Here is a 57,109-nt window from a genome sequence, read left to right as displayed (position 1 = left end):
GACGACGCCCCAGCGCTGCGCGGCGAAGGCTTCGCCGACGCGGCCGAAACCGGTGATCACTTCGTCGAAGATCAGCAGGATGCCATGCTTGCGGGTTATCTCGCGCAGCCGCTGAAGGTAGCCCTTGGGCGGCAGCACCACGCCGGCCGAGCCGGACATCGGCTCGACGATCACCGCGGCGATATTCTCGGCGCCGTGCAGGGTCACCAGGCGTTCCAGCTCCTCGGCCTTTTCCACGCCATGCTCGGGCAGGCCGACGGTGAAGGCGTTGCGGGCGACGTCCAGGGTGTGCGGCAGGTGGTCGACCCCCGGCAGCAGGTTGGCGGAGAAGGCCTTGCGGTTGTTGACCATACCGCCTACCGACAGGCCGCCGAAGCCGACCCCGTGGTAGCCCAGTTCGCGGCCGATCAGGCGGGTGCGGGTGCCCTGGCCGATGGCGCGCTGGTAGGCAAGGGCGATCTTCAGCGCGGTGTCCGCCGATTCCGAGCCGGAGTTGGTGAAGAACACTTTGTTCAGGCTCGGCGGGGCGATTTCCGCCAGCCGCGCGGCGAGTTCGAACGGCAGCGGGTGACCCATCTGGAACGGCGGGGCGTAGTCGAGGGTGGCGATCTGCCGGGCCACCGCTTCGCTGATCTCGCGCCGGCCGTGGCCGGCATTGCAGCACCAGAGGCCGGCGGTGCCGTCGAGGATGCGGCGCCCGCCCTGGGCGATATAGTGGATGCCTTCGGCGCTTTCCAGCAGGCGCGGCCGCGCCTTGAACTGGCGGTTGGCGGTGAAGGGCATCCAGAAGTTGTCGAGGCTGCTCGACTGCGGCTCGTTATTCATTGTCATAGGGCCACCCAGGTTGCACGCGAGGGATGAAGACGCTAGTCCGGGCGAGTCTATGTTTAAAATAATGAACGTGACAAGGGAGTTAGAGGGGTTCCTGTCAAATATATTGAAAACAGGCGCTGCTCTGGTTTAGGGTGGCGGACACCACGGGCCGCGCGCCCGCCTTGCAGAATCTGACAGCGCGCCTGTCTCCCAGGCGCCCAGAACACCAATAAGAGGACACGTTGTCATGACCACCCTGACCCGCGCCGACTGGGAAGCCCGCGCCAAAGACCTGAAGATCGAAGGCCGTGCCTTCGTCAACGGCGAATACAGCAACGCCGCCTCCGGCGAGACCTTCGACTGCCTGAGCCCGGTGGATGGCCGCTTCCTGGCCAAGGTCGCCAGTTGCGACCTGGCCGATGCCGAGCAGGCGGTCAAGGTCGCCCGCAATGCCTTCGATTCCGGCGCCTGGTCGCGCCTGGCGCCGGCCAAGCGCAAGCAGACGATGATCCGCTTCGCCGATCTGCTGCTGGAGAACGCCGAGGAGCTGGCCCTGCTGGAAACCCTGGACATGGGCAAGCCGATCAGCGACTCGCTGCACATCGACGTCGCCAGCGCCGCCAACAGCCTGCGCTGGAGCGCCGAGGCGATCGACAAGATCTATGACGAAGTCGCCGCCACTCCCCATGCCGAGCTGGGCCTGGTGACCCGCGAGCCGGTCGGCGTGGTCGCCGCCATCGTGCCGTGGAACTTCCCGCTGCTGATGTCCTGCTGGAAACTCGGTCCGGCCCTGGCCACCGGCAACTCGGTGATCCTCAAGCCCTCCGAGAAGTCGCCGCTGACCGCCATCCGCATCGCCCAGCTGGCCGTCGAGGCCGGCATTCCGAAAGGCGTGTTCAACGTGCTGCCGGGCTATGGCCACACGGTAGGCAAGGCGCTGGCATTGCACATGGATGTCGACACCCTGGTGTTCACCGGTTCGACCAAGATCGCCAAGCAACTGATGGTCTATGCCGGCGAGTCGAACATGAAGCGCGTCTGGCTGGAGGCCGGCGGCAAGAGCCCGAACATCGTCTTCGCCGACGCCCCGGACCTGAAGGCCGCCGCCGAAGCCGCTGCCGGCGCCATCGCCTTCAACCAGGGCGAAGTCTGCACCGCCGGTTCGCGCCTGCTGGTGGAGCGCTCCATCAAGGACAAGTTCCTGCCCCTGGTGATCGAGGCCCTCAAGGGCTGGAAACCGGGCAACCCGCTGGATCCGGAAACCAACGTCGGCGCGCTGGTGGACACCCAGCAGATGAACACCGTGCTGTCCTACATCGAGGCCGGTCACAACGACGGCGCCAAGCTGGTCGCCGGCGGCAAGCGGACCCTGGAAGAAACCGGCGGCACCTACGTCGAGCCGACCATCTTCGACGGCGTGACCAATGCGATGAAGATCGCCCGCGAGGAAATCTTCGGCCCGGTGCTCTCGGTGATCGAGTTCGAGGATGCCGAGGAAGCCGTGCGCATCGCCAACGACACGCCCTATGGGCTGGCGGCGGCGGTCTGGACCAGCAACCTGTCCAAGGCGCACCTGACTGCCAAGGCCCTGCGCGCCGGCAGCGTCTGGGTCAACCAGTACGACGGCGGCGACATGACCGCTCCGTTCGGCGGCTTCAAGCAGTCGGGCAACGGTCGCGACAAGTCGCTGCACGCCTTCGACAAGTACACCGAGCTGAAGGCGACCTGGATCAAGCTCTGATCGCCTAGGTCGGCCCTTCCGGGCCGGCTCTCTCGAGCCACACCCGCGGCCGGGTTTCCTTCTGGAAGCCCGGCCGCTGTGCTTCGTGCGCCGGATATATCCGCTCGCCCCGGCAAGGCTTCCGGGGTGCCAACGGGAGAATCGCAATGCGTTGGGGAAGCTATTTCGCCGTCTGTTCCGCAGTCATCAGCATCGGCCTCGCCCTTGGCCTGACCATGCCGCTGGTCTCGTTGCGCCTGGAGAGCTGGGGCTACGGCAGTTTCGCCATCGGCGTGATGGCCAGCACGCCGGCAGTGGGCGTGCTGCTCGGCGCGATGATCGCCGGGCGCCTCGCCGCGCGCGTCGGCACGCCGCGGCTGATGCAGTTGTGCCTGCTCACCGGGGCAGCCTCCGTCGGCCTGCTGGCGCTGCTGCAGAGCTACCCGGTATGGCTGTTGCTGCGCCTGCTGATCGGCGTGCAGCTCACCGTGGTGTTCATCCTCGGGGAAAGCTGGATCAACCAGTTGGCGGTGGAGAAGTGGCGTGGCCGGCTGGTCGCGCTGTACGGCACCGGCTACGCCCTCAGCCAACTGTCCGGGCCGGTACTGCTGACCTTCATCGGTACCGCCGACGACCGTGGCTTCTGGTTCGGCGTCTGCCTGCTGATTGCTGGCTCGTTGCTGCTGCTGGGCCGCAGCGGTGCGCCCAGGGTCGATCCGCACAGTGCCTCCGGGCGCGGTTTGTGGGCCTTCTGCCGGGGTCTGCCGGCGATCGCCTGGGCGGTGGTATTGTTCGCTGCCTTCGAGGCGATGATCCTCACCCTGCTGCCGGTATACGGGTTGCGCCAGGGCTTTCCGCAAGCGGTGGCGCTGGCCATGGTCAGTACCGTGGTGGTGGGCGATGCATTGTTGCAGCTGCCGATCGGCTGGCTCGCCGACCGGGTCTCGCGCAGCGGCCTGTTCGGCGGCTGCGGCCTGGTGCTGCTGCTGAGCAGCCTGGCGATTCCCCTGCTGCTGCAGACGTCGTTGATCTGGCCGCTGCTGGTGCTGTTCGGGGCCAGCGCCGGCGGGTTGTTCACCCTGGCGCTGATCCTGATCGGCGAGCGCTACCGAGACGATGCCCTGGTCCGGGCCAATGCCCATGTCGCGCAGCTATGGGGCATCGGCTGCCTGCTCGGCCCGCTGGCCACCGGCGCCGCCAGCCAGTGGATCAGTGGTCACGCCCTGCCGTTGATGATGGCGCTCGGCGCGGCGGGCTTCGTGGTGCTGGTGCGGCTGCGCGGGGCGATTCCGGCGGACGACGAGGCGACCGGCCTGGAAGCCTCCGAGTGACCCTCAGAGCATCTTTTCCAGTCCGATCATTCCCGCGACCCAGGCGTTCAGGCGTCGCCACAGGCTGCCCGGCTCGTGGCGCAGGACCTGGGGCCGGCCGTCGCGTTCGTCGATCCAGACCAGCTTCGGCCGGCTACCGCTGCGGTCGATGCGCACCTGGTAGCTGACGCTCGGCGCCATGCCCTCCAGCGCCAGTTGGCGGACCTGCTCGGCCAGCAGCGGACTGTCGACGATGACCCCGACTTCGGTGTTCCACAGGATCGAGCGCGGATCGAAGTTGAACGAACCGATGAATACCTTGCGCCGGTCGAAGACCATCGCCTTGCTGTGCAGGCTGGCGCTGCTCGATCCGTGCAGGCGCCAGGGCGCGCCGCTCAGCGGCTGGTCGGGATTGGCGCGCAGCTCGTAGAGCTTAACGCCATGCTCAAGCAGCGCCATCCGATAGGGCGCGTAGCCGGCATGCACGGCGGGCACGTCGGTGGCTTCCAGGGAGTTGGTCAGCAGGCGCACGCGGACGCCGCTGTCGGCCTTGCCGGTGAGGTAGTTGAGACCGTCCTTGGCCGGAACGAAATACGCCGAGACCAGGATCAGTTCCTTCTGCACGCCCTTGAACAGGCCCGCCAGGTGCGGACTGAGCAATAGGTGCGGGTCGGGCTCGCCGCGGCTCAATACCTTCAGCGGCGCATCCCAGATCGCCTCGGCGCGGGCCCAGGTGAGATTCTCCAGCCAGTTGCCCAGGCGTGGCTGGTCGCCGCGGTCGAACAGGTGGCGGATGTAGCCGGACTCCTTCACCGACTCCTTGCGCAGGTAGCGCTGCAACTTGCGTCGGGCCGACTCCAGTTCGCCGGGATAGGGCGCGCGCCAGAGGAAATCCTCGATCGGCCGGCTGATGGCGCTGTTCCAGTACTGGTCGAAGCTGTGCGAGAGCTGGTTGGCGATGGGGCCGACGCCGAGCAGGTCGAGGTCGGTGAAGTTCATCTCCGGCTTGGCGTTGAAATACTCGTCGCCGAGGTTGCGTCCGCCGACGATGGCCGCCGTGCCGTCGGCCAGCCACAGCTTGTTGTGCATGCGCCGGTGTTGCTGGGACAGGTTGAACAGGCGGCCGACGCCTCGCGTGATGCCGGTGGCGCGGCCCAGGTGCAACGGGTTGAACAGGCGCACCTGGATGTTCGGATGGGCGGAGAGCACACCGATCTCGTAGTCCCAGCCATCGCTGGCGGTGTCGTCGATGAGGATGCGTACCCGCACGCCACGGTCGGCTGCCTTGAGCAACTCGTAGGCGAGGGCGCGCGTGGTCAGTCCGTCGTGGACGATGTAGTACTGGATGTCGAGGCTGCGCTGGGCTGCGCGAATCAGCGCCGCGCGGGCGACGAAGGCATCCTCGCTGGCGCCCAGGAGGTGGAAGCCGGACTGGCCGGGGTGGTCGCGTCCCTGGATTTCGGCCTGCCTGGCCAGCCAGGTACCCTCGGCGGGCAGTGCCGACGACGGTTGCGGCGGAGGAGTGCTGGCGCAGCCGGAGAGGGCCAGGAGGGCCAGCAGGAGGAATCGGCGAAGCAAGGATATCTCCCGTGGAAACTCGAACGACCGGCTCATCCCGGTCGTGCGAATTCTAGGAGTTTTCCTCGGAAGAGCGATGCCCCGCCTGATTTTTTCAGAATCCACCGAGCCTCGGATGGGCTCAGCTACCGAGTTTTTCCTTCAGCCGGTACCAGGCCATGCCCAGCGCCAGCAGTGGCGAGCGCAGCAACTTGCCGCCGGGGAAGGTGATGTGCGGCACCTTGGCGAACAGGTCGAAGCCGTCGCTCTGCTGGCCGCCGATGGCTTCGGCGAGCAACTGCCCGGCGAGGTGCGTGGCGTTCACCCCGTGTCCGGAATAGGCCTGGGCGAAGTACACGTTGGGCTGCCCCGGCAGGCGGCCGATCTGTGGCAGGCGATTGGCGCCGATGCCGATCATGCCGCCCCATTGGTAGTCGATGCGGACGTTCGCCAGTTGCGGGAATACCTCCAGCATCTTCGGCCGCATGTAGGCGGCGATGTCGCTGGGGTCGCGGCCGGAATAATGGCAGGCGCCACCGAACAGCAGGCGGTTGTCGGCGGAGAGCCGGTAGTAGTCGAGGGCCACGCGCTGGTCGCACACCGCCATGTTCTGCGGCAGCAGTTGGCGGGCCAGTTTCTCGTCCAGCGGTTCGGTGGCGATCACGTAGCTGCCGGCCGGCAGTACCTTGCCGCCGAGCAGCGGGTTGAGGTCGTTCATGTAGGCGTTGCAGCCCAGCACCAGGGTCTTCGCCCGCACTTTGCCGGTGGCGGTATGCACCTGGACTTCCGTGCCGTAGTCGATCCGCGTCACCGGCGAGCGCTCGAACAGGCGGACGCCCAGCGACTGGGCAGCGGCGGCTTCGCCGAGGACCAGGTTGAGCGGGTGCAGGTGGCCAGAGCCCATGTCCACCAGGCCGCCGACGTAGCGATCGGAGCCGACCACGCTGCGCATCTCCGCGGCCGGCACCAGGCGCATCTCGTGGCGATAGCCGAGGGCCTGGAGTTCCTCCATGTCCTCGCGGAAGCCCTGGTAGTCGCCGGGCTTGTTCGCCAGGTCGCAGTAGCCCCAGCGCAGATCGCAGTCGATGGCGTACTGCTCGACCCGGCGACGGACGATCTCCACCGCCTCCAGGCCCATCAGCTTGAGTGCCTTCACGCCGTCGGCGCCGATCACCGGGAGGAACTGCTCGACGTCATGGCCGACGCCGCGGATCAACTGGCCGCCATTGCGTCCACTGGCGCCCCAGCCGATCCGGTGCGCTTCCAGCAGGACCACGGAGAAGCCGCGCTGGGCCAGTTCCAACGCCGTGTTCACTCCCGAGAAGCCGCCGCCGACGACGCACACGTCGGCCTGTTCTTCGCCGGCCAGGGGAGGGCACTCGATGCGTCGGTTGAGCGTGGCGGCGTAGTAGGAGGGGGCGTGTTGGGCGGTATGCACCGGCTGGTGAACGCGGGCGTTCATGTGTGAAATCCTGATTATTATGTGTGGAAAATTTGACGGAGCATAAACGTCAGTCGAGGCGCTCGCCAAGGGCGAAAAAGGAAAAAAACTGCGAGGTGTTGCGGGGATCGTGTACAGAAAAGACGGTGTTTCCCGTCTATGCCGGGAGTCCTGGCGGACTCCCGGAAAGTGCCTTGGGTCAATCCGGAACCGGTAGGTCGAGCGATTCCTTGACCTCTTCCATGACGATATAGCTCTTCGACTCGCGTACGTGCGGCAGTTTCAGCAGGATGTCGCCGAGCAGCTTGCGGTAGGACGCCATTTCCGAGATGCGAGCCTTCACCAGGTAGTCGAAGTGGCCGGACACCAGGTGGCATTCCAGCACATGGGGCAGCTTGAGCACCGCCCGGCGAAACTCTTCGAAGGTATCGCCGGACTTGTAGTCCAGGCTGATCTCGACGAACACCAGCAGGCTGGCCTTCAGATGCTGCGGATTGAGCCGGGCGTGATAGCCCATGATCAGGCCTTCGCGCTCCAGGCGGCGCACGCGTTCGGTGCAGGGTGTGGTCGAGAGGCCGACGCGTTCGCCCAGCTCGGTGAAGGAAATGCGACCTTCCTCCTGCAGGATGCGGAGGATGTTGCGGTCGATCTTGTCCAGCTCGCGCTTGCTCTGATGCTGGGTACGCATGGATGGAGGCTCCCCGTCTGGCTCGGAAAATCCGGAAATTTTCCGCCAATATAACGTCGAAAGCAGGGAAAAACACTGGCCAGGGAAAACGCCTTGATCTTGCACGAGGGCCCCGCCACCCTTGGCCGGGTCGGCAACGGACAGAGGTAGGACATGCGTTTGCGCAGAAGGACGACGTTGCTGCTGGTATTTGCAGTGCTGTTGCTGCTGGCGTTCGGCTACGGCTGGCATGCCTGGCGCAGCCTGTTGCGCGAGCAGGGTGTCGAGCGCCTGGAGTGGCAAGGCCTGGGCCTGTCCGCCGAAGGCATCGGGCTGCGACGGCTGGCGCTGGAGCGGCGCGGCGCGGATGGCGCCAGCCTGCGACTGGACGTGGAACACGCGCTGCTGCGCTGGCCCGGGCTGTCGGGTTGGCGTCCGCGTCTACCCGGCCTGCGCGTGGAGCAAGTGGCGCTCGCCTGGCAACCGGCTGCCGCGAGTTCCGACGACGACTCCGCTGCGCTGGACTGGACGTCCCTGCGCGAGACCCTCGCCTGGCTGCCGGAACAGATCCACCTCGAACGCTTCCATCTCGACCTGCCTTGTCCCGCCGGCCGCTGCGAGCAGGACGGCGGACTGGACATCGGCCGCCCGTCGGGAGCGCTGTTTCCGCTGGCTGCGCAACTGCGCCTGCAACAGGAGGCGCAGCAGGCCCAGCTCGACGCCCAGCTCTTCGAGGAGCCTACCGGTTGGCGCCTGCGGACGCGCGCGCAACTCGACCGGCAGGCGCTGCTGACGCTGGACAGCCAGCTCGCGCCGTCCGATGGCGACGGCCTCTGGCAGGGGCGCCTGGAGGCGCCCGGCCTGCCGGACACCCGTGGCCTGGTGGTCTGGCTCAATCGCTGGTTGCCGGAAGCGCAGCGCCTGCCCGACGCACCGCAAGCCCTGCGTCTGCAAGCGGACTGGACGATCCGCCTGGCGCCTGGCAGCGACTGGCTGGAGCCGCGCCGGGTGCTCGACGGCGGTGGCTCGGCGGCGCTGCTGGTGCAGGCTCCGCAAGCCTGGCCGCTGCCCGGTCTGGGTAATGTACAGGGCGAACTGCAAGTCCAACTGGATGGAGACGAGGGCGCCTGGTTGCCACGCCAGCTGCGCAGCGACTTGCGCCTGAGCCAGTTGCACGGCGAGTGGTTGCAGGCGCTGCCGGCCGAGTTGCGGCCGAGCGCGCTGGGCTTGCGCAGCGAGCCGCTGGAGCGCGATGCCGATAGCGTCACCGCGTTGCGCCTGGCGTTCACCAGCGAGGGCGCGAGTACGCTGAAGCTGGAGACGCGGCTCGACCTGCTGGGCATCTCGCCGTGGGCCGCCAGGCTGGTGGAGGGTCGCTTGCAGGTGGACGCGCCGTGCCTGCAATACCTGGGCTGGAAAGCCGAGCGACTGGTCGCGGAGATTCCCCTGGAGGGCCGGCTGGACGGGCAGCGCGCCAACCTCTCCTTCGGCAGGGGCGCGCGGTTGCAGGCGGCGTCCCTGGCCGAGCCGTCGACGCTGCACCTTGGCCAGCCCCGCCTCGACCTCGCCGGGGCCGCTCTCGAACTGGCCTACCAGCCGCTGGCGCTGCATTTCGCCGGGCCGCTGCAGGCGCAGGTCGGACAACTCCGCCAGGCCAACCTCAAACCGTTGGCCTGGACCTTCGAGGGGCCGCTCGACACCACCCTCGAGCGCACCAGCCTGAAGGGACGGCTGAGCAACGGCGCGGGGTTGGCGGCGGACATCCAGCTGCAGCGCGACGCGAAGACGCCCCTGGCGCTCTCCGCCAGGCTGGCCGAGGTGTTCTTCCGTACCGGCAATCCGCTGGCCGCGACCCTCGCCGACTGGCCGGGGCTGCTCGAACTGGGCAATGGGCGAGCGACCGCCGCGGCCGGCTGGAAGCTCGATGCGGCGGGCGCCTCGTCCCTCGACCTGGACCTGACCCTGAAAGGCCTCGACGGTATCTACGACCGCAGCGAGCTGAAGGGGCTGGGCGGCAGCCTGGCCTTGCGCCTGCGTGGCGGTCAGTTGAGCCTGGACAGCCCCGGCCTGAGCCTGGCCGAGGCCAATCCCGGCCTGCCGCTGGGGCCGGTGAGTTTCCGCGGGCGCTATGAGGCCCCGCTTTCCGCGCCGGGCAGCGGCCGTTTGAGCTGGCAGACGTTGCAGAGCGGCCTGTTCGGCGGGCAGGCCTCGGTCCCCGCGGGGAGCATCCGCCTGGGTCAGGCTGAGCAGAAGTTCGCCTTGCGTATCCAGGGCATACAACTCGGCGAGATTTTCCGGGTCTATCCGGCGGAGGGCCTGGCCGGCGAAGGCGCCCTGGACGGCGAGCTGCCGCTGATGCTGAACCGCTGGAAGCCCAGCGTCTCCGGCGGCCAGGTCAAGGCCCGCGAGCCCGGCTACCTGCGCTTCCGCTCGGCGAAGATCGAGGCGCTGGGGCGCAGCAACCCGGGGATGAAGCTGGTCGCCGATGCCCTCGACGATTTCCACTACGACGTCCTGCAAAGCAGCGTCGATTATCATGAGAACGGCAAGCTGTTGCTCGGCCTGCGCTTGCAGGGCAGCAACCCGGACCTGGAGAAGGGGCGCCCGGTCAACCTCAACGTCAATCTGGAGGAGGATATCCCGGCACTGCTGACCAGCCTGCAACTGAGCGACCGGGTCAGCGAAACCATTCGCCAACGTGTGCAGGAGCGCATGCAGAAACGCAAGGCTTCGGCGCCATGAGCCATACAGGAGAACCCCCGATGCGCCTCTGCGCTCTATTCGCTGTCCTGCTGCTGGGCAGCCTGACGATGGCCTGCACGCCCACCGTGCAGCTGGCGGCTCCCAGCGAGCCGATCAACATCAATCTCAACGTGAAAATCGAGCACGAGATCTACATCAAGGTCGACAAGGCTCTGGACGGCATCATCAACGAGAACAGCGGCCTGTTCTAAAGGAGCGGATCCATGACAACCCGTAGCAAACTCGGTATCGCCCTGCTGGCCCTCGGCATCAGCCTTTCCGCCATGGCGATGGACCTCGGCCAGGCCATGTCGGCCCTTGGCGGCGCCAAGGCCCAGGGCCTGGTCGGCGAGCAGGCGGACGGCTACCTTGGCGTGGTCAGCAACAGCGGCCAGGCGGCGGACATCGCCGCGCAGATCAATGCCGCGCGGCGTGCCGAATACCAGAAGGTGGCCAACAGCAGCGGTGCTTCGCTGGCCGACGTGGAGGCCATGGCCGGCAAGAAGGCGATGGAGAGAACCCCTGCCGGGCAGTACGTCCAGGTCGGCGGCAAGTGGGTGAAGAAATAGCGCGAAGGCTCCGCGAGCGCTCTGGGACGCTGCTCCGGTCGCAAGGGCCGGGCAGTGTCCGCGGAATTTTTCCTGTCGCGAGCGGTTCCTTCAGGGACTCCTGCCGTTTTCCATGGCTTCTGCGACAGGCTTTCCCGAAAAAGCGACTCCCGGCCTGAGCTCGATCATTTAAATATGCGGTATTTTTCCAGTTTTATGGTGGATGCGCCTCGGTAAAACCCCTAATTGTCCGGTTTTTTACCTGAGTAACCGCCTAAAATTGGTGATTATTTCTGCCTGCCTCTTCCTATACTGCGCGCATCTACACGCTCAAAATAACAAACGTCCGCGGTTCCTCCGCGACGTGGGAGGCGACAATGCGAGTTCTGGTCCTTGGCAGCGGTGTCATCGGTACCGCCAGTGCGTATTACCTGGCCCGTGCCGGGTTCGAGGTGGTGGTGGTCGACCGTCAGGACGGTCCCGCGCTGGAAACCAGCTTCGCCAACGCCGGCCAGGTGTCTCCCGGCTACGCTTCGCCCTGGGCAGCCCCGGGCATTCCCCTGAAGGCCATGAAGTGGCTGCTGGAAAAGCACGCGCCGCTGGCCATCAAGCTCACCTCCGATCCCAGCCAGTACGCCTGGATGCTGCAGATGCTGCGCAACTGCACCGCCGAGCGCTACGCCGTGAACAAGGAGCGCATGGTCCGCCTGTCCGAGTACAGCCGCGATTGCCTCGACGAACTGCGCGCCGAGACCGGCATCGCCTACGAGGGCCGCACCCTCGGCACCACCCAACTGTTCCGCACCCAGGCGCAGCTGGACGCCGCCGGCAAGGACATCGCCGTGCTCGAGCGCTCCGGCGTGCCCTACGAGGTTCTCGACCGCGATGGCATCGCCCGCGTAGAGCCGGCCTTGGCCAAGGTCGCCGACAAGCTGGTCGGCGCCTTGCGCCTGCCCAACGACCAGACCGGCGACTGCCAGCTGTTCACCACCCGCCTGGCGGAAATGGCCAAGGGCCTGGGCGTGGAGTTCCGCTTCGGCCAGAACATCGAGCGCCTGGACTTCGCCGGCGACCGCATCAACGGCGTGCTGGTCAACGGCGAATTGCTCACCGCCGACCACTACGTGCTGGCCCTGGGCAGCTACTCGCCGCAACTGCTCAAGCCGCTGGGTATCAAGGCTCCGGTCTATCCGCTGAAGGGTTATTCGCTGACCGTGCCGATCACCAACCCGGAGATGGCGCCGACCTCGACCATCCTCGACGAGACCTACAAGGTGGCGATCACCCGCTTCGACCAGCGCATCCGCGTCGGCGGCATGGCGGAAATCGCCGGCTTCGACCTGTCGCTGAACCCGCGCCGCCGCGAGACCCTGGAAATGATCACCACCGACCTCTATCCCGAGGGCGGCGATATCAGCCAGGCGACCTTCTGGACCGGCCTGCGCCCGGCGACCCCGGATGGCACCCCGATCGTCGGCGCCACCCGCTACCGCAACCTGTTCCTCAATACCGGCCACGGCACCCTGGGTTGGACCATGGCCTGCGGGTCGGGTCGCTACCTGGCCGACCTGATGGCGAAGAAGCGCCCGCAGATCAGTACCGAAGGCCTGGATATTTCCCGCTACAGCAATTCCCCGGAGAACGCCAAGAATGCCCATCCAGCGCCAGCACACTAACGAGCGTATGAGCCAGATCGTCGTCCACAACGGCACCGTCTACCTGGCGGGCCAGGTGGGCGAGGACATGTCCGCGGGCGTCGAGCAGCAGACCCGCGAGACCCTGGCGGCCATCGAGCGTCTGCTGGAAGAGGCCGGCACCGACAAGACTCGGATCCTCTCGGTGACCATCTACCTGAAGGACATCGACGCCGACTTCGAAGGCATGAACCGCGTCTGGGACCAGTGGCTGCCGCGCGGCGTCGCGCCGGCGCGCGCCACCGTCGAAGCCAAGCTCTGCGAGCCGGAGATCCTGGTAGAGATGTCGGTGGTCGCTGCGCTGCCCTGAGTTTTGTCTGGCCCGGCCGGAGAGCCGGGCTTTTTTTCGCCTGATGAAAGGTGCGCGATGCCGCACCTCGCTGAAGAGAGACCCGTCGCCATGCGCCCCGCCCGTGCCCTGATCGACCTGCAAGCCCTTCGTCACAACTATCGGCTGGCCCGCGAGGCCACCGGCGCCCGTGCGCTCGCGGTGATCAAGGCGGACGCATACGGCCACGGCGCAGTGCGCTGTGCCGAAGCGCTGGCGGCCGAGGCCGATGGCTTCGCCGTGGCCTGCATCGAGGAGGGCCTGGAGCTGCGCGAGGCCGGTATCCGCCAGCCGATCCTGCTGCTGGAGGGCTTCTTCGAGGCGTCCGAGCTGGAGCTGATCGTCGCCCACGACTTCTGGTGCGTGGTGCATTGCGCCTGGCAATTGGAGGCGATCGAACGCGCCAGCCTGGCCCGCCCGCTGAACGTCTGGCTGAAGATGGATTCGGGCATGCACCGCGTCGGCTTCTTCCCCGAGGACTTCCGCGCCGCCCACGAGCGCCTGCGGGCCAGCGGCAAGGTGGCGAAGATCGTGATGATGAGTCACTTCTCCCGCGCCGACGAACTGGATTGCCCGCGCACCGAGGAACAGCTCGCCGCCTTCGCGGCCGCTAGCCAGGGCCTGGAAGGCGAGATCAGCCTGCGCAATTCGCCAGCCGTGCTCGGCTGGCCGAAGGTGCCCAGCGATTGGGTACGTCCGGGCATCCTGCTCTACGGAGCCACGCCGTTCGAGCGCGCACATCCGCTGGCCGACCGCTTGCGCCCGGTGATGACCCTGGAATCGAAGGTGATCAGCGTCCGCGACCTGCCGGCCGGCGAACCGGTCGGCTACGGCGCGCGCTACAGCACCGAGCGTAGCCAGCGCATCGGCGTGGTCGCCATGGGCTACGCCGATGGCTATCCGCGCCACGCCGCCGACGGCACCCTTGTGTTCATCGACGGCAAGCCGGGGCGCCTGGTTGGCCGGGTATCGATGGACATGCTCACCGTCGACCTTACCGACCATCCCCAGGCCGGGCTGGGCAGCCGGGTCGAACTATGGGGCCCGAACGTGCCGGTCGGCGCCCTGGCGGCGCAGTTCGGCAGCATTCCCTACCAGCTGCTGTGCAACCTGAAAAGGGTGCCGCGCGTCTATTCCGGGGCTTGAGAAAAACTTTCCGAATTCTTTGCGCAGGCATGTCGACCGATCTGTTGTAAATACTGAACAGTGTTGCCATGATACGGCCGACTTGGGGTCGCCAGCCGTGTGCGGCCTCGTTTTGCCTTGCCTGCCAGAAGAATAAGGAGGACTCCACCCTTGGACGTCGGTGCTCGTCTGCAAACCATCCGAAAGCTCAAAGGTCTTTCCCAGCGCGAACTCGCCAAACGGGCGGGTGTCACCAACAGCACTATCTCGATGATCGAGAAAAACAGCGTGAGCCCTTCCATCAGTTCGCTGAAGAAGGTGCTGGGCGGTATCCCCATGTCCCTGGTGGAGTTCTTCTCCCTGGACCTGGAGCAGGACAGCCATACCCAGGTTGTCTACAAGGCAGACGAACTGATCGACATTTCCAGCGGCGCGGTGTCCATGCGCCTGGTGGGCAAGGCGCACCCGAGCCGGGCGATCGCCTTCCTCGACGAAACCTACCCGCCGGGCTCCGACACCGGCGAGGAAATGCTCAACCACGAAGGCGAGGAGGCCGGCGTGCTGGTCGACGGGCGCCTGGAACTGACCGTCGGCAGCGAGACCTATGTGCTCGAGCGCGGCGACAGCTACTATTTCGAGAGCAACAAGCCGCACCGTTTTCGCAATCCCTACGATGTGCCGGCACGCTTGATCAGCGCCACCACGCCCGCAAATTTCTGACCTGAAGCACAAGACCCCGCCGGGCCCGAAGGGCGCCGGCCGACAAGGGGCATGCGGGGCTGCGACCTAATGCCGCAAGGCTTTGCGAGGGTGTGCAATTGTTTCTGCCGGGCTTTCTTTGCCGTTATACTTGCGCCCGCCCGCGCGGCCCGCAGTGATCGGTATCGTGCCCGGGTGTGATAAGCCACGATGAGGGTGTAAGGGTGAACCTGATTAAAAAAATGCTGGCGGCCCAAGCTGCCGTGTTGGCCCTGTGGGCTGTAAGCGCTCAGGCTACGACCACTGACGATGCGATCGCCAAGCGCCTCGAGCCGGTAGGCAAGGTCTGCGTACAAGGCAAGGAATGCGAAGGCGTCGGCGCCGTCGCGGCAGCCGCCGGTGGCGGCGGTGCGCGTTCCGGCGAAGACATCGTCGGCAAGACCTGCAACACCTGCCACGGCACCGGCCTGCTGGGCGCGCCGAAGGTTGGCGACAAGGCCGAGTGGGGCAAGCGCGCCAAGGAGCAGGGCGGCCTCGATGGCCTGCTGGCCAAGGCGATTTCCGGTATCAACGCCATGCCGCCGAAAGGCACCTGCGCCGATTGCTCGGACGACGAGCTGAAAGCCGCGATCAAGCATATGTCCGGTCTGTAACAACGCCGGGACAGTGTCGCGAAAAGCCGCCTCCTGGCGGCTTTTTCGTATCCGCGGTGCGGGTTTTTCCCGCTGGCGGATCGTCCCGCCGGCAAACAGGGTCCAAACTTCCGGCTACCCATTCGCCGGAGGGCATCGTCTTGAGCCGAACCTGTTCCATCGACGCCGCAGTCGATCACTTGCTGCAGACCATCGAGGGCCCGATTCGCATGGGCCTGCCCCTCGGGCTGGGCAAGCCCAACCGACTGGTCAATGCGTTGTACCAGCGCCTGCGGACCCTGCCGGAGCGCCAACTGACGCTGTATACCGCGCTTTCCCTGGGGCGTCCCGCCGCTGGCGGCGACCTGCAACGGCGTTTCCTCGAGCCTTTCGCCGAACGGGTCTTCGCCGACTACCCGGAGCTGGATTACCTGCACGCCCTACGCCGCGACGAACTGCCGGCGAACATCCGCGTCGAGGAGTTCTACCTGCAGCCCGGCAGCCTGCTGGACAGCGCGCCGGCGCAGCAGCACTACATCAGTTGCAACTACAGCCACGTCGCCCGCGACATCAATGCCAAGGGCGTCAACGCGGTGGCCCAGCTGGTGGCGCGGCATCCCGAGCGGCCGGGCAAGCTGAGCCTGGCCTGCAACCCGGATATCACCCTGGACCTCCTGCCGATGCTGGAGAAGCGTCGCGCCGCTGGCGAGACCATCGTCGCCATCGGCGTGGTCCACGATGACCTGCCCTACCTGCCGGGCGACGCCGAGGTCGAGGAGTCGGTATTCGACCTGCTGATCGACGCGCCGGCGGAAAGCAGCCGGCTGTTCTCCACGCCGAACATGCCGGTCAACCTGCAGGATCACTGTATCGGTCTCCACGCCAGCGCGCTGGTGCGCGACGGCGGCACCCTGCAGATCGGCATCGGCTCGATGGGCGACGCGCTGACCGCCGCCCTGCTGCTGCGCCAGCGCGACAACGCCACCTACCGGGCGTTGATCGACGAGCTGGGTGTGCGTGCGCGCTGGGCCGAGACGATCGAGCGCGACGGTGGCCTGGAGCCGTTCCGCCGGGGGCTTTACGGTTGCAGCGAGATGTTCGTGCCGGGTCTGCTGGCGCTGGCCGAGGCCGGCGTGCTGAGCCGCCGGGTCTACCCCGACGAAGCGCGGCAGCGTGCCGCCGAGCGCGGTGAGGCGCCGGTGGAGGGCGGGGTGTGGCTGCACGGCGGCTTTTTCCTCGGTCCGTTGGCGTTCTACCGGCGCCTGCGCGAGATGTCGCTGGAAGAGCGCGCCGGGATCGGCATGACCGGCATCGGCTTCGTCAACAACCTGTACCGCCAGGAAGAGCTGAAGCGTCTGCAGCGGCGCGACGCGCGCTTCATCAACAGCGCCTTCACCGTGACCCTGCTCGGCGCCGGGGTCGCCGACCAGTTGGAGGACGGCCGGGTGCTCAGTGGCGTCGGCGGGCAGTACAACTTCGTCGCCCAGGCTCACGAGCTGGAGGGCGCACGTTCGATCCTGATGCTGCGTAGCTGGCGCGAATCCGGCGGGGAGGTCAGTTCGAACATCGTCTGGCAGTACGCCCACACCACCATTCCCCGGCACTTGCGTGACATGGTGGTGACCGAGTACGGGATCGCCGACCTGCGCGGCAAGAATGACGCGGAAGTGATCGCCGCGCTGCTGGCCATCGCCGACTCGCGCTTCCAGCAGGCGCTGGCCGAGCAGGCCCAGTCGGCCGGCAAGCTGCCGAAGGATTTCGTCCTGCCCGAACGCTATCGCAACAATACCCCGGAGCGCCTGCAGGCCTTGCACCAGGCCCACGCAGCGGCGCTGCCGGAGTTTCCCCTGGGCAGCGATTTCGACGAGGTCGAGCAGGACCTGCTGCGGGCGCTGGGTTGGCTCAAGCGCAAGCTGAAGCTGAGCGAGATCCTCGAACTGGGCAAGGCGACCCTGGATGCGCCGGAGCCAGAAGCCTACCCGGCGCATCTGCGGCGCATGGATCTGGACGATCCGCAGGGGCTTCGCGAGGAACTCTACCAGCGCTTGCTGCTGGCCGGCCTGCGAGCCAGCCAGGAAGAGCGGGGCTGAGTGGCGCTCAGTCGAGGAACTCGACCTGACCGCCGGCCAGCGATTTCACCCGGGCCAGGGACTCGACCCGGTAGCCTTCGCTTTCCAGCAGGGCGCGGCCATCCTGGAAGGATTTCTCGATGACGATGCCGAGCCCGGCGATGCTCGCGCCGGCCTGGCCGATCAGGTCGATCAGCGCCTTGGCGGCATGGCCGTTGGCGAGGAAGTCGTCGATCACCAGCACGTGGTCGTGGGCGTTCAGGTGCTTGGCCGAGATGGCGATGGTGCTCTCGGTCTGCTTGGTGAAGGAGAACACCTTGGAGATGTACAGGTTGTCCTTCAGGGTCAGCGACTGGTACTTGCGGGCGAAGATCACCGGGACGCCCAGCTCCAGGCCGGCCATGACCGCCGGGGCGATGCCGGAAGCCTCGATGGTGACGATCTTGGTGATGCCCTGGTCGCGGAAGCGCATGGCGAACGCGTGACCGACCTGCTGCATCAGCTGCGGGTCGATCTGGTGGTTGAGAAAGGCGTCGACCTTGAGTACGTGCTCGGAAAGGACGATGCCTTCCGAGCGGATTTTGTCTTTGAGAATGTCCACGGGTGGCTTCCTGCGAAGCGGCTGTCGCTGATGAAGCGCGGCATTGTACCGCCAGCCGGCGCCGCGCGCGACGTTCTCTCGGACGAGTGAACATGATCGAGCGGTCAGGAATCCGCGCCTGCCCGGCGCGGCCCCGTGGCAGGCGGGCCGCGCCGCTGCCGGCTCATTTCAGCAGGTTGTTCACCAGTAGCGTCTCGACGTCCTTGAAGCGCCCGCTGAGCACGGCCTTGGCGGCGTAGAGCGCGGTGTCGGCGACCTGGCCGAACTCGATCTTCGGCGGCATCACCAGCTCCGCAGGGTTGGTATGCACGTCCAGCAGCGCCGGACCGGGCTGGGCGAGGAACTTCTGCACCGCCGTCTCGAGCTCCTCGGAGCGCGTCACCTTGCGTCCGTGGAAGCCGATCACTTCGGCGAGACGGGCGAAGTCCGGGTTGAGCAGGTCGGTGTAGTTGTCCAGCAGGCCCTCGACCTTCTGTTCCAGCTCGACGAAGTTCAGCGAGGCATTGTTCAGCACCACTACCTTGATCGGCAGTTTTTCCTGGATGGCCGTCAGCAGGTCGCCGAGCAGCATGGCCAGGCCGCCGTCGCCGGAGATCGAGATCACCTGGCGCTCGGGGTAGGCCTTCTTCAGTCCCAGCGCCTGGGGCATGGCGTTGGCCATGGTGCCGTGGACCAGGCTGGTGAGGGTGCGGCGCTTGCCGTTGCTGTGGATGTGACGCAACAGCCAGACCATCGCCGAGCCGCCGTCGGCGGTGAACAGGGCGTCCTCGCTGGCGTGCTGGTCGAGCAGGCTGACCAGGTGCTGCGGATGGATCAGCTCGCCCTTGCCGGCTTGCTCCTCTTTTTCCAGCGTCCGCAGCGAGCGCTCGCGGTGCTCCAGGCATTCGTCGAGGAAGCTGCGCTCCTCGCGGGCTTCGAGCAATGGCAAGAGCGCCTCGAGGGTGGGGATCACGTCGCCGACCACGCCGAGATCGATGGGGTGGCGGCGGCCCAGGTGGCTGCCATCGCGGTCGACCTGGATCAGGGTGGCCTTCTGCGGATAGAACTGCGCCCAGGCGAAGTCGGCGCCGAGCAGCAGGAGGGTGTCGCACTCGGTCATCATGTGGAAGCCGGACTCGATCCCGAGCATACCGGTCATGCCCATGTTGAAGGGGTTGTCGTACTCGACGAAGTCCTTGGCCCGCGACGTGTGCGCGATGGGCGCCTTGAGGCGGTCGGCGAGGGCCACCAGCAGGTCGTGGGCGCCCTGGCAGCCGGAGCCGGCGTAGATGCCGATCTTCTTGCCGTGGGCCAGCAGGCGGGCGACGTCCTGCAGTTCGGCGTCGCTGGGGCGCAGCACCGGTTGCGGGAAATGCACCGAGAACGGCAGGTCGTCCTTCACCGTGGCCTGGCTGATGTCGGCCGGCAGGATCACCACCGCCACGCCGCGCCGGTTGAGCGCCGCCTGGCAGGCCAGGGCCACCACCCGGCGCGCCTGTTCCGGGCTGTGCACCTGCTCGCAGAACACCGAGCAGCTGGCGTAGACCGCCTTGAAGTCGACCTCCTGGGGAAACTCCATGCCCAGTTGCGGGGTGACGATCTGGCTGGCGATCAGGACCATCGGCGCGCGGTTGCGCTGGGCCTCGTAGACGCCGTTGATGAAGTGCAGGCTGCCCGGTCCGCAGGAGCCGGCGCAGGCGGTCAGGCGTCCGCTGATGTAGGACTCGGCGCCCGCGGCGAAGGCCGCCGCTTCTTCGTGGCGCACGTGGACCCACTGGATCTGGCTGCGATGGATGGCGTCGGTGACATGGTTGAGGGTGTCGCCGACGATGCCATAGCAATGGCGGACGCCGGCGGCTTCCAGGGTTTCCACGACGATCTCGGCGACTTTCTTGCTCGACATGAAGCTGTCCTCGAATGGAATTCGTTAGCTAGCTAATTTTGGTCGCGCGTGGAGCGGCAAAAGTTCCTCGCCCGAGGCTAGGCATCGGGCAAGACACTTTTGTGAAAATCGAGACAGTCGAGGCGCGGCGGGCTCAGCGCTTGAGCATGGCGCGGATGTCGGCGAGGGCGGCGTTGCCCTTGGCCGCCTTGACCTCTTGCGGGGCGTCTTCCATGCCTTCCCATTCGAGGTCTTCGGGGGGCAGTTCGTCGAGGAAGCGGCTCGGCGAGCAGTCGATGATCTCGCCGTATTGCTTGCGCTTGGCGGCGAAGGTCATCGCCAGGTTCTGCCGCGCGCGGGTGATGCCGACGTAGGCCAGGCGGCGCTCCTCTTCCACCGTGTCGGCCTCGATGCTGGAACGGTGGGGCAGGATCTCTTCCTCCATGCCCATGATGAACACGTAGGGGAACTCCAGCCCCTTCGACGCGTGCAGGGTCATCATCTGCACGCCTTCGGCGCCTTCCTCTTCTTCCTGCTGGCGCTCCAGCATGTCGCGCAGGACCAGCTTGGCGATGGCCTGCTCGATGGTCATGTCGCCTTCCTCGTCGCGCTCGAGGGTGTTCTTCAGTGCCTCGATGAGGAACCAGACGTTGCTCATGCGGAATTCGGCGACCTTGTCGCTGGAGGCGTTCTGCCGCAGCCAGTTCTCGTAGTCGATGTCCATCACCATGCTGCGCAGCACGGCGATCGGCTCGTTCTCCGCGCACTGTCGGCGGATACCGTCCATCCAGCGCTTGAAGCGTTGGAGGCGTTCGTGGAAACGGCTGTCGAGGTGCTCGGCCAGGCCCATCTCGTCGCAGGCGGCGTACATCGAGATCTTGCGCTGGGTGGCGTAGTTGCCGAGCTTCTCCAGGGTCGCCGAACCGATTTCCCGGCGCGGCACGTTGATCACCCTGAGGAAGGCGTTGTCGTCGTCGGGGTTCACCAGCAGGCGGAAGTAGGACATCAGGTCCTTCACTTCCTGGCGCCCGAAGAAGCTGGTGCCGCCAGAGAGCCGATAGGGAATCTGGTGGTGCTGGAGCTTCAGCTCCATCAGCTTGGCCTGGTGGTTGCCACGGTAGAGGATGGCGAACTCGCTGTACGGCCGCTCGGTGCGCAGGTGCAGGGTGAGGATTTCCATGGCGATGCGCTCGGCCTCGGCGTCCTCGTTGCGGCAGCGGATCACCCGGATCGGATCGCCGTGGCCCATCTCGCTCCACAACTGCTTCTCGAATACGTGCGGGTTGTTGGCGATGAGGACGTTCGCGCACTTGAGGATGCGGCTGGTGGAGCGGTAGTTCTGCTCCAGCATCACCACCTTCAGCGAAGGGAAGTCTTCCTTCAGCTGCATCAGGTTTTCCGGACGCGCGCCGCGCCAGGCGTAGATCGACTGATCGTCGTCGCCGACCACGGTGAACTGGGCGCGGTCCTTCACCAGCAGCTTGACCAGCAGGTACTGGCTGGCGTTGGTGTCCTGGTACTCGTCCACCAGCATGTAGCGCACCTTGTTCTGCCACTTCTGGAGGACGTCCGGATGTTCCTGGAACAGCTTCACCGGTTGCAGGATCAGGTCGTCGAAGTCCACCGCGTTGTAGGCGCGCAGGGTGCGCTGGTAATGCAGGTAGACGATCGCGGCGGTCTGCTCCTTGGGGTTGCGGGCCTTTTCCAGCGCCTCCTCCGGAAGGATCAGGTCGTTCTTCCAGGCGCCGATGTAGTTCTTGATCTCGTCGACGCCGTCGTCCCCGGAATACTCCTTCTGCATGATGTCGGTCAGCAGCGCCTTGATGTCCGACTCGTCGAAGATCGAGAAACCGGGCTTGTAGCCGAGCCGTTCGTGTTCCTTGCGGATGATGTTCAGGCCGAGGTTGTGGAAGGTCGAGACGGTCAGGCCCTTGCCCTCGCCGCCGCGCAGCAGGGTGCCGACGCGCTCCTTCATCTCCCGCGCGGCCTTGTTGGTGAAGGTCACGGCGACGATGTACTGGGCGCGGATACCGCACTGCTGGACGAGATAGGCGATCTTGCGGGTGATCACGCTGGTCTTGCCGGAGCCGGCGCCAGCCAGGACCAGCAGGGGACCGCCGACGTAGTTCACGGCTTCTTGCTGCCGGGGATTGAGTCGGGACATAGGAACAGGCCGGAAGAGAGGGTTGAAGCGGGGGCGTATTCTAACAGGCTGGCTGGCATCCGCGAGAATTAGCGTGCAAGCTGTGACCGATCCCGAGATCGTTCACGCCATTTTGCTGTAGATTCCCTACCGCATTAGGATGATGCCGTTCGTTCTTTACGAAGATTCTTAAAACTTTGGAGGTTGCTTGTCAGCGCCCGCAGAACCCTTGCGCCTGCTCCTTCTGGCGGATACGCCGGACTGGGCGCCACTGCTAGGTGAACGCCTGAGAGCGCTGGGGCCTGCCTTTTCGCTGAGCATCGTCACCACCTGGGAGGGCGCGGCCACCCTGTTCGCCGCCGAGCCCCGGGGGCTGCTCCTGGCCACGCCGGCCTGCCTGCCGCTGGGGACTCCCTGTCCCTGGCCGGTGATCCTGCTGTTGCAGCAGGAACCGGCGCAGGCGCCGGTTGGGGTGGTCGACTGGCTGGCCGCCGAACAGCTTTCCGAGGACAGCCTGCGCCGCTGCCTGCGCTACGCGCGCGAGCGCCTGGGTTTGCAGGCGACCCTGCAACTGCTCGCCGAGCAGGATCCGCTGACCGGCATCGCCAACCGCCAGGGCTTCCAGACCCTGCTCGCGGCGCGCCTCAGCGAATTCGACGGGCGTGGCCTGGTGCTCGGCCACCTCGACCTGGACAACTTCCGTCACGTCAACGATTCCCTCGGCCACCAGGGCGGCGACCGCCTGATCCTGCAGGTGGTCAACCGCCTGCGCGGCTTCATGGAGAACGGCGACAGCCTGGCGCGCCTGGGCAGCGACGAGTTCGCCCTGCTGCTGGACACCCGTCGCGATCCGCAACGCGCCGAGCGGGTCGCCGAACGCATCGTCGAATGCCTCGGCGAGCCCTACTGGATCGATGGCGAGAGCCTGTTGCTGGGTTGCAGCCTGGGACTCGCCCATGCCCGTGCCGACGAAGGTGCCGACCCGCTGATGTGGCATGCGCACATCGCCATGCAGCAGGCCAAGAGCCGCCAGGGTTGCACCTTCCATGTCTTCGACGAACGCATCAACCGTGGCGTGCGCAGCCTCGCCGACCTCGAAGCCGAACTGCGCCGGGCGCTGCGTCGCGACGAGCTGGAGCTGCACTACCAGCCGCGACTGTGCCTGGACAGCGGGCGCATCGTCGGCCTGGAGGCGCTGGTGCGCTGGCGCCACGGCGAGCGGGGCCTGCTCACGCCCAGCGAGTTCGTCCCGCTGGCCGAGGAGAGCGGGCTGATCGTGCCGCTCGGCTACTGGGTCATCGCCCGCGCCCTGCGCGACATGCAGTGGCTCAACGGGCGCGGTCTGGAGCCGTTGCACATGGCGGTGAACCTGTCGTTCCGCCAGTTCCAGGACAGCCAGTTGCTGCCGACCCTGCAACGGTTGATCGAAGAGCACGGCGTCGACGCGCGCTGGCTCGAGTTCGAACTGACCGAGACCGCCGTGATGCGGCGCAGCGACCAGGTGCTGCAGACCATGCAGGCGCTCGGCCAACTGGGCGTGCGCTTTTCGCTGGACGACTTCGGCACCGGTTTCTCGTCCTTCGTCCACCTCAATAGCCTGCCGATCACCCTGTTGAAGATCGACCGCAGCTTCGTCGGCGGCATGGACCAGCGGGCGGAAAACTTCCAACTGGTGCGGGCGATGATCAACCTGGCGCACAACCTCAACCTGGAAGTGGTTGCCGAAGGCGTGGAGACCCTGCGCCAGCAGGAGCAGTTGCGCGATTTCGGTTGCGACCAGGTGCAGGGCTACTGGATCAGTCCGCCGCTGCCGTTGGCGGAACTGGCGCGTTTCCTGGGCATAGGCGAGCGCTCGGCGCACCGCGGCCAGCCGCTCGGCAATTGAGCGCCGACGCCTCGCTGGCCGTGGCTTTCGGCAGCAACCGCGCGGTCTTCCACTCGAAGGCCAGGGTCAGGCCAATGGCCGCGCAGGCCAGGCCGCCGGCCAGCCCCCACCAGACGCCCGCGGCGCCCCAGCCGGCCGCGAACGCCAGCAGGCAGGCCAGCGGCACGCCGACCAGCCAGTAGCAGGCCAGGCCGACCAGGAAGGTGGTGCGGGCGTCCTTGAGACCGCGGATCGCGCCCATGGCGACGTTCTGGGTGCCGTCGAACAGCTCGAACCAGGCGGCGATCGCCAGCAGCGAGACGGCCATCGCGGCCACCTCCCGGTTGGCCGGGGCGTCGCGGTCGAGGAACAGGCCGATGATGGCCTCCGGCATCCACCAGAAGAGCCCGGCGAAGAGCAGCATGCACAGCGCGCCGAAGCCGATGCCGACACGCCCGGCGCGGCGTGCTTCGAGCAGGCGGCCGGCGCCGAAATGCTGGCCGATGCGGTAGGTGGTGGCGTACGACAACCCCACCGGCACCATGAACGCCACGTATACCGCCTGGATGGCGATCTGGTGCGCGGCCAGGGCGTGATCGCCGATGATGCCCATGCACAGGGTGGCGACCGTGAACATCCCCGACTCCACCGCGTAGGTGCCACCGATGGGCAGCCCCAGGCGCAGTATCTCCTCGACCATCGCCCGCTGCGGCCGTCCCAGTCCGCGCAGCAGCGAGTACTCGGCATAGGCCGGCTGCAGGCGGATATACAGGGCCAGCAGCAGCGGCATGCAGTTCATGACGAGGGCGGTGACCAGGCCGATACCGGCCAGGCCCAGGCGCGGCAGGCCGAACAGGCCTTCTATGAAGGAATAATTGAGAGCCAGGTTGGCCAGCGCGCCGAGCACGCTGATCGCCATCACCGGGCCGGCGCGGTCGATGGCGCTGGTGAAGCCGCGCAGGACCATGAAGGCCATGTAGCCGGGCAGGGCGAATGTCAGGCTGTGGAGGAACTGCATGGCGCCGTCCACCGTCTGCGGCGCCTGGCCGAAGACCAGGAGCAGCGGCCGCAGGTTCCATAGCAGCAGGCCGGCGGCCAGGGCCAGCGCGGCGCCGACCCAGAGTCCGGAGCGAGCGGCCGCGGCGGCGCCAGCGGCGTCGTCGCAGCCGTGACGGATCGCCACCAGGTTGCCGACCGCTGCCACCACGCCGACACAGAACGTCGAGACGAAGGCGTAGCTGACCGCGCCCAGGCCGCCGGCGGCCAGCGCGTCGGGGCCGAGCTTGCCCATCATCACGGTGTCGGTGAAGACCATGGCGACATAGGCCAGCTGGGCGGCGATCAACGGGCCCGCCAGGCGCAGGATGGCTTTGAGTTCGACGAGGGATGGCGAGGACATGGATGAGTAAGGCTCAGGAGGAGATGGTTGCCGCGATGGCCTGTCGGCGTTGAGAATGCGGCTATTCTCGGTGCGACTGGCATGGCTCCACAAAAGGAAAAACAAGATGCCAGGCATGAGTAAAAGTCATGAAAGAGGTAATTCCCCAATGACCCGTCGCCTGCCCCCGCTGTATGCCCTGCGCGCCTTCGAGGCTGCCGCCCGGCACGCCTCTTTCACCCGCGCCGGCGAGGAACTGGCGATAACCCAGAGCGCGGTGAGCCGGCACATCCGTACCCTGGAGGAGCACTTCGGTTGTCGTCTGTTCGAGCGCCATGGCCGCCAGTTGCAGCTGACCGAGCCGGCACGCCTGCTGCTGCCCGGGCTGCGCGACGGCTTCGATGCGCTGGAACGGGCCTGCACCGCCCTGCGTGTGGACGACGCCACCCTGCGCCTGAAGGCGCCTTCCACCCTTACCCTGCGCTGGCTGCTACCGCGCCTGAGCCGCTTCCGCCACCTGAACCCGGATATCGAGGTGCAGCTCACCAGTGCCTGGATGGATGTGGACTCGGTGGACTTCCAGCGCGAGCCTTTCGACTGCGCGGTGTTGCTGGGCAGCGGCCAGTTCAGCCCGGAATGGGAAACGGCAGCGCTGTTCGCCGAATGGCTGGTGCCGGTCTGCGATCCCGACGAGGCCGTGGAGCCCTGGACCCTCCAACGCCTGCGTGACAGCGAGTTGCTGCACCCCACGCCGGATCGTCGCGACTGGCGACGCTGGCTGCAACGGACCGGGCTGGGGGAGGAGGTGTCGCTCAAGGGCGGCCAGGTGTTCGACACGCTGGAACTGGGCATCGTCGCCGCCGCGCGAGGCTATGGCGTGTCCATCGGCGACCTGGTGATGGTCGCCGAGGATGTCGCCCAGGGCCGCATCGGCCTGCCCTGGCCGGTGGTGGTGGCCAGCGGCGAAAGCTATCACCTGGTCTGGCCTCGCGCCCGCAGGGGACAGGAACGCTTCCAGCGATTGCGCGACTTCCTCCTCGCGGAGGTGGCGGCGATGCGTCTGCCCGTCGTCGAGCGGCTGGCGTGACGCCGCCGGACAACTCCTGGCGCTGACGCGACGTTACAGGTCGCTGCCGTCGCTGGGCCGGGCGCAGGGTTTGCGCTAGGGTCGTTGGTCGTTGCCTGTCGGGAGCGGCAGGGGACGGAGCTTCCTTCCAACCGCCCAAAGGAACCCGCCATGACCTTCGCCAAAGGAATACTCGCCGCGCTGGCGCTCGCCGCCGCAGTCGGCCAGGCCAGCGCCACCGAACTCGAGCACTGGCCGGCCCCCGCCGCCAGGCAACTGAATGCACTGATCGAGGCCAACGCGAACAAGGGCGCCTATGCCGTGTTCGACATGGACAACACCAGCTATCGCTACGACCTGGAAGAATCGCTGCTGCCCTATCTGGAAATGAAGGGCGTGCTGACCCGCGACAGGCTCGACCCTTCGCTGAAACTGATCCCGTTCAAGGACCAGGCCGGGCACAAGGAGAGCCTGTTCAGCTACTACTACCGGCTTTGCGAGATCGACGACATGGTCTGCTATCCCTGGGTCGCCCAGGTGTTCTCAGGCTTCACCCTCAGGGAACTGAAGGGCTATGTCGACGAACTGATGGCCTACGGCAAGCCGATCCCCGCCACCTATTACGACGGCGACAAGCTCGCCACGCTCGACGTCGAGCCGCCGCGCGTGTTCAGCGGCCAGCGCGAGCTGTACAACAAGCTGATGGAAAACGGCATCGAGGTCTACGTGATCAGCGCGGCCCATGAGGAACTGGTGCGGATGGTCGCGGCGGACCCCAGGTATGGCTACAACGCCAAGCCGGAGAACGTCATCGGCGTCACCACCCTGCTGAAGAACCGCAAGACCGGCGAGCTGACCACTGCGCGCAAGCAGATCGCCGAGGGCAAGTACGATCCCAAGGCCAACCTCGACCTGGAGGTGACCCCCTACCTGTGGACCCCGGCGACCTGGATGGCCGGCAAGCAGGCTGCGATCCTCACCTACATCGACCGTTGGAAGCGGCCGATCCTGGTCGCCGGCGATACCCCGGACAGCGACGGTTACATGCTGTTCAACGGCACCGCGGAAAACGGCGTGCACCTGTGGGTCAACCGCAAGGCCAAGTACATGGAGCAGATCAACGGCATGATCAAGCAGCATTCCGCCGCACAGGCCAAGGCCGGCCTGCCGGTGACGGCGGACAGGAACTGGGTGATCGTCACTCCGGAGCAGATCCAGTAGGCGAAACGGCGAGGGGCCGGCATTGGCCGGCCCCCGCATCCCTCAGCGCACCACGTGCAGGAAGTGCATGTGCCGCTCGTACTGGTCGAGGATGTCGCCGATCACGCCGTCGCGGCTCCAGCCCATGATGTCGTAGTCCTGGCCGCCTTCCTGGAGATGGACCTCGGCGCGGAAATACTTGCGCGACTCGCTGCTGTCCTCGGTGTCGCGCATCACGAAGCTCGGCGTGGTGAAGGCGCGCGGACGCACCTCGTAGATGAAATCGACCTCGCCGCCGTGGCTGACTTCCAGCCGAACCCGGCCGTCCTCGCCGTCCTGCACCTGGACTTCGTAGCCCTGCTTGCGCAGTTCGGCGGCGACGTCCTCGCAGGCCGGTCGCGCCACATCGGTGATGAAGCGGTTGACGTGGCTGCGCCTTGGGAACATGGCGATGTTGCGCAGGCGGCGCTGCCAACCGTCGCCCTCGCTTGCGCCGCTGCGCGTGGTGGGGCGGGAGAAGGTCAGCGCCTGGTAGCGGATGCCGCGCTTGGTGGCATCCAGGTGCAGCGCCTTGAACAGGCCCCAGATCGACGCCAGGAGCACGATGGAGAATGGCAGCGCGCTGGCGATGGTCGCGGTTTGCAGCGCCTTGAGGCCATCGGCGAGGAGCAGGGCGATGGCCACCACGCCCATCAGCACCGACCAGAATATCCGCTGCCAGAGCGGCGAGTGGTCCTTGCCGCTGGAGGCTAGCATGTCCACCACCAGCGCGCCGGAGTCGGCCGAGGTGACGAAGAACACCACCACCATCAGCACCGCCACCAGCGAGATCACGCTGCCCAGCGGGAAGTGCTCGAGGAAGGCGAACAGCGCCACCGAACTGTCCTGGTTGACCACTTCGGCCAACTGGGTGAAGCCCTCCTGCAGGACCATGTGGATGGCGGTATCGCCGAACACCGTCATCCACAGCAGGGTGAAGCCGGCCGGGACGAACAGCACGCCGCAGACGAACTCGCGGATGGTGCGGCCGCGCGAGATACGGGCGATGAACAGGCCGACGAAGGGCGACCAGGACAGCCACCAGCCCCAGTACAGCAGGGTCCAGCCGCCGATCCAATCGGTGGGCTCGTAGGCGTACAGGTTGAAGGTCTTGTTGACGATGTCGGACAGGTAGGCCCCGGTGTTCTGCACGTAGGTCTGCAGGAGAAACACGGTCGGCCCGAGGACCAGCACGAAGAGCAGCAGGATCACCGCCAGGCTCAGGTTCAGTTCGGACAGGATGCGGATGCCGCGGTCCAGTCCGCTGGCCACCGATAGCGTGGCGAGGCCGCAGGTGGCGGCGATCAGGGCGATCTGCACGGTCTGGTTCACCGGCCAGCCGAACAGGTGGTGCAGACCGCTGTTGATCTGCAGCACGCCGTAGCCGAGCGAAGTCGCCACGCCGAACACAGTGCCGATGATCGCGAAGATATCCACCGCGTGGCCGATGGGGCCGTAGATACGTTCGCCGATCAGCGGATACAGCGCCGAGCGCAGGGTCAGCGGCAGGCCGTGGCGATAGCTGAAGAAGGCCAGGATCAGCGCGACGATGGCGTAGATCGCCCAGGCATGCAGGCCCCAGTGGAAGAAGGTCAGCTTCATCGCTTCCTTCGCCGCCTGCACGGTGTTCGGCTCGCCCACCGGCGGGGTGGTGAAGTGCATCACCGGTTCGGCAACGCCGAAGAACATCAGGCCGATGCCCATGCCGGCGGAGAACAGCATGGCGAACCAGGTGGTGTTGCGGTAGTCGGGACGACTGTGGTCGGGGCCGAGCTTGATGTCGCCGTAGCGGCTGACGGCGAGGAACACCACGCTGATCAGGATCAGCGCCACGGCCAGTACGTAGAACCAGCTGGCGTTGGTGATGATCCATTGCTGGACGTGGTTGAACAGCGATTGCGCTTCTTCCTGGAGGAGCACGGTAAACAGCACCAGGGCCAGGATCAGGGCGGCGGAGGTATAGAAGACCGGAGGATTCAGGGTGCTCCGGGGGGTAGTGGGTGTCTCCATGTAAGCTAGCTCTCCTTGTGATCGGATTGCCCGCCGAAGGCGGAAGACGAAACAGCCTAACACATCGTGATAGCTAATTTGATTCGAAAAGCCTTAATCGATAGCTTTGCTGAATTATTACGCTTCACGTGGAGGTCATTGCCCGATACTGCAGGGCTTCCGCCAGGTGCCGGCGTTCGATGGCATCGATGCGCTCCAGGTCGGCCAGCGTCCGGGCCACCTTGAGTATGCGATGCAAGGCGCGCAAGGAAAGTTCCAGGCGCTCTCCGGCAGCCTCCAGCCAGCGGCGGTCCGCTTCGGCGAGTGCACAATTGCGGTGCATCGCCTGGAGATCGAGATGGGCATTGGCGCAGCCCTGGCGGGCCAGTTGCCGTTGCCGTGCGGCGCCCACCCGTTCGCTGACCTCGGCGGTAGCGGTTTCGCCGTGTCCTGGCTGCAGGCTGGTGCTTTCGCGGAGCACGCTGACGTGCAGGTCGATGCGATCGAGCAGCGGTCCGGACAGCTTGCCCCGGTAGCGCTGGACCTGTTCCGGGGTGCAGCGGCAGCGGCCACTGGGATCGCCGAGGTAGCCACAGGGACAGGGATTCATCTGGAGCTTTTGTTAGCAAACCCTATTGAGGGAAATAGAACCGTCGTGGAGCATGCGCCCGAAACTCAGCTGCTAGAGAGCAAAAATGGCTAAGCGCGCACGCTCCACCAAGGGAAAAGCTTCATCAGGGAAAAAGAAGTCTGGGCTAGAACTGAAGGTCAGGAACGATGGCCGCCAGTCAGGATTTACGGTCGTCAGCTTTGACTTCCTGACTGAGTGGTTGGGTGAGGATGCAGATCCCTTTTTGAAAGGCATTTCGCGCTTCTCTAGACGCTACACAAGTGCGGCCCCTACATACGCTATACGGCGTATTCTCCAGTATTGGGCAATGATGCATAGAAAGAGAGGCTGGAAAAAACCTAAGGATACAGATGCGGATGACTTCAAACTTCAACTATCTGAGCTTCGGAGAAGCTTTTATACCGATGAGACAGAAAAGGGGTTGGCCCTCACAACGACCTCAAATAAGTGGATATCTTTCGTAAGACTAATTGAGATTCTAGTAGTTGCAGAAGTTATCCCCAATATCACTATAGGTGCATACGTTCGAGCTCCAGGAAAATCAGAAATATTAACTGAAAGGCAATCAGTGGTTGATGGTGCTGCGGTTGTTTCGGTGCCGAAATCATTTAGACCGGATAAAAACTCATACAATGACGATCTTTTTGAGTCAATATCTTTAACTGCTTCTGATGAAAGGTACCTGACCGAGTACACTGCTAGAATAAATCGTGTGCTGGATACAATTAAGTCGTGCGCGCTAGAGGACTTTAATCTACTAAAGTCGAAACAGGCAGAAGGAGATGCGCTGATAAAGAATACCGGCTGTGGTTATCTGACGGCTATGAAAGAGAATCCGTGGCTTATGAGGTATTTTGATTTTTCCACTAGGCGCCATTACTTTGAGGCAGACGGTGGACATCCTAACTTGCTTGGAAACCTACTTTCTGTTGTTCATCATGAGATGGGGGGGATCCCTAAGCCTCATCGAAAATTCAAGTCGAGTGACAGAAGGCCGGTATCAAACAGCGGAAATTCTCATTGGCAATATGTTGCTAAATACGGAAAGAATAAGCTCATCCCGTATTTAGGATTAATGAATAGCGAGGCTGCGGCAGTTTGCATGCTCTTGATAATGATAGAGCATCCAAAGTTCAATTCGACTTCATTGTACAGAGCCAAAATTGAAGACGCGGATGGATTCGCAATCCTCCTGTCGTCTGCCGATGGAAATAATTTGCGCCTTACGGTTAAAAAGCCGAGAGCTAGGGAGCAGAAATCAGAAATATTGAGTGACTTGGCGAGAGACGTTATTTCGAAAGTAATGGAGTGGACTGCCCCTATCCGAGAAGAGTTGAGAAAGCAGGGGCGAAACGAGGAGGCTTCTAATCTTTGGGTGGGAATAAGCTCTTTGAACTATGACTTGAAGTCCTTTTCTGAGAAGGCGTTGGTAGGAGCGCTTTATATGAATCCAATTTGGCGTTCGACAGGTAAGGAAGAGTTTAGTACAAGGGCGTATTCATTTGTAGATAGACACCCGGTGCTCATGCCGTGGAGAGATAAGATCAACTATAAGGCAATTCGTGTAAATGTGGGTGTGGCGACATATCTTAATACTAATGGCGACTTGGTTGCTACAGCTAAGGCATTTGGCCATAAGCACATTAAAACTACTATTAATAATTATATTCCGCTTGCGCTGCAGCGTGCAATTTTTGAGCGGCAGATCCGTAGGCATCAGAATCTACTAATCACTTCAGCGATGGATGAAGAAAGCGAAATGCTGAAGATTTCGGACTTTAGAACAGTGGAACAATTACATGAATTTCTTAAGTCCATCGATAATTATTTGTTTGAAAGTGAATTGGAAGCGCAAAGAAGGGAAACATCCGAAAAGCTAACCTTTGATTTTGCCACCTTGTCCAGACTCGTCATATCTAATGATCCTGAATCGCTTGCGGTTGCAATGCTTTATCGGGATGCTCTCGACAAAGCAACCCCAACCTTCCTAAATAGGCCAGACAGTCTTACTGGCATCACACCGAAATTTTGGATGGACTTCATTGACGCAGTTATGGCACCACTTCCGTTATCAATGAGCGATTTAAGTAATCTTGTCAAGAAGGCGCTTTTGAAGAAAGAAGCGATGTCGGCTATGGTTATCCTGCCAGAGGTGGGGTGATGAGTCGACACAAATTACCGGTCGGAGTCATTGATTTTTTTGATCGAACAACTAGAAAAATAAATCATATATACAGACCTGCATGGCTTCTTAATGAGCTGGAAAGTTCTACATGGGTCGTAGACTCAGGGGTGGTTGTTCGGAATGTAGACGGCACCATTAAAGGTGGTGTTCGTCTAAATTGGAACAGGCTTTTGCCAAGCGGAAGCTTCACAAGCCCTGTTTATGCGGTTCCTTTGGAACAGGCAAAAATGATAGTGGTGTGCGCCTATGATGGAGCTCTTAAAGTCGCTAGATCGTTAAGAGGCATTCTTCACTTTCATTTATATCTGTTGTGGCTAGCTGAGTTTCTTGCTGTTCGATATGGAAACAAGTTTTCTGAAGAGGGGTTTTCTATTTTTGGGGTGGATGACGTAGTTGAGTTTCTTGGAGTGGCAGAGGTAGGAGGTGTTAGTGGAACAGGGGCTTTCATACAGCGCTGGGAAGATTATCTAGCAAATTCCAAGGATGGAATTGAGCCAATATCACTTTCCGAGCATTTGGGAAAACTAGGAGCACTGGATGGTAACGGTAATCTAAATTTGCGCTTCGCTGCGGCTGCTTTGGGGGTTGACTACAAACGGTTATCTCAATCTACCGAGTTCAGAAGATACTTGACGCATGGGTTTGATTGTGAGGCTGGAGGTAAGTCCAGCGAGAACGGGGCATCAAGAGCCACAACTGCTCTATCAAACTGGATGGTTAATTTCTGTGAACTGCTATCTTCTCTGCCTATTCAATCGCATGTAGAAATAGGTAATCCTTATTTAATATCGGATATTGTGCGGCCTTTCCGCATCGGAGGAAACGGTAGAACAAGAACCTTGCCTCTTTCTACGGGAAGAAGTCTTATGTTCGGTTGCGGCAAATGGATGATTGATACGTATCCGGCACTCAACTATTACTGCAATGAAGTTGTTCCTCTTTCACGGTCGATAATGGATGAGTCGAATGTTTCAGTGTTTACGGCGTTATCCATATCAGAAGAAATTGTTCCGATTCCAGATGGACTGGTCTCTGCTTTTGATGCTTACAGACGAATGCAGGTGGATCCTCTTATCTCTGAGGCAAAAATTAGAACTCAGTTTCCATTCTCGATTTTCTTGTTGAGGCTTCATACGGCCGTCTGCTTCTGCTTGATCGGTGTCCTGACTAGTTGTCGCAGAAATGAACTGGTTGATCTGGATAAAAGCGCTAGTTATGAGGTTGACGGTAGATTCTATCTTTCTGTTTTACTGAGGAAAACTGGGTTTGATAATATGCGTGAGCCGATGGAAAAGCCGGTTCCGCGCCTTGTTTATGAGTGTTTATTATCTTTAAATGCGCTAAAAAAACTTTGGCAAATCATAGTGCCTTCAAGTGATATTTTATTTAAGTCGCAGGCGTTTTTTAAAGTTAACGTCAGAGGTGCCTCTCCATTCAATGTGGCTGATGCTTATGTTTTTCTAAAGGAGCTTAGTGAGTACCTAAAACTTGTTGATAACTCGGGAGAACGATGGGTGGTGCTCCCACATCAACTTCGCCGCTATTTTGCTATGACATTTTTTCACTTCGGAGGATTGGAGAATTCCTTGCCGGCGCTTTCTTGGTTTATGGGGCATGAAGATATTGGGGAAACCTGGCGCTACATTAAAGAAAGCTTAACAGGAAAAGAGCTCAGTGCATCCGAAGCTGCGTTGGCTACTTCTGCAGTTTGCTCTGATGATCAATCTCATGGCGTTCAGCAACTCAGGAATATCCTTATTAAGCATTTTGGCACTGAAAAAATCAACGTCATGCATGAGGATGAGTTAAGAGATTACCTAGAATTATTGTCGGAAAAAGGTGTATACACCGCTACCCCAATTCAAATTAATGCTGGAAAAAGAAAGAGGTATACGGTGGCAGTTTCAGTTAGGGAGGGTGCCGATGCCTCGACTTGGTAAAGGCCAAATTGCATCAAGCATCAAAGTCCTATCTGAAACTGCCGCTAGGAGCGCTGCTTGTAGAATCTCTGAGTTTGATAGGATTAGAGCAACTCCTTCCCCTTCTAAGAGTGAGCTATCAGCTTTCACCTCTGTTTCAAAACTAGCTGCTTGGGATAATGAGTCTCTTGGAATTACTCCTTTAAGTCATAAAACATTACGGAAATATGTGAATGGGCTATATGAAGGTGGACTTTCCCAGCTTCTACGTGATGCTGCTTTGATCATCGGCGACTCCCGACAGCTGATCCGAAAAAAGTCTTCTGATGATGTTGATGCTTGGAAGTTAAGCTCTCAGTTAGCGGTAGATGCTGCGCTAGACATGACCGCTAGATACTTGGATTTGCTTGAACGGCTGAAGAGATTATCGTTGCGGTCAGATTTAGCAGAGTCTGAGTTGCAACGGCATTATCGGCGATATGAAAAAAATCCTCACATTAAGGTTGTGAAATGACTTCGGCTGGTCGGCTTTGGCGCACTTCCTCTAAAGAATTTTATTTGCCTGGATATGATAAGTTGAGGAGGTCGGAGCGATGGGCGGCCCCCGAAATGAGGGTGATGTATTGGCCAGATGGTTGTATATGTTGGCAGCTTAACGTTTATTTCCTTCATCTTAGGCGCTCAAATAGCGCTATTTCCACAATTAACACTTATGCATCAGAACTATCCTTGTTTGTACGTTTTTTGTTTGAGTCTGAGGTGGTGATTGAGGAAGTGTGTGATGATGTGCTGGTTTCATTTTCAGACTGGTTAATTAAGCGCAAAAAATCTTCTGGGAACCACATAAATAGAATTTTGTTGCGGGTTATATCGTTCTTAGAATGGTATCAAACTTTGTTGGTTGGAAAGCGTTTAGTGGGTTCATTAGGGCAGGGGGCTCAAGTAACAATTTCTTTGCGTTCGTTGAAGAGTAAGCAAGGTGTTGTAAGGGTTCGAACCCAGCATCATGCGATGGTGCCTGCAAGCATTCCTCGTACAGTTCGCCCTATTTCTTCTAATGCAATATCTGCTCTGCTGGATTCTTGTGAATGGACTGCCAAAACTAATTTTCGTCGCAGCCGTGATCGATGTATGCTTGTTCTCCTTGCAGATACGGGCATACGTAGAGAAGAGCTAACTTGGATCCGAGTTTCTGATATTGTAGGGGCATCTGCTGACCGGAAATTGCCCGTAAGAACATCTAAAAGAAAAGGCAATCCTTACAGGTTAATACCTATCTCAGACGAAACGTTTAGAATGCTCTTGGAGTATATCGATGTTACTCGCTCTATTCAGATTAGGAGATTAAAGAGGAGAAAGATTGGCTTCAAAGATCTGGACTGGCTGTTTTGCACCAGAGAGGGGTTCAAGATGGCGCCCTCAACAGTGTCACAGTTGTTTTCTGATCTCCGGGCAGAGGCGGGCCTTACTGAGCGGGTATCCGCTCACATGCTTAGGCACCGATATATTACATTGCAGGTTATGGCTAGGCTTCGATCTTTGAGCAGCCGGGGGTCAATTGGCGTTGAGGCACTTACTACTGTTCTCTCAAAGGTCGCGAGTCTCAGTGGTCACTCTTCGCTTGATAGCATGTGGCGCTATGTAGATTGGGCCTACGAAGAGCTTGAGGTTGAATACAAGGATTCTGCAAACGTCGCCGCCGAGGCGATGAGTGTTATTGAAGCTTTGATGGGTGAAGCGAAGAGTAGTGAAAATAGGGCTCTAGCAGAGTCAATTTTAATTGTGAAAGAGGCTTTGTTGCAACTCAGGACGAAGAGTTATGAGTTACCAAGTGTGGTGGCCCAGTCCCTTCGTGGCTCTGCTACTTAGTCTCGACATGGATAGTCTTGCCTGCGTCGTTTCGGATTTCTTATTTGCAAGTAGTCACAATAACCTGATTTCTTTCTGCTATGACTGAATCCGCTTTAGGACCGCTTCTGAATTAGAAACTTCCTATGCTTTGATGTGCCCCGCAATGCAGAGTCACAGGAAAGGACAAGGTTCGCGCTTCGGCGTCACAACGGTAGTACGGCGTACCGCTCTAGTCACTCCTACCCGTAGAGCTAACAGGTCTTGAGCGCAGGTCTTTGGGTCCTGCGGGGCTTTGGCGATGCGCTGGTATAGGCCTTCGTAGATGATGACCTCGTCGAACTCTTTGCCTTTGGACTTATGAATTGTCATGAGATGGATGCCGCGCCAGTCTTTTTGAGCAGCAGCGAAATGCTCCTGCATCAAGGCACTGCGGACTGCCTCTTCAGCACCTCTGTACCCACCCTGGGCACGCCACAGGGCACCCAAGCTGGTGCGCAGTACCGAGCCTCGATGAAGAAGTCGTAAGTAGCGGGCATCCGTTGCTACTTGCCTCAAGGCTTCCGCGGTGGAGGATGCCAACAGGCCGCGCAGATATAGCCAGTCCTCCGAAGGGTCACCTGTGAATTCCAGTCGTTGCCGCAACTCTGAGATCCGTTGAACTTCGCTGACAATCAACTGGCGCTTGGCACCGCGGATCTTTCCCGTGGAAAGGAAACCGCTAAGAGCGCCTGCCAGGTCAAGCTCCGTCTGAGGTGTAGGCTTGCCTCCGCGCCGTCCGCGAATGTGCGAGTGAAGTGCGCCGAGCATGCGGCTTGCCACATCGCTAGCCGTACCTCCCTCCAGTAGCGTGGCGATAACGCCAGCGGCTAGAGCCGGCGGCTCTGCATCCATTGCAACGTCGTGATATAGCTCCGGCAGACCATCAGACGTGGATGAGAAATAGTCAGAAAGCTCAAGCATTAGCCGTTTGGATGGCACCAGAACCGCGATCGACTTGTCCGGTACTTTCTTGAGCCGTTCCAATGCCGAGTAAACTGCGGTCTTGGCGCTGAAGTGCGAGCTCTTTCCATATAAGAAGCCGTAGCGAATGATTTTGACCTGTTGATAGGTCCTGCCCTTGTTCGCCCCGGTGAGAAGGTCGTTCCCATAGGTTGCGATATCGGTACCGCCGCTGCGATGGTTTTCACCGGCGAAATCGAAGTGAGCGGCGCTGAAGCTCTCCAGAAAGTCGCCCACCCGCCTGGGGTCAGCGCCTCGAAACTCGTAGATTCGCTGTTCGGGGTCTGCCAGTGCAATGAGGCGACTGCGTCTTCCAAGCTGCTGAATCAGCGCCCATTCATCACTGTTTGTGTCCTGAAACTCGTCGAGGATGATTATGGGATAGGTGTCGGAGAAGATGGTGTTTAGCCGATCACTTCGACGAAGCAGGTCGCTGACCAAGCTTGCGAACAAATCGAAATGCAGACGGCCTTCCTGCTCGAAAAGGCGCCGCTTCTCATTTTCGTGTTGGGCCTTATCGATATCAGTCAAATGCGCTGCTGCTTCTGGCGGTGGCAGGAGCTGCAGGCTTCGCCTGCCATTCAGCAAATAGGCATGGCTCCGGAGAATGCTCCATGCAAAACCGTGGTACGTACTAACCTCCAGTTGCTTCAGGTCCTCACGAGAAATCAGCTCAGAAGCCTTTTCGATGATGCGCGCTACGGTAGGCCTGGCGAAGCTCAAGAAGAGAATCTTCTGGCCTGGCTTGAGTACTCCTGAGCGAATCTCATCGCGAGCCTTCACCAGCGCGACGTGTGTTTTGCCTCCACCAGGACCACCCAGCGCTAGGGCGTGCCCGGTGCACGCCAGGAAGCCGCGCTTCTGATCGCTCCACACTTCAGTCATGTCGAAGGCTGGGGCGGGGACGGTTGAAACCTTCCATAGGCGGCTGCCAATGGTGCCGGCTTGGCTGCAGTTTCTGGGAGAAGGGGCATGCCGGCTGCCTGGGGAGGTAATGGAGGCAGCCGTGGTGGCTCAATGACGTTCTTGATGGCTGCCAACGTGGTTCTCACGTATTCAGGCATGTCGTCGGCGGTTTGACAGGAGGCGAGCAAGTCGCCGGCGTCGCCACCACCCTTAGCCCAGCTGAAATAACTCGACAGAGCAGCCTGCAGATCAGCCAACGGCGTTGCGGCTGCTGGTGTCCATGCCGCGAGATGCTGCGGCCAATCGCCTCCGGCAACTACAGCAGCGGCATAGCTGCGGAGTGCGGCCTCAGATGCGCCCTGCAGCACCAGGTCTTCGAAGCCTGCGCTCGCAGACTCGTAAGGATGATCGACTGAGGCCTTGATGGCTGCGAGTGCCTCCGGCGATTGCTTGTCGAACACCGCAAACACGGTCTTACCGAGTGACCGGAAGAATGCACCCAGCGGAGCGACATTGGTCTCCCCGCGAGCGTCGACGATGGCTACCCCAAGGTTTTCGAGTGATTTGAATCGTGTGGGATCCAACTCGCCAAGCCGGCGGGCGGCGGCAGCCAATGCGTCGTACTCCGTACGACCCTCAAGAACGAGTACATAACGGGCCAGTAGGGCTTCGCAGAATCGAGTTCTAAATTCGGTGCGATAAGCCTTGGGCTTGACTGATGGTGGGTATGTAGCAGGGATTCCGGTCATGACACCGGCCACTCGCTTGAGAACCACCACCTGGGCAGGCTCGAACTCCTCCAGCACGTAGGGTGAGTGAGAGGTGAAGATGGCTTGTGCTGACTTCTGGCGCAGAGAATTGATGATTCGCTTCTGGGTGTGCGGCGGAAGCGCGATCTCTGGCTCTTCCATCGCGAAGATTACACTTTGCTTGAGTTCGGCGATGATGGACAGCAGAGCCAACACCAGCGTGTTAATCGTGCCAGTGCCTTGGTGCTGATATGGCGCAGAGTAGACGGAACCGTCCGGCCTCTTTGCGCCCGTACCCATGAAGACGGTCAGTGTTCGGCGGAGCGTGTCTCGGGTGAGATCCGAGACACGCATGTGAGGGTCTTCTGCCCAGTCGGATGGTACGTAGTGCCGCACGGCATCTTGGACTGCGGCAAGCAGCTCGCCGATGTCTTCGGTCTCTCCAACTGGCAGTGCCCTTAGCTGGTCGAGCAGGTCCTCCCACATTGTCAGTCGTGTCTCCTTCAGTCGAAGGATCACGTCCAACAAAGAGCCTCGCTCCAAGCTGAGTGCACGGGTGCCGGTTCGCAGGGTGCGCAAATAGAGAAAACCGCACTTTCGCTTGTCGGGTGCAGAGAAGCGCAGGTAGGAACCATCCGGTGTTTCAGGAGTGGCGTAATAGGTATCCCCAGAGAAGTCATCCTCTTCTACGTCATACCAGCCGTTGAAGAAGACGCGCATTGCTGCACCAACGTGAGGGGCGTCTGTCCTTTCCGGGGGAGCCCCCACAAGTAACGTTTTGGCCTGCGCATCCCACCATTCGATGTGGTCGCGGAAATGCCGCTGCTGCTCATCGGAGAGGCCGGCGACAATAACCTCGATCTGGATCGGAACCACCTCTTTTTTGACCGGGTCTACATACGTCCCGGCATAGAAATCGTGCTCGTCTATTACGGGGCGGCGACTGAGGCGTTCTGGGCCAAGCACCAGGTCCACTGCTTCCAGCAATGTTGACTTGCCGGCATTGTTGTCACCTGCGCAATTGCACTGACTTGGCCACCCGATTGCATTCCTCCTGACCAACTCCTGGCCGAGCATATGCATTCGTGCTGACCACCGCTTGCATGCGGCCACAACAGTCACACCGTAGCCACGACCTGCTGCAGCCGATAGCAGCCGCTACCGGCCCATAGCGGACGTTTACGGACGCCTCGTCGCCGGCTTCACCTGTATTCACTATCTGCTTTCCGCGATCTGCAGAAGGGCCACCACAGCTGGGCACACCACGGATCACCAGGATCATTCGGGATTCCATATCGCTCTGGGTATCGGTCGCGAGTGAAGTTCGCGGTTCCGAACAGCGTGTCCCAGATGAACAGCAACTGGGCGAAGTTGTGATGGGGCGGCTTGCCGTGCTCATCAAGCTCGGCGTGATGCGCGCGGTGCGTGCTAGGCAGCTGAACCAGCCGCTCTAGCAGCCAGGTAGCGGGCGCCAGCCAGCGCCATTTGTAGAGCACCTTGTCCCAGGCGAACGCGCTGTGCACCAATACGTTGGCGCAACCGAAAATCAGGTGAGCGATGAGCACCGCCTCGCCTAGGCCGAGATAGACGAGAGCCCCGGCGTACCAGATGTCCGGCATGAACAAGAACCAACGCCAGTTCTCCCGGTAGGCAACGCTGATGCTCATTGCCGTTGCGGTGTGGTGGGTACGGTGCATGTGCCACATGAAAGGAATGGTGTGGCCTAGTCGGTGGTACCAGTAGTGCATGAAGTCAGCAGGGATTATGACCAGCAGAACCGCCTGCCAAAGTGGAAGCGAGCCCAGCTGACCAGCTGCGCCAGGTGCCAGTTGGGCCAGGATCAACGCAGCTCCGGCGATGACTGCTGGTTTAATCAGCAATGCGAACTGGGCAAGGCTGATCGCGTCAACGGCAAGCTCGTCGGATTGGCGCCTGTTCAGCATGCGTCCGGCAAGCAACTCGAAGCTTCCCAGTAAAACCAGAAGGCCGCTGACAGCCCAGGTGTCCAGATGTGGCATCTAATGCCTCCCTCAAGATGTGAGGGAGAGTTTCAGCAATCCTGCAGCCAGCTTACTTGAAGGATTTTGTTGTTGTTCGCCTGTGAAGGGCGAAGCCCGAAAGTCCGCAGGCAGATGCGGGACAGGTGGGCTGAGTCGGCAAAACCTGCTTCATGAGCGACGGCGGTGGCTCCATTCGGGTCATTGAGCCCCTCCAGGGCACGCCGGAGCTTTCGCCACAGCAGCAATTTGCGCAGTGGCAAACCGAGCGACTCCTGTAGCCAGTGGGAGCAGTGTGCTTGGGTACTGGAATAGCGAGACCGGAATGCTCCCCAAATCTGCTCTGCGGTGCTGTCTTCGCCTGATGCCTCGACCAGTGACAACAGATACTCCAGGCGCGGGCTTGGTGTGATCTCTGGCTGCTCATGCAGAGCAAGCAACTCATTCAGCGCGTCATCGAAGGTCTGCTGCGTGGTTGCGGAGGCCAGCCTGAAGCGAGAGGCAACTGGTACGTCGACTCGAAGCGCCGCATCAGGGCTGCTACGGGCCCAGCGCAACATTCGAAGATATGACGGGTGGCTTGGCTCGACGGTGATGCTCGTATGCGGCTGCGGGCGCAGGAAACGGCGACGTATTTCGGGTGCCAACAGCCAAGCCTCCGAGGTGGCGGCTGGTAAACCATCGATCTCCAACTCGAGCGGTTCGCCGTCAGCCAGCAACAGGGTCATGCCAGGGCGCTGGTTGTAGCCATTGGGCAGAGACTGCGCCCTGACGATGAACGCTGATTTCCCGATCAGAAGCTGGTTTGGTGCCATGGTGAACGTGTCAGCCTGACGATAAGTTGCACATGAAGTTTATTACGCCCTCTTGCCGCTACGGCGTACAGCCACTCTTGAGGTAGGTGTTCCGGATAGCGGGAACTCCATTCTCAATCTCGACATCGGAGGCATACGCTTCCAACAGAAGCTCGCAATTGCCCCGTTGGGTTAACACCACGCCAGTCAATGTCGCGTCCCTGCTGATGCAGTCGAATCCGCTCGTGATGGCATAGGTTGCCTGCTTTCCATTGATGCTGACCTGCCCGTCGCCAGAGGCCTTGCAGTCCCCCCAGCGCAGCCCCTCTGCAGAGATCGTAAGGAGGGGCGGACTCGATGCGGATGATGCTTCGGCCCGCCACTGACCATCGAACCAGCTGCCGGCAATCGGTTGTTCGATGCCGGCAACGGGTTTGTGGGCGTCGCTCGGTTTGTCGCACGCGCTAAGCCACAGTGCGGAGACGAGAAGCGGTAGTAACCCTATCAACCTGTTCATGATGTGCCTCCACATTGCATCAGGTCTTCGGGCCTGCCTTGCCCAGGAAGGCAGGAGTCTCATGCATTCACACCCCTAGTCAGTTCGGGGTGGTCACCACCTCTGCATGTCTGGGCAAGGCGATTGAAATGAGCGCGGCCAGGAGAACGAATGCCGCAGAGATCCAAAGGCAGGCCACCAGTCCGTAGGCCTGGAATACCCACCCGGAAAGCACCGTGCCGATTAGGCGTCCCATGGCGTTGGACATGTAGTAGAACCCCACGTCCAGCGATACGCCGTCCTCCTTGGCGTACGAGACAATCAGATAGCTGTGCAGCGAGGAATTCACGGCAAAGAGCGCCCCGAACAGCATCAGCCCACCCAGGAGCACGATCTGAGCAGAGAGGTTCATATCCAGACCAAGGGCGATGGCGGCCGGCAGCACCGCAAGTATCAGCGCCCAGATGAAGGCAGCGCGACCGTCGGGGACGTGACCTCGCTTCTTGCCGGTCAATGCCGGCGCGAAGGATTGGACGATGCCGTAGCCGATCACCCACGCGGCAAGGAAACCTCCGACCAGCCAGAAGTCCCAACTCAGCGTCTCGCTCAAATAGACCGGGAGCGCGACGACGAACCAGACATCCCGAGCACCGAACAGGAACATCCGTGCAGCAGAGAGAATGTTGATTGCTCGGCTTTTGGAGAGCATGTCGCGGAACTTGGGCTTGGCCTTGGCTTTGCCCAGGTCTTTTTTCAGCGACAGCATGCTGCCGACCCAGATGAGGGCTAGCACCACGGCCATGGCCAGCACGGCGCCTTTGAAGCCGAGCAAGGCCAGCAGCGCGCCACCCAGGAAGAAGCCCACGCCTTTGAGCGCATTCTTCGAGCCTGTAAGGATCGCCACCCACTTGTAGAGCTTGCCTTGCTGAGCATCTGGCACCAGGAGCTTGATCGAGCTCTTGGCGCTCATCTTGTTGAGATCCTTGGCGATGCCGGATAGCGCTTGGGCTCCCATAACCCACGGTATCGTGAGCAAGGCAGACGGCACGGTGAGCATCAGCAGCGCCACGACCTGCATGGCGAGTCCGATGTTCATGGTGCGGTTCAGTCCCACCCGCGCCCCCAGGTAACCGCCAACCAGATTGGTGACGACACCGAAGAACTCATAGAACAGGAACAGGGCTGCGATCTGTAGCGGCGAGTACCCCAAAGAATGGAAGTGGAGTACCACCAGCATGCGCAAGGCGCCATCGGTGAGCGTGAAAGCCCAGTAGTTGCCCGTTACCAGCAGGTACTGGCGAACTTCTGGTGAGAGCGACGATAGCGCCTTCATGATCGGGCCCCGCTCCTTCAGCCAGCCAGGCCGACCAGCTTCGCCAGTTCGACAGTGCGGTTGGCGTAGCCCCATTCGTTGTCGTACCAGGCATACAGCTTCACCTGTGTACCGTTCACAACCATGGTCGAGAGCGCATCGATGATCGAGGAGCGCGGGTCGGTGCGATAGTCGATGGAAACCAGTGGGCGCTCCTCGTAGCCAAGGATGTCCTTCAGCTCATTCTCGGCGGCGCGCTTGAGCAACTGGTTGACCTCGTCCGCGCTGGTCTGCCGCTCGACTTCGAAGACGCAGTCGGTCAGCGAAGCATTTGCCAGCGGGACGCGAACGGCGTGGCCATTCAGTCGGCCGCGCAGCTCCGGGAAAATCTCCGCGATGGCGGTGGCAGAGCCAGTGGTGGTAGGGATCAGGCTCATACCTGACGCACGAGCACGACGCAGATCCTTGTGTGGCTGATCCAGGATGCTCTGGGTGTTGGTCAGGTCGTGGATGGTGGTGATCGAACCGTGGCGAATACCAAGGTTTTCGTGGATCACCTTCACCACCGGCGCGAGGCAGTTGGTGGTGCAGGAGGCTGCCGTCACGATGCGATGCTGAGCCGGGTCGAACAGGTGTTGGTTGACGCCCATTACGACGTTCAGCGCACCTTTTTCCTTTACCGGCGCACTCACGACAACACGCTTCACACCTTGATCCAGGTAGGTCTGCAGCACGGCAACGGTCTTCATCTTGCCACTGGCCTCGATGACCAGATCGCAGCCCGACCAGTCAGTGTCAGCGATGGCTTTGTTCGCCGTGATCTTGATGCGCTTACCACCAATAACCACCGAGTCACCGTCGGAGCTCGCTTCGTGATGCCAACGACCGTGAACCGAGTCGAAGTTGATCAGGTGGGCGTGCGTCGCAGCATCGCCAGCCGGGTCATTGATCTGTACGAACTCAAACTCCGGCCAGTTCCATGCCGCGCGCAGCGCCAGGCGACCGATACGTCCGAAACCATTGATGCCTACTTTGATGGCCATGTTTTTGTTCTCGAGTGCGGTTAGCGAGCGTTCGGCGATTTTTTGTCGAACTGGCTGATGTAGTTAATGTGTGCAGGGTGCTGAATCGCACGGGGACGAAGGGCTTGTACCTGGGCTACGGCTTCTCGCATGGGCATGCCGCACTCGATCAACAGTTGGGCTGCGATCAGGCCTGTGCGACCAGAGCCGCCCTTGCAGTGGATGGCGATCTTCTGGCCGCCATTGACCAGCTCCTTGAGGCGATCTCGATTGGTTTCCCACGCAGTGGAGAAAGCTTCACCGGGCGCCTGGTCATCCTCCACTGGCAAGTGGAACCATTCGATCCCTTGCAGTTGGCATTCCTCGGGAAGTAGATCGACTTCGTTCTGCAGCAGTTCGTCTTCTGGCATCAGGGTCACCAGAGCCACCGCGCCGGCATCGCGAAGCGTGGCTAGCGCCTCGGACACCGACGTGTCCTTGGTGCCGGGGCACGGAGTGAAGATCAGTTGGCCGCTCAGATCGGACGCGGTAAGAACGGAATACGGATGCGATTGCACGTTCAGAAAGCCTCAGATGGATCGTTGATTGACACGTTTGGATAGCTCTTCCGCCGACTCCTTGCGCTCGGAGTAGCGGTCGACCAGGTAGTCGGCGCGATCACGCAGTAGCAGGGTGAACTTCACCAGTTCCTCCATCACGTCGACGACTCGGTCGTAGAACGGAGAAGGCTTCATGCGACCTGCCTCGTCGAATTCCAGGTAGGCCTTGGGCACGGAGGACTGGTTGGGGATAGTGAACATGCGCATCCAGCGGCCGAGCACGCGCATCTGGTTAACGGCGTTGAACGACTGCGAACCGCCGCAGACCTGCATTACCGCCAGGGTCTTACCCTGAGTGGGGCGCACGGCGCCCATGCTCAGCGGAATCCAGTCGATCTGCGACTTGAACACGCCTGTCATGGCGCCGTGGCGCTCCGGCGAGCACCAGACCATGCCTTCCGACCAGAGCACCAGGTCACGCAGTTCTTTGACCATGGGATGGTCATCGGACACGTCATCCGGAAGGGGCAGACCTGACGGATTGAAAATCCGCGTCTCGGCTCCGAAGTGCTCTAGCAAGCGAGCGGCCTCCTCGGTGAGCAAACGGCTGAAGGAGCGTTCGCGAGTCGATCCGTACAGCAGGAGGATGCGCGGTTTGTGAGTCGATTTCTGTTCGATAGCCAGTTTGTCCGGGGACGGCAGATCGATCAGTTCGCTGTCGATATTGGGGATATGGTCATTGGTCATGATTTCACTCCTGGGAAAGGGCGCCAGAGGCTTGATCGAACCAGCGACGCTTGAGCCACCAGGCAACGCCGACCAGAGAGATCAGTACAGGTACTTCAACCAGCGGCCCGATCACGGTCGCAAAGGCGACGGGGGAGGCTAGGCCGAAGGTGGCGATGGCCACGGCAATGGCGAGTTCGAAGTTGTTGCTCGCGGCGGTGAATGCCAGCGCGGTGGTACGTGGGTAGTCGGCCTCCAGCAGCTTGCCCATCCAGAAGCTGATGAAGAACATCACCACGAAATAGATGGTCAGCGGGATGGCGATACGCAGTACGTCCAGCGGCAGCTGCAGCACCATGTCGCCCTTGAGGCTGAACATCGCAACGATGGTCAGCAGCAGAGCTACCAGCGTCAGCGGGCTGATCTTCGGAATGAAGCGATCTTGGTACCAGGCTGCACCCTTGCGGTTGATCAGGATTTTGCGGGTCAGGAAGCCGGCCAGGAACGGAACGCCCAGGTAGATCAGTACTGACTGCGCGATATCGACGAAGCTCGTTTCAATGACGCTGCCTTCCAGCCCGAACAGGGGCGGCAACACGCCCAGGAAGATCCAGGCGTACACGCTGAAGAACAAAATCTGGAAGATGCTGTTGAAGGCGACCAGGCCCGCAACGTACTGGTTATTACCGCCCGCGATCTGGTTCCACACCAGCACCATGGCGATGCAGCGCGCCAAGCCTATGAGGATCAGCCCCGTCATGTACTCAGGCTTATCGGAGAGGAACACCACGGCCAACACGAACATCAGTACCGGGCCGATCACCCAGTTCTGAATCAGTGACAAGGCGAGGATGCGTTTGTCCTTGAAGACTTGCGGCAGCTCCTCGTATTTCACCTTCGCCAATGGCGGATACATCATGACGATCAGGCCAATGGCGATGGGGATATTGGTCGAGCCTACTGACAGGCCGTTCAGCCAAGCCGGCAGCCCCTGGAAGAAACTACCGAGCGCTATACCAAGCCCCATGGCGAGAAAGATCCAGATCGTCAGGTAGCGATCCAGGAAAGTAAGACGACTCTTGCTCATGATGGGTCTCCGTAGCTTCAGAGAGTGCCGATGCGTGCCAGTTCTGCCTTGAGCTGGGCGGCATCGAGTTGTTCAAAGGGCAGTGCGAGAAGCGCAGAAATGCGTCGTTTGATGTGCCCGAGCGTGTCATCGAAGGCAGCATCCATCTCTTCCTCGCTACCCTGCAGATCGGACGGGTCGGCAAGTCCCCAATGGGCCTTCACAGCGGGCCCGAAGAACACGGGGCACGCCTCGCCGGCTGCCTTGTCGCAAACGGTGATGACAAAGTCCGGTGCCAGGTCGGCATGTGAATCGGTGGACTTGCTGCTCAGGCCATTAGTGGCGATACCGGCGCGCTGCAGGGCTGTGATGGACAGCGGATTCACTTCCCCCTTGGGTTGGCTACCGGCGCTGTATGCCTTCATGCCGGCTGGGGCCAAGTGATTGAAGACAGCCTCAGACAAGATGCTTCGGCAGCTATTGGCGGTGCAGAGGAACAGAACTTTCATCGGATCTTCTCGGCAGTCTTCAGCAGCAGGCAGCAACGCGCTCGGGGCGGTCGCCCATGGTGTCCAGTCGCTTGGAGCTCGTGCTCAACCACTGGCGGTTGGCCTCAAGCGTCGTTACGAGAATCTCGCGTACCCAGGCGGGCAGTTTTGGATGCAGTCGGTAGTACACCCACTGGCCTTGCCGGCGGTCTTCCAGTAGCCCACAGGTACGCAGCTGAGCCAGGTGGCGAGACACCTTCGGTTGGCTTTCATCCAGGGCACAGGTCAGTTCGCAGACGCAGAGCTCTTCCTCGCGAGCGATCAACAGCATCATCCGGATGCGGTTTTCGTCAGCCAGGCATTTGAAAACCTGGGTCGGAGTCAGGGAGTCAGTCATGGCGGTTCTCAGTGTTTGGTCTTCACAAGGACGAACATCTTGATGCGCTCGTGAATCTCGTGAAGCGTGTGACGGAAGGCGTCGTGGCGGTTGCTGGTCACCGGATCTTCAAAGTTCCACGCCAATGCCTCGCCAGTCCCTGGAAGGGTTTGGCATTCCTGAGCGGCTTTGTCGCAAAGGGTGATGACATAGTCGAAGCGTTCACCCGCGAACTCTTCGATGGATTTGCTGCGCAGGCCGCTGGTATCAATGGAGAGATGATCGAGGGCGGCATAGGTTCTCGGGTCGATCACGCCAGGCTGAGTTCCAGCGCTGAAGGCCTCGAAGTGCTCACTGTCGGTGTGCCGAAGCAGCGCTTCGGCAAGTTGGGAGCGAGCGGCGTTGGCGGTACAAACAAACAGGACGCGGATCTTGTCAGTCATCTCGGGATGTCCGGATGTATATGGTTTTTCGAATATACGTTTTTTCGCATAAACTTCAAGTGACAGTTCTGTCATGAGCTGTTTGGGCCGACGCCCGGAGCACGGTGTGCGGTGATTGGTGGGGGCGGGTGTAACTGACAAAGTACCGGGCGCGTTGAATCTGCATGCCTTCACGCTGCCTTTTCGCTCGAATCCGTCGCATGAGCCCATGCGCTGTTGTGGAGCCTAGACATTAGGTTGCCATCGGAATAGCTTGCATGGCCGCCGAGCCGCCCCTTTAGGAGACCTGGCACGACGGCGCGCAATCCGATGATGCGAAACGAGGCAGGAGCCGTATGAGCGCCGAAAAAGAAAAGAACAATGTCGCAGTCTTCTCCGCTGGCTCCTTGATTGGTGCTTTAGGAGGGCTCATAGGCTTAGGTGGCGCAGAGTTTCGACTTCCTCTGCTGATTGGCCTTTTCGGTTTTGGGGCTCTTGAGGCAGTTATCCTTAACAAGGCGATGAGTCTCATCGTCGTCGCGACGGCTTTGCCGTTTCGTGCAATGAGCGTCCCCTATGCGGACGTCCTCGAACGTTGGGACATCATTGTCACACTCCTTGCCGGAAGCCTTGCTGGAGCTTGGTATGGGGCGGGGTGGGCAACCAAGCTCAAGAGCCAGACTCTTTACAGAGTGCTGGCAGTGCTGCTGGTAGGAATCGCCATTGCGTTGCTGTTTGGCCATGACGCAAACGCGACGGGTGAGCCACTGTTTCATGGCGCAGCGTTGATTATGGTCGGTGTGGTCGTCGGTTTCGGGATCGGCGTCGTAGCAGCGCTGATGGGAGTCGCAGGTGGCGAACTACTCATTCCGACCATCGTTCTTTTGTTTGGCGCCGACATAAAGCTTGCCGGTAGCCTTTCACTGGCGGTGAGCCTGCCCACCATGATCGTGGGATTCACCCGCTACAGCCGCAACCAGAGCTTTTCGGTGGTCAGAACACAGCGGACGTTCATCCTGATCATGGCCGCTGGCTCGATCATTGGAACCTTCATCGGTGGGCAGTTACTTGGGCTGATTTCCACTACATACCTGCTACCCCTGCTCGCCGCTATTCTGCTGATTTCCTCGGTGAAGGTCTGGCGGCATAGCTGACACCGACGTGCCTTGCGGGTGTCTCTGCTTTTCCGAGACGTTGTCCACGCGCTTACTCATTCGAAGGAAATGCCGAGCACCCCAGAAGCCTCTCAGCCTTGGTGGTGCTCGGCGCAGCCTTTAGCAGTTTCCGACCAGCGATTGCAGACGATCTATGCCGACAGGTTCATCTTTCAGCAGCGGGACAACCGCGTAGCGGGAAGAGTGCTTGGTAGCAACCGCATTGATCTCGCGGCGCTCATTCTCTGCTCTTCTGAGCAGCAATGCGGATCTTGGCGCTGCTGCCGCGACGCTGTTGTTGATCACCCAAGCCCATGGCTCGATTCCTGCGCGGCGCAAATCGTCCTGCAGGTTGGCCGCCTCCAGAACGGGGGTGGTTTCGGCAAGCGTTACCAGGAGCACTTTGGTCTGCTTCGGATCCTGCAACTGCATCATGGGAGTGGTGTAGCCCACCTTCGTGTCGCCCATCTGGCGGACAATCTCGCGGTGATAGGCCCCTGTGGCGTCCAGAAGAAGCAAGGTATGTCCTGTAGGGGCGGTATCCATCACGACGAACTTCTTGCCAGCTTCCCGGATGACTCTGGAAAAGGCCTGGAACACGGCGATCTCTTCGGTGCAGGGCGACCGCAAGTCTTCCTCCAGTAGGGCACGGCCTTCCGCATCGAGACTGGCGCCTTTTGTCTTGAGTACGTGCTGCCGGTATCGCTCGGTCTCCGCCTGAGGATCGATTCTGCTGACCGTGAGATTCTCCATGACGCCTTCGAGCGTCTCCGCGAGATGCGCCGCCGGGTCGGAAGTCGTGAGGTGTACCGGAAGGCCTCGGCGGGCCAGGTCGACTGCCACCGCTGCGGCCATGGTGGTCTTTCCTACACCGCCTTTGCCCATCAGCATGATCAGACCGTGCCCTTCGGCGGCGATTTCATCAACGAGAGGCGACAGCTTCGGTAGGTGCAGCTCGGTGTTCGTTTCGGTCTCCGTGACTGGCCCAATGGCCACATCAAGGAACAGGTGCTTCAGTGCATCGAGCCCCACCAGGTTGAAGGGTTTGAGTGCCACCTGATCGAGCGGAAGGCTACGAAGTACCTCCGGTATTTTCGCTAGAACCTGTTGCTCCCGCTGGTAGATGGCGGCGGCAAGCTCGTCGCCTTCTGCAGCGGCGGCCGGCAACACGCCATTCACCACCAGGTACTGCTGCTTCAAGCCGATATCGGCAAGCTCCTCATGGGTGCGCGCAACTTCGCGAAGCGCAGCATTTTGGGCTCGTGCAACGAGTATCAGGCGAGTACGTACGGGATCAGCCAGCGCTGCTACAGCCGCTTTGTACTGGGCGCGATGCTTTTCCAGCCCGGCGAGTGGCCCGAGGCACGAGGCGTCGCCCTTACCGCTCTCTAAAAAGCCGCTCCAGGCTCCAGGAAGCTGCAGGAGGCGGATGGTGTGGCCAGTTGGCGCAGTATCAAAAATGATGTGGTCGAATTCAGCGATCAGCGCGTCATCGGTGAGCAGTGAGGTGAACTCATCGAAGGCCGCGATCTCGGTGGTGCAGGCCCCGGAAAGTTGCTCCTCGATACCTTTCACCACGTCTTCGGGCAGCACACCTTTCACTGGCCCGACAATTTTGTCGCGGTATGCCTGAGCAGCCTGCTGGGGATCGATTTCCAGCGCAGCCAGTCGGGCGACTTCCCGGATCTCGGTGACCTTGTTGCCGATTTCCGTACTGAATACTTGGCCCACATTGGACGCCGGATCAGTGCTGACCAATAGGACGCGCTTGTTCTCGCCGGCCAGTTGGACGGCAGCAGCGCAGGCGATAGAAGTCTTGCCCACGCCACCCTTACCAGTGAAAAAGAGGAAGCGGGGTGGGGATTGAAGAAATTGCATGGAATCCTCCTATCAGCAGCAACGACCGGAAGAGCAGCATCCGTTGCTCTCCGAGTCCGTAGAGGGTGAGGCTTGAACGGCGGCCCAGTGAGCCAGCTCGGTGCGTGACGGATAGCGGCCTGCCATAACGATTTCGCCATCCACCAGGGTCAAAGGCAGGCTGCCTTGGCCGGAACGCTGCAAGAAGTCGCGAACAGCGGATTGCTCAGCAAAGGCCTGAGGCTCATGCGCCAGATTGAAACGCTGAACATTGGCGCCTTGCCGGATTGCCCACTCGACATCACTCGCGAAGGTGACAAGGGACTGATCCACTTCAACCCCGCAAACGCCGGTGCTACAGCACAAGGCGGGATCGTATATCTGGATGAGATGCATGCTGGTTCTCCAATGACGACTGATAAAAAGTCAAAGAGCACCAAGGCTTGTGGTTGTTATATGCCAGCTTCGCTTCGCCGGCTTTGATCAAGGGCACGTCGGCGAAGCGTCGATGGGAAACGAGTTCTTATGAGCGACTCGTTGGTGTGCAGCAGGTCGATTTCTGGGCCACAACTGCAGCGGGAGACTCTTGCGTACCACAGCAACTGGCCTGCGCCGGTGCTGCGGGTGCACAGCAACTCGACGACTGCTCCTGCTCTTCGAACTGAAGGCTGCAGACTCCCGTTTCGGGTAGTTCGAGCTCGACACGCCGAGCAGCTTCCCAGTCGCCCGCGAGCCCTGCCGCTACAGAGCGAACTTGCTCGTAGCCCGTTAGCATTAGGAAGGTAGGGGCCCGCCCGTAGCTCTTCATTCCGACAATAAAAATCCCCTCGTCAGGATGAGAGAGTTCATCGATGCCATGTGGGCGAACCGTCCCGCAGCTGTGCTCGTTCGGATCAATCAGCGGGGCCAGTTGGGTTGGGCTTTGAGTGGCAGGATCAATTGCCAGCCTTAGCTCGCCCAGCAGCTGAAGGTTGGGCCGGAAGCCCGTGGCTACGATGATTTCGTCGACTTCCGGCAGTGTTTCGCCATTGCTGTGGACGACGAGTCCTTGGCCAGTGGTATCAACCCGGTTGATCGATATGCCTTGGAACAGAGTGATCTTTTCCTGTTCGAGCAACGCTCGGATGCGAAGGCCCAGGTTGCCGCGCTCGGCGAGCTTATCGTTGGCACCACCGCCCAGAATTCTCTCCAGAGAGTGTCCACGGATGCCCCAGAACACCTTGGTGCCGGGCAGTCCAACCAGATCCTGCAAGGCATTGAAGGCGGAGTGGCCGCCACCCACGACCAGTACACGGCGGCTCTCATAGCGCTCACGTGCACCGCCGGTTACATCGGGAATGCCATAGGCAATATGCGAGCTTGCTTCCAGCTCGCCCAATGCGGGAATACCCGAGGCGCCCATCCAGTTCGGAGTTTCATAGGTACCGGAGGCATCGATCACGGCGCGAGCGAGGATGTCCTGCTCACCATTGGGGCCAGCAATGCGCACCAGGAACGGTGAAGCAGTACGACCCTTGGTTTTCAGCGCATCAGCCCCCGACTTGGTCACCGCGAGGACGCGAGTATTCAGACGTGTCCGCTCCCGGATCACCGGAAGAGCAGCGAGCGGAAGGAGATAGCGATCCAACAGCTCGCGCCCGGTGGGATATGTGTCAGGACGCGGAGCTTCCCAGCCAGTCGCGGCCAGAAGCTTGGCCGCCTCCTTGTCCACGTTGTATTCCCAGGGCGAAAACATGCTGACGTGCCCCCACTGGCTGATGCTTGCTCCAGCCTGATTTCCTGCCTCAATGACTAGCGGATTCAGATCACGAGCCAGGAGGTGGGCAGCAGCGGCCAGTCCAACTGGGCCGGCGCCAATAACGACAACGGGAAGGTCAGTCAGGCTCATGCTGATTCTCCAGAGACAGGTTGATTCGAAGAGATGACCCGCTCGACGATGGCGCAGTCCAGCCAGCGGCCTTCCAGGCAAGCGTGTTTCTCGTAGACGCCAACCTGTCTGAACCCGCAGGAGCGGCAGAGCGCGAGGCTAGCCTCGTTGAAGGTGAAAATCCGAGAAAGGACTTTCCAGAATCCGCGTGCTTCTGCCTCCGCCAACAGAGCATTCAAGAGTACTTTCCCGATACCACGACCTCGCGCATCCCGGCGCAGGTAGATCGAGAAATCAGCGATACCGTCATAGCAGGAGCGCGCGCGATAGCTGCTCAAGTTCGCCCAGGCAACCACCTCGCCATCGAGCTCGACCACGAGAACCGGGTAGCGCGACATATCGGCTACCTTGGGCTGCATGTCCTCGACGGTGCGCGGCTGGGTCTCGAATGTGGAGCTGCGATCTTCGATGCCTTGGTTGTAGATATCGGTGATGGCTTGGCTATCACTGAGCTTTGCGAGGCGGACTAGCATCGTGCTTTCCTTTTGATTGGTAGTGACAACAATATAGTTAAAAAAGGGGGGAGCTACCCCCTCACTTGTCCTTGGTCTGGCCTGGGCAGCATTCACTGACAAGGCCACAACGAATCTCGGCAGCTCGAGTGAGCTGACGCAGTAAAGTCAGCGCACCCTGGCGAACCTCGGCTGGCATGCCGCTGATCATTTCCTTCTCTTCGGCGATCAGGTCGGCTCGAATGCGTTCGTACAAATCTGCGCCGGCTTCAGTAGCTTGAACTCGTACTGCACGGCGGTCTTCTGGATCTTCAACGCGCGACACGTAGCCCTTGCGCTCGAGGGTATCGACCACCCGGCTCGCAGTGCTCTTGTCCAGGAACATCTCCTCAGCGAGTGCCTGGAGGCGGAGCGGCCCCTGCTTCACCAAGGTCTCAACGGCGTAGCACTGAGTCACTGAAACGTCGTAGCAGCAAATACGGTCGCGGTCTCTGAACTGGTAGACCCGCACCAGTTGGTTCAGCGCTTCATACAGGGCTTCGGCATCCTGGCTCAGGTCGTCGGTACGCTTGTTCGGCATGTCATTTCCAATTGGTTGTTACCTGCAACAATATTCCGAGAGGATACAGCGGTCAAGCTATTGCCGCCTCCGATTGGCCAGAAAGGCCACGGTAGTCTAGCTTGGTTGCTACTAACAACTATGCGTGCAGGGTACCGTGACTCAGCTCGAATCACACGTTCCAGCCGCCCCTAATCGTCTGCGGTTGGTGTCCGCACTCGGCATAACGCAGATCTTCGCGTGGGGTTCCACCTTCTACCTGCCGGCAGTGCTGGCGAGCCCAATTGCACGGGACACTGGTTGGTCTCTATCGGCCGTTGTCGGTGGTCTGTCCTGGGGGATGTTAGTAGCAGGGCTCTGCTCGCCTGTTGCTGGCCGCCTGCTTGATCGGCACGGAGGGCGTGTCGTACTCGCCTTCAGTTCGTTGATGCTGAGCGTGGGTCTCTTGGTGATGTCCACGGCAAGCAGTTTGTGGGTTTACTACTTGGCCTGGTCGATTCTTGGGTTGGGGATGGCCACTGGTTTGTACGATTCGGCCTTCGCCACACTAGGTACGCTTCTGGGAGAGCGAGCTCGTGGGGCGATCACGGGACTCACCCTAATTGGCGGGTTCGCGAGCACTGCCGGGTGGCCCGCCATGGCTGCACTTGAATCCTGGTGCGGGTGGCGGGAGACCTGCTGGGTGCTCGCAGCAGTACATGCAGTGATCGGCCTGCCGATCCATTGGCTGGCAGTCCCCAAGCCCGTCAACGCTGTGAGAGAGGTGCCTAAGCAGAGGCAGACCGCCCTCGCTGAGGATCGATCTACTCGGCGGCTCTTCTGGTTGGTGGCTGGCCTGCTGACGGTCATTGCATTCGTTATGGCAAGCCTTTCGGTTCACCTACTGGCGTCATTGCAGCAGCTTGGGATTCCGACCGTAACAGTGCTGGCAATCGGCATGGTTATCGGCCCGGCCCAAGTGGTGGCGAGGGTGTTGGAGTTCTCCCTTGCGCGACATCTCCATCCGACCTGGTCTGCTCGTGCTGGCGTGCTGATAAGCCTGCTCGGTATCTGCCTACTCATCCCAGGAACGCCCTGGCTGGCATTCGTCGCTGCTGCGCTCTATGGGGCGGGCGTTGGAATTCTGACTATCGCGAGAGGGACACTGCCGCTGGTACTTTTCGGCGCCGAGGGCTACGGGGCGAGAATGGGCGTTTTAGCACGACCAATGCTTCTGGCGCAGGCCGCCGGGCCATTTGCGGTAGCGTTTGTGCTGAGTGGGCAAGGAGCGTCGGTAATGCTCGAGCTGATGGCGGTACTGGTCGCCATCGCATTGTTCGCAAGCCTCAAGCTACCGACAAGATCGTTGGTTTGAGGGGGGGGCGCGATGTCCGCAGCCGATTGCTGCCGCTGCCGAGAGGCAGCTACTCGCCCCATAGCGGACATACGTTCGCGTCAGCCGTCCAGAGATTCATTGAAGCCGTTGGGCTGACGGGATGCGCTTGCCTTGCTCGGCATGTGCGGCCTCATGGGGCGGATCATAGGAGGTAGCGATGCCCGTCATTCGAAGTGGGCGGCTGCCATGACTCAATGTCCGCAAATGGCCGATTCTGTTGAAAAAGTAGCGACCTCCCCATGCCGTTGGCAAAATTGCTTTGTCAGCGAGCCTGGGGGCGAACAGCATGATGGGACAGTTACCGGGAGGACAGCAGCGCCTGTTCTACTCGTTCAATCTGGAAGATCACGTCCCGGCCCAACATCTCCTGCGCAGCATCGACCAGTGCCTGGATCTCAGTGATCTGCGTGCCTACCTGGCAGATTTCTATAGCCCCATCGGGCGTCCCTCGATTGACCCGGAGTTGATGGTGCGCATGCTGGTCGTCGGCTACTGCTATGGCATTCGTTCCGAGCGGCGATTGTGCGAAGAGGTGCACCTGAACCTGGCCTATCGCTGGTTCTGCCGGCTGGGTCTGGAAGACGAAGTCCCCAATCACTCGACCTTCTCGAAGAATCGCCATGGGCGTTTTCGTGACAGCGATCTGTTCCGCTGGTTGTTCAATGAAGTGCTGCGGCGCTGCATGGCGGCCGGTCTGGTCAAGGGTGAAGGTTTCGCTGTCGACGCCAGCATCATCAAGGCGGATGCTAGCCGGCAACGTGGGGTAGCAGGAGATGAAGTCGATTGGCGCGATCCAGCACTCAGCAGCCGCGCCGTGCGCGAGTACCTCGAAGCCCTTGATGAAGAGGCGCTGGCTGAAGCTCTTCCCAAGAAAATTTCGCTCACCGATCCTCAGTCCCGTTGGACAGCAGCGCCAGGCGGCCCGGCCTACTTTGCCTACTCCACGAACTACCTGATCGACACTGAGCACGGCGTGATCATGGATGTGGAAGCTACCCCGGCGCACCGTACCGCCGAAGTCGATTCGACTAGAACGATGGTCGAGCGTGTCGAAGCGCAGTTCGACCTCACACCGGAACGCCTTATCGGCGACACCGCTTATGGCACTGCCCCGATGCTGGCCTGGATGGTCGAAGAGAAGGACATCGAGCCGCATGTGCCGGTGTGGGACAAGACTGAGCGCAAGGACGACAGCCTCTCCAGTAAGGACTTTCACTGGAATCAGGAAGCCAATGAATATCGCTGCCCAGCCGGCAAACCACTACGCAGTGAATGGCGCGCCTTCACCCAGAAAAGATCGCGGGTGACCAAGGCCAACACCATCATTTATCGCTCCAGCCAAACCGACTGCACCGCCTGTCCTTTGAAAGCGAAATGCTGCCCCAACACGCCGAATCGGAAGATCGTCCGCAGCATCCATGAGGCTGCCCGCGATGTGGCCAGGCGCATCGCCAAGACACCGGAATACCTCGTCTCTCGCTGCGAACGAAAAAAGGTGGAGATGCTGTTCGCCCACCTCAAACGGATCATGAAACTCGACCGTTTACGACTGCGTGGCCTGACAGGTGCCACTGACGAATTCACTTTGGCGGCGACGGTGCAGAACCTGCGACGCATGGCCAAGCTTTTGCCTCAAGGGCCACCGCTCACGGGATAGGTACGCCTGCTGCGAGCAGAAACCCTCAAATTAACCCTCAAACCTGAGCAAGGACGCTCAGTGAAACGCCGGAAGGCAACTTGAAGTGGCTTGCAGCCACTTAGATAGCAGGCACACTTGATCGGCAGGCTGCCGCTGAAGCTACTTTTTCAACAGAATCGGCC

General features: G+C 61.3%; 48 protein-coding genes and 1 pseudogene (1 of these 49 cut by a window edge). 21 read left to right on the top strand and 28 right to left on the bottom strand.

What is annotated here, in order from left to right:
• Window positions 1–831, bottom strand: partial view of an aspartate aminotransferase family protein gene (locus tag ACTJJX_RS17095; protein WP_004352308.1) — the 5' portion only. 504 nt of this gene lie to the left of the window's left edge; the window shows 831 of its 1,335 coding nt (coding positions 1–831); its start codon is at window positions 829–831; its stop codon lies beyond the left edge, outside the window.
• A gap of 229 nt (window positions 832–1,060) precedes the next feature.
• Between ACTJJX_RS17095 and ACTJJX_RS17090 the strand changes: the two genes are divergently transcribed.
• On the top strand, window positions 1,061–2,554 hold the full coding sequence (locus ACTJJX_RS17090; protein ID WP_003098285.1) for an aldehyde dehydrogenase: 1,494 nt from the start codon (window positions 1,061–1,063) through the stop codon (window positions 2,552–2,554).
• A gap of 146 nt (window positions 2,555–2,700) precedes the next feature.
• A complete protein-coding gene (locus ACTJJX_RS17085) occupies window positions 2,701–3,864 on the top strand; it encodes an MFS transporter (protein WP_003117155.1) in 1,164 nt (387 codons plus the stop codon).
• Window positions 3,865–3,867: 3 nt separating this feature from the next.
• Here the strand turns inward: ACTJJX_RS17085 and ACTJJX_RS17080 are convergent, their stop codons facing one another.
• The 3 genes from ACTJJX_RS17080 to dadR form a co-directional block, all read right to left on the bottom strand.
• On the bottom strand, window positions 3,868–5,457 hold the full coding sequence (locus ACTJJX_RS17080) for a phospholipase D family protein (protein WP_004347289.1): 1,590 nt from the start codon (window positions 5,455–5,457) through the stop codon (window positions 3,868–3,870).
• Window positions 5,458–5,542: 85 nt separating this feature from the next.
• Window positions 5,543–6,862, bottom strand: a complete 1,320-nt coding sequence (locus ACTJJX_RS17075; RefSeq protein WP_003098280.1) for an NAD(P)/FAD-dependent oxidoreductase — start codon at window positions 6,860–6,862, stop codon at window positions 5,543–5,545.
• 178 nt (window positions 6,863–7,040) lie between these two features.
• Window positions 7,041–7,529 (bottom strand): transcriptional regulator DadR, encoded by a 489-nt coding sequence (gene dadR, locus ACTJJX_RS17070; RefSeq protein ID WP_003096535.1) that lies wholly within the window; start codon window positions 7,527–7,529, stop codon window positions 7,041–7,043.
• Between the two features lie 153 nt (window positions 7,530–7,682).
• On the opposite strand from dadR, the gene ACTJJX_RS17065 reads away from it, so the two are divergent.
• From ACTJJX_RS17065 to ACTJJX_RS17025, 9 genes are all read left to right on the top strand, one after another.
• On the top strand, window positions 7,683–10,250 hold the full coding sequence (locus ACTJJX_RS17065) for a YdbH domain-containing protein (protein WP_004347293.1): 2,568 nt from the start codon (window positions 7,683–7,685) through the stop codon (window positions 10,248–10,250).
• A 20-nt stretch (window positions 10,251–10,270) separates the two neighbouring features.
• The gene (locus ACTJJX_RS17060; protein WP_003096523.1) at window positions 10,271–10,462 is read left to right on the top strand and encodes a YnbE family lipoprotein; all 192 of its coding nucleotides are present in this window, start codon (window positions 10,271–10,273) and stop codon (window positions 10,460–10,462) included.
• Between the two features lie 12 nt (window positions 10,463–10,474).
• Entirely contained in the window at window positions 10,475–10,819 is a 345-nt protein-coding gene (locus tag ACTJJX_RS17055; protein ID WP_003098276.1) for a YdbL family protein, read from the top strand.
• Between the two features lie 356 nt (window positions 10,820–11,175).
• The gene (gene dadA / locus ACTJJX_RS17050) at window positions 11,176–12,474 is read left to right on the top strand and encodes a D-amino acid dehydrogenase (RefSeq protein ID WP_003098274.1); all 1,299 of its coding nucleotides are present in this window, start codon (window positions 11,176–11,178) and stop codon (window positions 12,472–12,474) included.
• Window positions 12,449–12,802: a RidA family protein gene (locus ACTJJX_RS17045; RefSeq protein ID WP_003098273.1), complete on the top strand. Its 354-nt coding sequence runs from the start codon at window positions 12,449–12,451 to the stop codon at window positions 12,800–12,802. The genes dadA and ACTJJX_RS17045 overlap by 26 nt, the downstream gene beginning before the upstream one ends.
• Window positions 12,803–12,892: 90 nt before the next feature.
• On the top strand, window positions 12,893–13,966 hold the full coding sequence (gene alr, locus ACTJJX_RS17040) for an alanine racemase (protein ID WP_003096515.1): 1,074 nt from the start codon (window positions 12,893–12,895) through the stop codon (window positions 13,964–13,966).
• 150 nt (window positions 13,967–14,116) lie between these two features.
• Window positions 14,117–14,665, top strand: a complete 549-nt coding sequence (locus ACTJJX_RS17035; RefSeq protein WP_003096513.1) for a cupin domain-containing protein — start codon at window positions 14,117–14,119, stop codon at window positions 14,663–14,665.
• A 203-nt stretch (window positions 14,666–14,868) separates the two neighbouring features.
• Window positions 14,869–15,297, top strand: a complete 429-nt coding sequence (locus ACTJJX_RS17030) for a c-type cytochrome (protein ID WP_003096511.1) — start codon at window positions 14,869–14,871, stop codon at window positions 15,295–15,297.
• A 209-nt stretch (window positions 15,298–15,506) separates the two neighbouring features.
• On the top strand, window positions 15,507–17,366 hold the full coding sequence (locus ACTJJX_RS17025) for an acetyl-CoA hydrolase/transferase C-terminal domain-containing protein (protein ID WP_003123719.1): 1,860 nt from the start codon (window positions 15,507–15,509) through the stop codon (window positions 17,364–17,366).
• Window positions 17,367–17,373: 7 nt separating this feature from the next.
• On the opposite strand, the gene ACTJJX_RS17020 is transcribed toward ACTJJX_RS17025, so the two are convergent.
• From ACTJJX_RS17020 to rep, 3 genes are all read right to left on the bottom strand, one after another.
• Window positions 17,374–17,946: a xanthine phosphoribosyltransferase gene (locus ACTJJX_RS17020; protein ID WP_003096508.1), complete on the bottom strand. Its 573-nt coding sequence runs from the start codon at window positions 17,944–17,946 to the stop codon at window positions 17,374–17,376.
• A 163-nt stretch (window positions 17,947–18,109) separates the two neighbouring features.
• Window positions 18,110–19,828 (bottom strand): thiamine pyrophosphate-dependent enzyme, encoded by a 1,719-nt coding sequence (locus ACTJJX_RS17015; protein WP_016852263.1) that lies wholly within the window; start codon window positions 19,826–19,828, stop codon window positions 18,110–18,112.
• A 133-nt stretch (window positions 19,829–19,961) separates the two neighbouring features.
• On the bottom strand, window positions 19,962–21,971 hold the full coding sequence (gene rep, locus ACTJJX_RS17010) for a DNA helicase Rep (protein ID WP_003110454.1): 2,010 nt from the start codon (window positions 21,969–21,971) through the stop codon (window positions 19,962–19,964).
• 187 nt (window positions 21,972–22,158) lie between these two features.
• Here rep and ACTJJX_RS17005 point away from each other — a divergent pair, with 187 nt between their 5' ends.
• Window positions 22,159–23,835: a putative bifunctional diguanylate cyclase/phosphodiesterase gene (locus ACTJJX_RS17005; protein ID WP_003121292.1), complete on the top strand. Its 1,677-nt coding sequence runs from the start codon at window positions 22,159–22,161 to the stop codon at window positions 23,833–23,835.
• Here the strand turns inward: ACTJJX_RS17005 and ACTJJX_RS17000 are convergent.
• Entirely contained in the window at window positions 23,747–25,213 is a 1,467-nt protein-coding gene (locus ACTJJX_RS17000) for a NorM family multidrug efflux MATE transporter (RefSeq protein ID WP_003114349.1), read from the bottom strand. The genes ACTJJX_RS17005 and ACTJJX_RS17000 overlap by 89 nt on opposite strands.
• A 148-nt stretch (window positions 25,214–25,361) precedes the next feature.
• Here ACTJJX_RS17000 and ACTJJX_RS16995 point away from each other — a divergent pair, with 148 nt between their 5' ends.
• A complete protein-coding gene (locus ACTJJX_RS16995) occupies window positions 25,362–26,279 on the top strand; it encodes a LysR substrate-binding domain-containing protein (protein ID WP_016852262.1) in 918 nt (305 codons plus the stop codon).
• 150 nt (window positions 26,280–26,429) lie between these two features.
• Complete coding sequence (gene pchP, locus ACTJJX_RS16990; RefSeq protein WP_003110458.1) at window positions 26,430–27,479, top strand: phosphorylcholine phosphatase; 1,050 nt, start codon at window positions 26,430–26,432, stop codon at window positions 27,477–27,479.
• Window positions 27,480–27,521: 42 nt separating this feature from the next.
• Here pchP and betT read toward each other — a convergent pair whose 3' ends face one another.
• Together betT and ACTJJX_RS16980 are read right to left on the bottom strand one after the other, a co-directional pair.
• Window positions 27,522–29,507 (bottom strand): choline BCCT transporter BetT, encoded by a 1,986-nt coding sequence (betT, locus tag ACTJJX_RS16985; RefSeq protein ID WP_003096496.1) that lies wholly within the window; start codon window positions 29,505–29,507, stop codon window positions 27,522–27,524.
• Window positions 29,508–29,631: 124 nt separating this feature from the next.
• Window positions 29,632–30,096 (bottom strand): annotated as a pseudogene (locus tag ACTJJX_RS16980) (ATP-binding protein); the annotation flags it as partial.
• 85 nt (window positions 30,097–30,181) lie between these two features.
• On the opposite strand from ACTJJX_RS16980, the gene ACTJJX_RS16975 reads away from it, so the two are divergent.
• From ACTJJX_RS16975 to ACTJJX_RS16960, 4 genes are all read left to right on the top strand, one after another.
• On the top strand, window positions 30,182–32,278 hold the full coding sequence (locus ACTJJX_RS16975) for a hypothetical protein (RefSeq protein ID WP_020750937.1): 2,097 nt from the start codon (window positions 30,182–30,184) through the stop codon (window positions 32,276–32,278).
• Window positions 32,278–34,242 (top strand): integrase, encoded by a 1,965-nt coding sequence (locus tag ACTJJX_RS16970; protein ID WP_014834171.1) that lies wholly within the window; start codon window positions 32,278–32,280, stop codon window positions 34,240–34,242. The genes ACTJJX_RS16975 and ACTJJX_RS16970 overlap by 1 nt, the downstream gene beginning before the upstream one ends.
• Entirely contained in the window at window positions 34,226–34,735 is a 510-nt protein-coding gene (locus ACTJJX_RS16965) for a hypothetical protein (RefSeq protein ID WP_124082609.1), read from the top strand. The genes ACTJJX_RS16970 and ACTJJX_RS16965 overlap by 17 nt, the downstream gene beginning before the upstream one ends.
• 104 nt (window positions 34,736–34,839) lie before the next feature.
• On the top strand, window positions 34,840–36,090 hold the full coding sequence (locus ACTJJX_RS16960; RefSeq protein ID WP_440782012.1) for a tyrosine-type recombinase/integrase: 1,251 nt from the start codon (window positions 34,840–34,842) through the stop codon (window positions 36,088–36,090).
• Between the two features lie 153 nt (window positions 36,091–36,243).
• Here ACTJJX_RS16960 and ACTJJX_RS16955 read toward each other — a convergent pair whose 3' ends face one another.
• From ACTJJX_RS16955 to ACTJJX_RS16895, 13 genes are all read right to left on the bottom strand, one after another.
• Entirely contained in the window at window positions 36,244–37,956 is a 1,713-nt protein-coding gene (locus ACTJJX_RS16955; RefSeq protein WP_003117144.1) for a UvrD-helicase domain-containing protein, read from the bottom strand.
• Window positions 37,953–39,803 carry an ATP-dependent nuclease gene (locus ACTJJX_RS16950; protein WP_003109853.1) on the bottom strand — a complete coding sequence of 617 codons (1,851 nt, stop codon included), beginning with the start codon at window positions 39,801–39,803 and terminating at the stop codon, window positions 37,953–37,955. Before ACTJJX_RS16950 ends, ACTJJX_RS16955 begins: the two co-directional genes overlap by 4 nt.
• Before the next feature lie 125 nt (window positions 39,804–39,928).
• Window positions 39,929–40,744, bottom strand: a complete 816-nt coding sequence (locus tag ACTJJX_RS16945) for a sterol desaturase family protein (RefSeq protein ID WP_003109852.1) — start codon at window positions 40,742–40,744, stop codon at window positions 39,929–39,931.
• A 32-nt stretch (window positions 40,745–40,776) separates the two neighbouring features.
• Window positions 40,777–41,538: a helix-turn-helix domain-containing protein gene (locus ACTJJX_RS16940; protein WP_019396504.1), complete on the bottom strand. Its 762-nt coding sequence runs from the start codon at window positions 41,536–41,538 to the stop codon at window positions 40,777–40,779.
• 58 nt (window positions 41,539–41,596) lie between these two features.
• Window positions 41,597–42,034, bottom strand: a complete 438-nt coding sequence (locus ACTJJX_RS16935) for a hypothetical protein (protein WP_020750918.1) — start codon at window positions 42,032–42,034, stop codon at window positions 41,597–41,599.
• 79 nt (window positions 42,035–42,113) lie between these two features.
• A complete protein-coding gene (gene arsJ / locus ACTJJX_RS16930) occupies window positions 42,114–43,346 on the bottom strand; it encodes an organoarsenical effux MFS transporter ArsJ (protein ID WP_003109849.1) in 1,233 nt (410 codons plus the stop codon).
• A gap of 17 nt (window positions 43,347–43,363) precedes the next feature.
• Complete coding sequence (locus tag ACTJJX_RS16925) at window positions 43,364–44,368, bottom strand: ArsJ-associated glyceraldehyde-3-phosphate dehydrogenase (protein WP_003109848.1); 1,005 nt, start codon at window positions 44,366–44,368, stop codon at window positions 43,364–43,366.
• Between the two features lie 20 nt (window positions 44,369–44,388).
• Complete coding sequence (locus tag ACTJJX_RS16920; protein WP_020750917.1) at window positions 44,389–44,904, bottom strand: cyclin-dependent kinase inhibitor 3 family protein; 516 nt, start codon at window positions 44,902–44,904, stop codon at window positions 44,389–44,391.
• 12 nt (window positions 44,905–44,916) lie between these two features.
• Window positions 44,917–45,633 (bottom strand): arsenical resistance protein ArsH, encoded by a 717-nt coding sequence (arsH, locus tag ACTJJX_RS16915; protein WP_003109846.1) that lies wholly within the window; start codon window positions 45,631–45,633, stop codon window positions 44,917–44,919.
• 4 nt (window positions 45,634–45,637) lie between these two features.
• Window positions 45,638–46,699 carry an ACR3 family arsenite efflux transporter gene (gene arsB / locus ACTJJX_RS16910; protein ID WP_003109845.1) on the bottom strand — a complete coding sequence of 354 codons (1,062 nt, stop codon included), beginning with the start codon at window positions 46,697–46,699 and terminating at the stop codon, window positions 45,638–45,640.
• Window positions 46,700–46,716: 17 nt separating this feature from the next.
• Window positions 46,717–47,187, bottom strand: a complete 471-nt coding sequence (locus tag ACTJJX_RS16905) for an arsenate reductase ArsC (protein ID WP_003109844.1) — start codon at window positions 47,185–47,187, stop codon at window positions 46,717–46,719.
• 19 nt (window positions 47,188–47,206) lie between these two features.
• A complete protein-coding gene (locus ACTJJX_RS16900) occupies window positions 47,207–47,563 on the bottom strand; it encodes a metalloregulator ArsR/SmtB family transcription factor (protein WP_003109843.1) in 357 nt (118 codons plus the stop codon).
• Window positions 47,564–47,571: 8 nt separating this feature from the next.
• Entirely contained in the window at window positions 47,572–47,985 is a 414-nt protein-coding gene (locus ACTJJX_RS16895) for an arsenate reductase ArsC (RefSeq protein WP_003109842.1), read from the bottom strand.
• A gap of 335 nt (window positions 47,986–48,320) precedes the next feature.
• Between ACTJJX_RS16895 and ACTJJX_RS16890 the strand changes: the two genes are divergently transcribed.
• Complete coding sequence (locus tag ACTJJX_RS16890; RefSeq protein WP_003109841.1) at window positions 48,321–49,118, top strand: sulfite exporter TauE/SafE family protein; 798 nt, start codon at window positions 48,321–48,323, stop codon at window positions 49,116–49,118.
• A 120-nt stretch (window positions 49,119–49,238) separates the two neighbouring features.
• Here the strand turns inward: ACTJJX_RS16890 and arsA are convergent, their stop codons facing one another.
• The 5 genes from arsA to ACTJJX_RS16865 form a co-directional block, all read right to left on the bottom strand.
• On the bottom strand, window positions 49,239–50,996 hold the full coding sequence (gene arsA, locus ACTJJX_RS16885; protein WP_003109840.1) for an arsenical pump-driving ATPase: 1,758 nt from the start codon (window positions 50,994–50,996) through the stop codon (window positions 49,239–49,241).
• Window positions 50,997–51,008: 12 nt separating this feature from the next.
• Window positions 51,009–51,371, bottom strand: coding sequence for an arsenite efflux transporter metallochaperone ArsD (gene arsD, locus ACTJJX_RS16880; protein ID WP_003109839.1), 363 nt, complete (start codon window positions 51,369–51,371; stop codon window positions 51,009–51,011).
• Window positions 51,372–51,498: 127 nt separating this feature from the next.
• Complete coding sequence (locus ACTJJX_RS16875; protein WP_003109838.1) at window positions 51,499–52,863, bottom strand: FAD-dependent oxidoreductase; 1,365 nt, start codon at window positions 52,861–52,863, stop codon at window positions 51,499–51,501.
• The gene (locus tag ACTJJX_RS16870; protein WP_003109837.1) at window positions 52,860–53,375 is read right to left on the bottom strand and encodes an arsinothricin resistance N-acetyltransferase ArsN1 family A; all 516 of its coding nucleotides are present in this window, start codon (window positions 53,373–53,375) and stop codon (window positions 52,860–52,862) included. The genes ACTJJX_RS16875 and ACTJJX_RS16870 overlap by 4 nt, the downstream gene beginning before the upstream one ends.
• A 61-nt stretch (window positions 53,376–53,436) precedes the next feature.
• Window positions 53,437–53,934 (bottom strand): MarR family winged helix-turn-helix transcriptional regulator, encoded by a 498-nt coding sequence (locus tag ACTJJX_RS16865; RefSeq protein WP_003109836.1) that lies wholly within the window; start codon window positions 53,932–53,934, stop codon window positions 53,437–53,439.
• A 124-nt stretch (window positions 53,935–54,058) separates the two neighbouring features.
• Here ACTJJX_RS16865 and ACTJJX_RS16860 point away from each other — a divergent pair, with 124 nt between their 5' ends.
• Together ACTJJX_RS16860 and ACTJJX_RS16855 are read left to right on the top strand one after the other, a co-directional pair.
• The gene (locus tag ACTJJX_RS16860; protein WP_305956560.1) at window positions 54,059–55,267 is read left to right on the top strand and encodes an MFS transporter; all 1,209 of its coding nucleotides are present in this window, start codon (window positions 54,059–54,061) and stop codon (window positions 55,265–55,267) included.
• Window positions 55,268–55,574: 307 nt separating this feature from the next.
• A complete protein-coding gene (locus ACTJJX_RS16855) occupies window positions 55,575–56,945 on the top strand; it encodes a transposase (protein ID WP_146538033.1) in 1,371 nt (456 codons plus the stop codon).
• Window positions 56,946–57,109 lie beyond the last annotated feature (164 nt).

Source organism: Pseudomonas sp. 22490 (assembly GCF_052044465.1).
In the GTDB taxonomy this organism is placed as follows: domain Bacteria; phylum Pseudomonadota; class Gammaproteobacteria; order Pseudomonadales; family Pseudomonadaceae; genus Pseudomonas; species Pseudomonas aeruginosa.
The sequence above is the reverse complement of the archived record's forward strand: the minus strand, read 5'-3'. Positions and strand labels throughout refer to the sequence as shown.

Excerpts from the sequence above, each read along its gene's own strand:
- ACTJJX_RS17090 (WP_003098285.1), top strand. The coding sequence starts at position 1,061 with ATGACCACCCTGACCCGCGCCGACTGGGAAGCCCGCGCCAAAGACCTG.
- ACTJJX_RS17085 (WP_003117155.1), top strand. The coding sequence starts at position 2,701 with ATGCGTTGGGGAAGCTATTTCGCCGTCTGTTCCGCAGTCATCAGCATC.
- ACTJJX_RS17080 (WP_004347289.1), bottom strand. The coding sequence starts at position 5,457 with ATGAGCCGGTCGTTCGAGTTTCCACGGGAGATATCCTTGCTTCGCCGA.
- ACTJJX_RS17075 (WP_003098280.1), bottom strand. The coding sequence starts at position 6,862 with ATGAACGCCCGCGTTCACCAGCCGGTGCATACCGCCCAACACGCCCCC.
- dadR (WP_003096535.1), bottom strand. The coding sequence starts at position 7,529 with ATGCGTACCCAGCATCAGAGCAAGCGCGAGCTGGACAAGATCGACCGC.
- ACTJJX_RS17065 (WP_004347293.1), top strand. The coding sequence starts at position 7,683 with ATGCGTTTGCGCAGAAGGACGACGTTGCTGCTGGTATTTGCAGTGCTG.
- ACTJJX_RS17060 (WP_003096523.1), top strand. The coding sequence starts at position 10,271 with ATGCGCCTCTGCGCTCTATTCGCTGTCCTGCTGCTGGGCAGCCTGACG.
- ACTJJX_RS17055 (WP_003098276.1), top strand. The coding sequence starts at position 10,475 with ATGACAACCCGTAGCAAACTCGGTATCGCCCTGCTGGCCCTCGGCATC.
- dadA (WP_003098274.1), top strand. The coding sequence starts at position 11,176 with ATGCGAGTTCTGGTCCTTGGCAGCGGTGTCATCGGTACCGCCAGTGCG.
- ACTJJX_RS17045 (WP_003098273.1), top strand. The coding sequence starts at position 12,449 with ATGCCCATCCAGCGCCAGCACACTAACGAGCGTATGAGCCAGATCGTC.
- alr (WP_003096515.1), top strand. The coding sequence starts at position 12,893 with ATGCGCCCCGCCCGTGCCCTGATCGACCTGCAAGCCCTTCGTCACAAC.
- ACTJJX_RS17025 (WP_003123719.1), top strand. The coding sequence starts at position 15,507 with ATGGGCCTGCCCCTCGGGCTGGGCAAGCCCAACCGACTGGTCAATGCG.
- ACTJJX_RS17015 (WP_016852263.1), bottom strand. The coding sequence starts at position 19,828 with ATGTCGAGCAAGAAAGTCGCCGAGATCGTCGTGGAAACCCTGGAAGCC.
- rep (WP_003110454.1), bottom strand. The coding sequence starts at position 21,971 with ATGTCCCGACTCAATCCCCGGCAGCAAGAAGCCGTGAACTACGTCGGC.
- ACTJJX_RS17000 (WP_003114349.1), bottom strand. The coding sequence starts at position 25,213 with ATGTCCTCGCCATCCCTCGTCGAACTCAAAGCCATCCTGCGCCTGGCG.
- ACTJJX_RS16995 (WP_016852262.1), top strand. The coding sequence starts at position 25,362 with ATGACCCGTCGCCTGCCCCCGCTGTATGCCCTGCGCGCCTTCGAGGCT.
- pchP (WP_003110458.1), top strand. The coding sequence starts at position 26,430 with ATGACCTTCGCCAAAGGAATACTCGCCGCGCTGGCGCTCGCCGCCGCA.
- betT (WP_003096496.1), bottom strand. The coding sequence starts at position 29,507 with ATGGAGACACCCACTACCCCCCGGAGCACCCTGAATCCTCCGGTCTTC.
- ACTJJX_RS16975 (WP_020750937.1), top strand. The coding sequence starts at position 30,182 with ATGGCTAAGCGCGCACGCTCCACCAAGGGAAAAGCTTCATCAGGGAAA.
- ACTJJX_RS16970 (WP_014834171.1), top strand. The coding sequence starts at position 32,278 with ATGAGTCGACACAAATTACCGGTCGGAGTCATTGATTTTTTTGATCGA.
- ACTJJX_RS16965 (WP_124082609.1), top strand. The coding sequence starts at position 34,226 with ATGCCTCGACTTGGTAAAGGCCAAATTGCATCAAGCATCAAAGTCCTA.
- ACTJJX_RS16960 (WP_440782012.1), top strand. The coding sequence starts at position 34,840 with ATGTATTGGCCAGATGGTTGTATATGTTGGCAGCTTAACGTTTATTTC.
- ACTJJX_RS16955 (WP_003117144.1), bottom strand. The coding sequence starts at position 37,956 with ATGACTGAAGTGTGGAGCGATCAGAAGCGCGGCTTCCTGGCGTGCACC.
- ACTJJX_RS16950 (WP_003109853.1), bottom strand. The coding sequence starts at position 39,803 with ATGCTCGGCCAGGAGTTGGTCAGGAGGAATGCAATCGGGTGGCCAAGT.
- ACTJJX_RS16945 (WP_003109852.1), bottom strand. The coding sequence starts at position 40,744 with ATGCCACATCTGGACACCTGGGCTGTCAGCGGCCTTCTGGTTTTACTG.
- ACTJJX_RS16940 (WP_019396504.1), bottom strand. The coding sequence starts at position 41,538 with ATGGCACCAAACCAGCTTCTGATCGGGAAATCAGCGTTCATCGTCAGG.
- ACTJJX_RS16935 (WP_020750918.1), bottom strand. The coding sequence starts at position 42,034 with ATGAACAGGTTGATAGGGTTACTACCGCTTCTCGTCTCCGCACTGTGG.
- arsJ (WP_003109849.1), bottom strand. The coding sequence starts at position 43,346 with ATGAAGGCGCTATCGTCGCTCTCACCAGAAGTTCGCCAGTACCTGCTG.
- ACTJJX_RS16925 (WP_003109848.1), bottom strand. The coding sequence starts at position 44,368 with ATGGCCATCAAAGTAGGCATCAATGGTTTCGGACGTATCGGTCGCCTG.
- arsH (WP_003109846.1), bottom strand. The coding sequence starts at position 45,633 with ATGACCAATGACCATATCCCCAATATCGACAGCGAACTGATCGATCTG.
- arsB (WP_003109845.1), bottom strand. The coding sequence starts at position 46,699 with ATGAGCAAGAGTCGTCTTACTTTCCTGGATCGCTACCTGACGATCTGG.
- ACTJJX_RS16905 (WP_003109844.1), bottom strand. The coding sequence starts at position 47,187 with ATGAAAGTTCTGTTCCTCTGCACCGCCAATAGCTGCCGAAGCATCTTG.
- ACTJJX_RS16900 (WP_003109843.1), bottom strand. The coding sequence starts at position 47,563 with ATGACTGACTCCCTGACTCCGACCCAGGTTTTCAAATGCCTGGCTGAC.
- ACTJJX_RS16895 (WP_003109842.1), bottom strand. The coding sequence starts at position 47,985 with ATGACTGACAAGATCCGCGTCCTGTTTGTTTGTACCGCCAACGCCGCT.
- ACTJJX_RS16890 (WP_003109841.1), top strand. The coding sequence starts at position 48,321 with ATGAGCGCCGAAAAAGAAAAGAACAATGTCGCAGTCTTCTCCGCTGGC.
- arsA (WP_003109840.1), bottom strand. The coding sequence starts at position 50,996 with ATGCAATTTCTTCAATCCCCACCCCGCTTCCTCTTTTTCACTGGTAAG.
- arsD (WP_003109839.1), bottom strand. The coding sequence starts at position 51,371 with ATGCATCTCATCCAGATATACGATCCCGCCTTGTGCTGTAGCACCGGC.
- ACTJJX_RS16875 (WP_003109838.1), bottom strand. The coding sequence starts at position 52,863 with ATGAGCCTGACTGACCTTCCCGTTGTCGTTATTGGCGCCGGCCCAGTT.
- ACTJJX_RS16870 (WP_003109837.1), bottom strand. The coding sequence starts at position 53,375 with ATGCTAGTCCGCCTCGCAAAGCTCAGTGATAGCCAAGCCATCACCGAT.
- ACTJJX_RS16865 (WP_003109836.1), bottom strand. The coding sequence starts at position 53,934 with ATGCCGAACAAGCGTACCGACGACCTGAGCCAGGATGCCGAAGCCCTG.
- ACTJJX_RS16855 (WP_146538033.1), top strand. The coding sequence starts at position 55,575 with ATGATGGGACAGTTACCGGGAGGACAGCAGCGCCTGTTCTACTCGTTC.